At 49.4% G+C, this 57,268-nt stretch carries 54 protein-coding genes (2 of these 54 running past the window's edge); 30 read left to right on the top strand and 24 right to left on the bottom strand.

Annotated features, from left to right (window positions below):
* On the top strand, positions 1-287 hold the end of the coding sequence (gene ctlX / locus BM318_RS13490) for a citrulline utilization hydrolase CtlX (protein WP_092983159.1). The gene continues 655 nt to the left of window position 1, outside the view; the window shows 287 of its 942 coding nt (coding positions 656-942); the start codon falls outside the window, past its left edge; its stop codon occupies positions 285-287.
* 2 nt (positions 288-289) lie between these two features.
* On the opposite strand, the gene BM318_RS13485 is transcribed toward ctlX, so the two are convergent.
* From BM318_RS13485 to BM318_RS13475, 3 genes are all read right to left on the bottom strand, one after another.
* A complete protein-coding gene (locus BM318_RS13485) occupies positions 290-955 on the bottom strand; it encodes a hypothetical protein (RefSeq protein ID WP_092983157.1) in 666 nt (221 codons plus the stop codon).
* Positions 956-1,029: 74 nt separating this feature from the next.
* Positions 1,030-2,475: an SDR family oxidoreductase gene (locus BM318_RS13480; protein ID WP_092983155.1), complete on the bottom strand. Its 1,446-nt coding sequence runs from the start codon at positions 2,473-2,475 to the stop codon at positions 1,030-1,032.
* The gene (locus BM318_RS13475) at positions 2,468-2,899 is read right to left on the bottom strand and encodes a hypothetical protein (protein ID WP_092983153.1); all 432 of its coding nucleotides are present in this window, start codon (positions 2,897-2,899) and stop codon (positions 2,468-2,470) included. Before BM318_RS13475 ends, BM318_RS13480 begins: the two co-directional genes overlap by 8 nt.
* 141 nt (positions 2,900-3,040) lie before the next feature.
* Between BM318_RS13475 and argS the strand changes: the two genes are divergently transcribed.
* Positions 3,041-4,825 (top strand): arginine--tRNA ligase, encoded by a 1,785-nt coding sequence (gene argS / locus BM318_RS13470; RefSeq protein ID WP_092983151.1) that lies wholly within the window; start codon positions 3,041-3,043, stop codon positions 4,823-4,825.
* A gap of 80 nt (positions 4,826-4,905) precedes the next feature.
* On the opposite strand, the gene BM318_RS13465 is transcribed toward argS, so the two are convergent.
* Positions 4,906-5,646 (bottom strand): bacteriorhodopsin-like, encoded by a 741-nt coding sequence (locus tag BM318_RS13465; protein WP_092983150.1) that lies wholly within the window; start codon positions 5,644-5,646, stop codon positions 4,906-4,908.
* A gap of 113 nt (positions 5,647-5,759) precedes the next feature.
* On the opposite strand from BM318_RS13465, the gene BM318_RS13460 reads away from it, so the two are divergent.
* The gene (locus tag BM318_RS13460) at positions 5,760-6,632 is read left to right on the top strand and encodes a Brp/Blh family beta-carotene 15,15'-dioxygenase (protein ID WP_177218318.1); all 873 of its coding nucleotides are present in this window, start codon (positions 5,760-5,762) and stop codon (positions 6,630-6,632) included.
* On the opposite strand, the gene BM318_RS13455 is transcribed toward BM318_RS13460, so the two are convergent.
* The 6 genes from BM318_RS13455 to BM318_RS13430 form a co-directional block, all read right to left on the bottom strand.
* A complete protein-coding gene (locus BM318_RS13455) occupies positions 6,629-9,196 on the bottom strand; it encodes a TonB-dependent receptor (RefSeq protein ID WP_092983147.1) in 2,568 nt (855 codons plus the stop codon). The genes BM318_RS13460 and BM318_RS13455 overlap by 4 nt on opposite strands.
* Positions 9,177-10,088, bottom strand: a complete 912-nt coding sequence (locus tag BM318_RS13450) for a FecR family protein (protein WP_092983545.1) — start codon at positions 10,086-10,088, stop codon at positions 9,177-9,179. The genes BM318_RS13455 and BM318_RS13450 overlap by 20 nt, the downstream gene beginning before the upstream one ends.
* A gap of 93 nt (positions 10,089-10,181) precedes the next feature.
* Entirely contained in the window at positions 10,182-10,655 is a 474-nt protein-coding gene (locus BM318_RS13445) for a hypothetical protein (RefSeq protein ID WP_092983145.1), read from the bottom strand.
* A 273-nt stretch (positions 10,656-10,928) separates the two neighbouring features.
* A complete protein-coding gene (locus tag BM318_RS13440; RefSeq protein ID WP_092983144.1) occupies positions 10,929-12,599 on the bottom strand; it encodes a formate--tetrahydrofolate ligase in 1,671 nt (556 codons plus the stop codon).
* Between the two features lie 5 nt (positions 12,600-12,604).
* Complete coding sequence (locus tag BM318_RS13435) at positions 12,605-13,354, bottom strand: hypothetical protein (RefSeq protein WP_092983142.1); 750 nt, start codon at positions 13,352-13,354, stop codon at positions 12,605-12,607.
* A gap of 9 nt (positions 13,355-13,363) precedes the next feature.
* Positions 13,364-13,861 carry an RNA polymerase sigma factor gene (locus tag BM318_RS13430; RefSeq protein WP_092983140.1) on the bottom strand — a complete coding sequence of 166 codons (498 nt, stop codon included), beginning with the start codon at positions 13,859-13,861 and terminating at the stop codon, positions 13,364-13,366.
* Positions 13,862-13,983: 122 nt separating this feature from the next.
* On the opposite strand from BM318_RS13430, the gene BM318_RS13425 reads away from it, so the two are divergent.
* The 4 genes from BM318_RS13425 (at position 13,984) to folD (ending at position 18,607) form a co-directional block, all read left to right on the top strand.
* On the top strand, positions 13,984-15,750 hold the full coding sequence (locus BM318_RS13425; RefSeq protein ID WP_092983138.1) for a hypothetical protein: 1,767 nt from the start codon (positions 13,984-13,986) through the stop codon (positions 15,748-15,750).
* Positions 15,751-15,971: 221 nt separating this feature from the next.
* A complete protein-coding gene (locus BM318_RS13420) occupies positions 15,972-16,289 on the top strand; it encodes a heavy metal-binding domain-containing protein (RefSeq protein WP_092983136.1) in 318 nt (105 codons plus the stop codon).
* Between the two features lie 88 nt (positions 16,290-16,377).
* Positions 16,378-17,709, top strand: a complete 1,332-nt coding sequence (gene ffh / locus BM318_RS13415; RefSeq protein WP_092983134.1) for a signal recognition particle protein — start codon at positions 16,378-16,380, stop codon at positions 17,707-17,709.
* A gap of 22 nt (positions 17,710-17,731) precedes the next feature.
* Complete coding sequence (gene folD / locus BM318_RS13410) at positions 17,732-18,607, top strand: bifunctional methylenetetrahydrofolate dehydrogenase/methenyltetrahydrofolate cyclohydrolase FolD (RefSeq protein WP_092983132.1); 876 nt, start codon at positions 17,732-17,734, stop codon at positions 18,605-18,607.
* 21 nt (positions 18,608-18,628) lie between these two features.
* On the opposite strand, the gene BM318_RS14455 is transcribed toward folD, so the two are convergent.
* On the bottom strand, positions 18,629-18,799 hold the full coding sequence (locus tag BM318_RS14455; RefSeq protein ID WP_177218317.1) for a hypothetical protein: 171 nt from the start codon (positions 18,797-18,799) through the stop codon (positions 18,629-18,631).
* A gap of 117 nt (positions 18,800-18,916) precedes the next feature.
* Between BM318_RS14455 and BM318_RS13405 the strand changes: the two genes are divergently transcribed.
* The 3 genes from BM318_RS13405 to BM318_RS13395 are packed head-to-tail and all read left to right on the top strand — an operon-like array spanning position 18,917 to position 21,780.
* Positions 18,917-20,695, top strand: a complete 1,779-nt coding sequence (locus tag BM318_RS13405; protein ID WP_245759838.1) for an alpha/beta hydrolase-fold protein — start codon at positions 18,917-18,919, stop codon at positions 20,693-20,695.
* Positions 20,695-21,321 (top strand): DUF2306 domain-containing protein, encoded by a 627-nt coding sequence (locus BM318_RS13400; protein ID WP_092983131.1) that lies wholly within the window; start codon positions 20,695-20,697, stop codon positions 21,319-21,321. Before BM318_RS13405 ends, BM318_RS13400 begins: the two co-directional genes overlap by 1 nt.
* A 12-nt stretch (positions 21,322-21,333) precedes the next feature.
* Positions 21,334-21,780, top strand: a complete 447-nt coding sequence (locus tag BM318_RS13395) for a GNAT family N-acetyltransferase (protein WP_092983130.1) — start codon at positions 21,334-21,336, stop codon at positions 21,778-21,780.
* 35 nt (positions 21,781-21,815) lie between these two features.
* Here the strand turns inward: BM318_RS13395 and BM318_RS13390 are convergent, their stop codons facing one another.
* Together BM318_RS13390 and BM318_RS13385 are read right to left on the bottom strand one after the other, a co-directional pair.
* On the bottom strand, positions 21,816-22,241 hold the full coding sequence (locus tag BM318_RS13390) for a VOC family protein (protein WP_092983128.1): 426 nt from the start codon (positions 22,239-22,241) through the stop codon (positions 21,816-21,818).
* A 63-nt stretch (positions 22,242-22,304) separates the two neighbouring features.
* Complete coding sequence (locus tag BM318_RS13385) at positions 22,305-23,147, bottom strand: alpha/beta fold hydrolase (protein WP_092983126.1); 843 nt, start codon at positions 23,145-23,147, stop codon at positions 22,305-22,307.
* Positions 23,148-23,245: 98 nt separating this feature from the next.
* Here BM318_RS13385 and BM318_RS13380 point away from each other — a divergent pair, with 98 nt between their 5' ends.
* Positions 23,246-23,677 (top strand): winged helix-turn-helix transcriptional regulator, encoded by a 432-nt coding sequence (locus BM318_RS13380; RefSeq protein WP_092983124.1) that lies wholly within the window; start codon positions 23,246-23,248, stop codon positions 23,675-23,677.
* On the opposite strand, the gene BM318_RS13375 is transcribed toward BM318_RS13380, so the two are convergent.
* Both BM318_RS13375 and BM318_RS13370 read right to left on the bottom strand, forming a co-directional pair.
* Entirely contained in the window at positions 23,674-24,228 is a 555-nt protein-coding gene (locus BM318_RS13375; protein ID WP_245759837.1) for a hypothetical protein, read from the bottom strand. The two genes, BM318_RS13380 and BM318_RS13375, sit on opposite strands and share 4 nt — an antisense overlap.
* Before the next feature lie 2 nt (positions 24,229-24,230).
* Positions 24,231-25,745, bottom strand: coding sequence for a helicase HerA-like domain-containing protein (locus BM318_RS13370; protein WP_092983122.1), 1,515 nt, complete (start codon positions 25,743-25,745; stop codon positions 24,231-24,233).
* 92 nt (positions 25,746-25,837) lie between these two features.
* On the opposite strand from BM318_RS13370, the gene BM318_RS13365 reads away from it, so the two are divergent.
* Positions 25,838-26,452, top strand: coding sequence for a 7-carboxy-7-deazaguanine synthase QueE (locus BM318_RS13365; protein ID WP_092983542.1), 615 nt, complete (start codon positions 25,838-25,840; stop codon positions 26,450-26,452).
* On the opposite strand, the gene BM318_RS13360 is transcribed toward BM318_RS13365, so the two are convergent.
* Positions 26,449-27,252, bottom strand: coding sequence for a hypothetical protein (locus BM318_RS13360; RefSeq protein WP_092983121.1), 804 nt, complete (start codon positions 27,250-27,252; stop codon positions 26,449-26,451). The two genes, BM318_RS13365 and BM318_RS13360, sit on opposite strands and share 4 nt — an antisense overlap.
* Before the next feature lie 46 nt (positions 27,253-27,298).
* Entirely contained in the window at positions 27,299-28,006 is a 708-nt protein-coding gene (locus BM318_RS13355) for a class I SAM-dependent methyltransferase (RefSeq protein WP_092983119.1), read from the bottom strand.
* Between the two features lie 72 nt (positions 28,007-28,078).
* On the opposite strand from BM318_RS13355, the gene BM318_RS13350 reads away from it, so the two are divergent.
* Entirely contained in the window at positions 28,079-28,579 is a 501-nt protein-coding gene (locus BM318_RS13350) for a YkgJ family cysteine cluster protein (protein ID WP_092983118.1), read from the top strand.
* Positions 28,580-28,589: 10 nt separating this feature from the next.
* Positions 28,590-29,429 carry a sterol desaturase family protein gene (locus BM318_RS13345; protein ID WP_092983541.1) on the top strand — a complete coding sequence of 280 codons (840 nt, stop codon included), beginning with the start codon at positions 28,590-28,592 and terminating at the stop codon, positions 29,427-29,429.
* Here the strand turns inward: BM318_RS13345 and BM318_RS13340 are convergent.
* Complete coding sequence (locus tag BM318_RS13340; protein WP_092983117.1) at positions 29,413-30,624, bottom strand: exo-beta-N-acetylmuramidase NamZ family protein; 1,212 nt, start codon at positions 30,622-30,624, stop codon at positions 29,413-29,415. The genes BM318_RS13345 and BM318_RS13340 overlap by 17 nt on opposite strands.
* A 3-nt stretch (positions 30,625-30,627) precedes the next feature.
* Here BM318_RS13340 and BM318_RS13335 point away from each other — a divergent pair, with 3 nt between their 5' ends.
* The 5 genes from BM318_RS13335 to BM318_RS13315 all read left to right on the top strand — a co-directional run bounded on the left by BM318_RS13335 (position 30,628) and on the right by BM318_RS13315 (position 35,421).
* Positions 30,628-31,869 carry an ABC transporter permease gene (locus BM318_RS13335; protein WP_092983115.1) on the top strand — a complete coding sequence of 414 codons (1,242 nt, stop codon included), beginning with the start codon at positions 30,628-30,630 and terminating at the stop codon, positions 31,867-31,869.
* 31 nt (positions 31,870-31,900) lie between these two features.
* Positions 31,901-32,881, top strand: a complete 981-nt coding sequence (locus BM318_RS13330) for a PLP-dependent cysteine synthase family protein (protein ID WP_092983114.1) — start codon at positions 31,901-31,903, stop codon at positions 32,879-32,881.
* A gap of 36 nt (positions 32,882-32,917) precedes the next feature.
* Complete coding sequence (locus BM318_RS13325; protein ID WP_092983112.1) at positions 32,918-33,697, top strand: aldose epimerase family protein; 780 nt, start codon at positions 32,918-32,920, stop codon at positions 33,695-33,697.
* Positions 33,698-33,751: 54 nt separating this feature from the next.
* A complete protein-coding gene (locus tag BM318_RS13320; RefSeq protein WP_092983110.1) occupies positions 33,752-35,164 on the top strand; it encodes an MBL fold metallo-hydrolase in 1,413 nt (470 codons plus the stop codon).
* A gap of 74 nt (positions 35,165-35,238) precedes the next feature.
* Positions 35,239-35,421 (top strand): hypothetical protein, encoded by a 183-nt coding sequence (locus BM318_RS13315; protein ID WP_092983109.1) that lies wholly within the window; start codon positions 35,239-35,241, stop codon positions 35,419-35,421.
* Positions 35,422-35,508: 87 nt separating this feature from the next.
* On the opposite strand, the gene BM318_RS13310 is transcribed toward BM318_RS13315, so the two are convergent.
* On the bottom strand, positions 35,509-36,927 hold the full coding sequence (locus BM318_RS13310) for an exonuclease domain-containing protein (protein ID WP_092983108.1): 1,419 nt from the start codon (positions 36,925-36,927) through the stop codon (positions 35,509-35,511).
* 84 nt (positions 36,928-37,011) lie between these two features.
* On the opposite strand from BM318_RS13310, the gene BM318_RS13305 reads away from it, so the two are divergent.
* The 5 genes from BM318_RS13305 (at position 37,012) to BM318_RS13285 (ending at position 42,414) form a co-directional block, all read left to right on the top strand.
* The gene (locus BM318_RS13305; RefSeq protein ID WP_092983106.1) at positions 37,012-38,175 is read left to right on the top strand and encodes an alpha-hydroxy acid oxidase; all 1,164 of its coding nucleotides are present in this window, start codon (positions 37,012-37,014) and stop codon (positions 38,173-38,175) included.
* Positions 38,176-38,312: 137 nt separating this feature from the next.
* Positions 38,313-38,531 carry a hypothetical protein gene (locus tag BM318_RS13300; RefSeq protein ID WP_092983105.1) on the top strand — a complete coding sequence of 73 codons (219 nt, stop codon included), beginning with the start codon at positions 38,313-38,315 and terminating at the stop codon, positions 38,529-38,531.
* A 22-nt stretch (positions 38,532-38,553) separates the two neighbouring features.
* On the top strand, positions 38,554-38,967 hold the full coding sequence (locus BM318_RS13295; protein ID WP_092983103.1) for a hypothetical protein: 414 nt from the start codon (positions 38,554-38,556) through the stop codon (positions 38,965-38,967).
* Entirely contained in the window at positions 38,964-39,749 is a 786-nt protein-coding gene (locus BM318_RS13290; protein WP_245759836.1) for a GLPGLI family protein, read from the top strand. The genes BM318_RS13295 and BM318_RS13290 overlap by 4 nt, the downstream gene beginning before the upstream one ends.
* Positions 39,750-39,891: 142 nt before the next feature.
* The gene (locus BM318_RS13285) at positions 39,892-42,414 is read left to right on the top strand and encodes a hypothetical protein (RefSeq protein WP_092983101.1); all 2,523 of its coding nucleotides are present in this window, start codon (positions 39,892-39,894) and stop codon (positions 42,412-42,414) included.
* 2 nt (positions 42,415-42,416) lie between these two features.
* On the opposite strand, the gene BM318_RS13280 is transcribed toward BM318_RS13285, so the two are convergent.
* Together BM318_RS13280 and BM318_RS13275 are read right to left on the bottom strand one after the other, a co-directional pair.
* The gene (locus tag BM318_RS13280; RefSeq protein WP_092983100.1) at positions 42,417-43,910 is read right to left on the bottom strand and encodes a HAMP domain-containing sensor histidine kinase; all 1,494 of its coding nucleotides are present in this window, start codon (positions 43,908-43,910) and stop codon (positions 42,417-42,419) included.
* Positions 43,907-44,605 carry a response regulator transcription factor gene (locus BM318_RS13275; RefSeq protein WP_092983099.1) on the bottom strand — a complete coding sequence of 233 codons (699 nt, stop codon included), beginning with the start codon at positions 44,603-44,605 and terminating at the stop codon, positions 43,907-43,909. Before BM318_RS13275 ends, BM318_RS13280 begins: the two co-directional genes overlap by 4 nt.
* 205 nt (positions 44,606-44,810) lie before the next feature.
* Between BM318_RS13275 and BM318_RS13270 the strand changes: the two genes are divergently transcribed.
* On the top strand, positions 44,811-45,896 hold the full coding sequence (locus tag BM318_RS13270; protein ID WP_092983098.1) for a hypothetical protein: 1,086 nt from the start codon (positions 44,811-44,813) through the stop codon (positions 45,894-45,896).
* Between the two features lie 33 nt (positions 45,897-45,929).
* Here BM318_RS13270 and BM318_RS13265 read toward each other — a convergent pair whose 3' ends face one another.
* Both BM318_RS13265 and BM318_RS13260 read right to left on the bottom strand, forming a co-directional pair.
* Positions 45,930-47,090, bottom strand: a complete 1,161-nt coding sequence (locus BM318_RS13265) for a hypothetical protein (RefSeq protein ID WP_092983096.1) — start codon at positions 47,088-47,090, stop codon at positions 45,930-45,932.
* A gap of 61 nt (positions 47,091-47,151) precedes the next feature.
* Positions 47,152-50,229, bottom strand: a complete 3,078-nt coding sequence (locus BM318_RS13260) for a hypothetical protein (protein WP_092983094.1) — start codon at positions 50,227-50,229, stop codon at positions 47,152-47,154.
* A gap of 65 nt (positions 50,230-50,294) precedes the next feature.
* Between BM318_RS13260 and BM318_RS13255 the strand changes: the two genes are divergently transcribed.
* Entirely contained in the window at positions 50,295-52,007 is a 1,713-nt protein-coding gene (locus tag BM318_RS13255; RefSeq protein ID WP_092983093.1) for a membrane dipeptidase, read from the top strand.
* Positions 52,008-52,016: 9 nt separating this feature from the next.
* On the opposite strand, the gene BM318_RS13250 is transcribed toward BM318_RS13255, so the two are convergent.
* Positions 52,017-53,399 (bottom strand): glycoside hydrolase family 140 protein, encoded by a 1,383-nt coding sequence (locus BM318_RS13250; protein ID WP_092983091.1) that lies wholly within the window; start codon positions 53,397-53,399, stop codon positions 52,017-52,019.
* Between the two features lie 67 nt (positions 53,400-53,466).
* On the opposite strand from BM318_RS13250, the gene BM318_RS13245 reads away from it, so the two are divergent.
* The 4 genes from BM318_RS13245 to BM318_RS13230 form a co-directional block, all read left to right on the top strand.
* Complete coding sequence (locus BM318_RS13245; RefSeq protein WP_092983090.1) at positions 53,467-54,153, top strand: uracil-DNA glycosylase family protein; 687 nt, start codon at positions 53,467-53,469, stop codon at positions 54,151-54,153.
* 362 nt (positions 54,154-54,515) lie between these two features.
* Positions 54,516-55,190: a C40 family peptidase gene (locus BM318_RS14545; protein WP_092983088.1), complete on the top strand. Its 675-nt coding sequence runs from the start codon at positions 54,516-54,518 to the stop codon at positions 55,188-55,190.
* Positions 55,191-55,219: 29 nt separating this feature from the next.
* The gene (locus BM318_RS13235) at positions 55,220-56,773 is read left to right on the top strand and encodes a hypothetical protein (protein ID WP_092983086.1); all 1,554 of its coding nucleotides are present in this window, start codon (positions 55,220-55,222) and stop codon (positions 56,771-56,773) included.
* Between the two features lie 86 nt (positions 56,774-56,859).
* Positions 56,860-57,268, top strand: partial view of a hypothetical protein gene (locus BM318_RS13230; RefSeq protein WP_092983085.1) — the 5' portion only. Its footprint extends 908 nt past the window's final position; only the first 409 of its 1,317 coding nucleotides appear in the window; its start codon is at positions 56,860-56,862; its stop codon lies off the right edge, out of view.

Raw genomic sequence — 57,268 nt, 5'->3', positions numbered from 1 at the left:
AACGGAAACAGGTACGGGATCATTTGCGATCCGATGGTCGTGAAATCATTACAATCAGCGAAGCGCAGATGCATGCCTTTGCCGGGAATATGCTTCAGGTACTGGGAAGGGACAATGAACGATTGCTGGTCATGAGCCGCGCCGCTCACGATTCCCTGGACCCCGAGCAGATCGCGGCTATCGAAAAGACTTCGCGAATTGTTTCAAGCCCCCTGGATACGATTGAGACCTGTGGCGGCGGCAGTGCCCGCTGCATGATGGCCGAGGTATTCCTACCGCAGGCCTAAGGCTAAACGCAGGCGTTTTCCAATCGGGAATATTCCCGCCTTTCCAATTCCCGGATGCTTCCATCGGGTGAAACCTCCAGCAGGACTTGTTCAGTAATGATCGGCGCACAGAAAGCTACCGTCTGTAGCGCGATGATGCGATAAGAGCCATCGGGCATATCCCGTATTCCAGCGGCATCTACATCATCATATGGGAAGTAATATTGATCGGATTGAACCCAAAGTAATGCATCGCTTCTGGAATCAATGCGACCCAGGAATGTCAGGAGTTCTTCACGACTGTCGTAACTGGCAAATTCCCCCTGGTTTTCTGTAATAATATAGGTGGTACAGCAGCCCGGTAAACAGCCCAGGTTATACCCAAATCCATCGGGGCCTTGCCCTTCGAGGTTTGCTTCGCAGGTTTCCGGATCACTGACCTCTTCACAAGCGGTTCCCTGGGAATGCAAGATGGAATATTCTTCGTCCCCAGGGCAAAATCCCAGGCGGATTTCAAAGTAATTTGCTGCGGCTTCCGGGCTAATACTCCCGTAGAGCAGACTTTCTGTGATGGGGTCAAATCCATCGGAACTGATATCGTCCGAATTGCAGGATTTTAGGCCTGCTGTAATGCAAAATACAAGCAGCAGTGGGCTTAGGCTACGCCAGGTGGAGGTGTGAAGTTTCATGAGAATCAGATTTTGGGGCGTTTATAATTGATTAAGGTCTTACTGCTTAGAGTCCCAGGCAACAGGTTCGTTGCTTAGTTTACCCGGGAAATGTTCCGGATCATCCCCCCGAATATAAAATAATGGAAGGGCAGGATGCTGTACCAGTACAAACGGCCACGGAGTCCGCGGGGCCTAAAGGTTGCCCGCTGATGTAAGATATTATCCTCCCCGATGCGAAATTCCAGCCAGGCTTCCCCGGGTAGTTTCATTTCTGCGAACAAAAGCAGTCTGCCGCGTTTGCGATCGGCCAGCAGTACCCGCCAAAAGTCCAGGGAATCCCCGGCAAAGATTTTGTCGGGATGCGTTCGTCCGCGGCGTAATCCAACACCGCCACCCAATTTGTCCAGGAATCCGCGGATCTTCCACAGCCAGTTCATGTAGTACCAGCCATTTTTGCCGCCAATTTTCCAGATGTTGTCCAGCACGGCTTCCCGGTCGGAGACCGGTTGCTGTTTAAAATCGGTCAGGACTCCGAATTTGGGAACCTGGATATATTCCTCGAGGTTGTCGTCAAAACGACCGCTGACCATACTGTCCTTCCAACTACTGACCACCAGGTTCTGTTCTATTTTTTTAAAGGCCATCCCAATAGCTTCTTCGTACGTGTGGGTGTGGATACCGAGGAGCTGCTGCAGTTTATTGTCCCGGGCCACTACTTCCATTTTCATACTATCCACCAGATTAACCGCCAGCTTATACGAGGTAGACGTTACAAAATAGAGCCAGTAGGAGGAAAGCTTCGGGGTCATTACCGGTACGGTAAATATCCAGTTGCGAAAACCGCGTACCCGTGCATAGCCCTGTAGCATTTCTTTATAAGTGAGCACATCAGGACCAGCGATATCAAAGCTTTGATTAAAAGTGTCTTCCCGACCCAGAACGCCAGTGAGGAATTGGATAACATCCCGAATCGCGATAGGTTGTGTCCGGGTGAGCACCCATTTTGGGGTAATCATGACCGGGAGCTTTTCGCACAGGTCTCGGATGATCTCGAAGGAGGAACTCCCGGATCCCACAATAATCCCGGCGCGCAGCACCGTGAGTGAAAAAGGTCCGGTATAGAGGATCTCTTCGACATTCTTGCGCGAGCTGAGGTGTTTTGAAAGCTCATCGTCGTTGACTATTCCACTTAGATAGATAACCTGGTTTACCCCGGCCTCCTTCATGTATTCATTAAAATTCCGGGCAGCTATGGCTTCCCGTTCGTCAAAGTCACGGGTAGAGGAACTCATGGAATGAATCAGGTAGTACGCCGTGTCGAGCCCTTCCGGGAGCAACCCCTGGACAGGATCCTCAAGGAAATCCATTTCCACCACTTCAATGCGCTTGCGGGTCGCGGAATCTACCGAAAGCCTTTTTTCGTCCCGGACTGCACAGACCACTTCGTGCCCTTGCTTGAGCAATTGGGGCAATAGTCGCATGCCGATGTAGCCATTGGCGCCCGTCAGTAAAATTTTATGTTTTGGCTTCTCAGACATACCCGCTGTTGGGTCCATCAGGACTGGCTTCTGCTTTTAGCGTCTGTAACTTGGTAAAAAAACGCTGGACCGCCTTGGTGTCTGCTTCTACGCGCACAAAATGATGCTCGCTATGAACCGTATAGACCCCTAAATCTCCCTTGAAGATGGTAAGGCGGTAGTAGGGAATAATCAGGCCGTAGGATTCCAGCAGCGAGCGGAACCCCAGGATTATCCCGCCCGGGCGCAATTCAATATTGCAAGTATCCCGGTTGTTGTCCAGCAGCAGCAGGTTGCGAATCTCGAGGCTGGCCTCCCGGATAATTAATTTGGGCGAACCGATACCCCCCATGGCAATGCGCTTTTTCAGGGTAAAGGGTTTACCCAGCAGGTCGTCTACCTTGCGGGTAATTTCAGGGTTGTTGTAGCTTAAGTTTACGAGCATAGCAATTTTTAGGCAATAGCTTTAAAATTACGAAAATCGTTACGGCTTTGGAAGCCTTAATCCGTCTTTCGGAATCGCAACGCATACCCGATGCAGGAGTCCTGAGGATTCCTTAATTTTGCCCCTTCAATTGGCAGTTTAATGACTTTAGAGGAAATCCTGGTTAAGGCAGTTAAGGAAGTAATCCATTCCGAGTATGGGGTAGATCTTGAATCTGTGGAATTGCAGGCCACCCGTAAGGACTTCGAAGGCGACATTACCGTGGTGATTTTCCCGATGTTGCGCCAGGTCAAGGGGAATCCGGTAGCCATTGGCGCTATGCTTGGTGCAGCTCTGGAGGAAAAATTGCCACAAATCAGCGGGCATAATGTGATCAAGGGTTTTTTAAACCTGAGCTTGTCCGACACTTATTACCTGGAAGCATTCCACAATATCCGCCAGGCCGCTGCCTACGGTTTTCAACCTGAGGGATCGAAAGGGGCGATGATGGTGGAATTTTCCTCTCCCAATACCAACAAACCCCTCCACCTTGGGCATATCCGAAATATCCTGCTCGGCGACTCGGTTTCAAATATTCTGGAAGCAGCTGGGCATACCATCTATAGAACCCAGATCGTCAATGACCGGGGGATTCATATTTGCAAGAGCATGCTCGCCTGGCAGCGCTTTGGAGCCGGTGAAACTCCGGAATCGTCCGGGCTCAAGGGGGACCAACTCGTGGGCAAATACTACGTGGCTTTTGATAAGGCCTACAAGCAGGAGATAGAAGAGCGCCTGGCGGCAGGTATCGAGGCGGAAGAAGCAAAGAACGAAGCCCCGATTCTCAAAGAAGCCCAGGCCATGTTACGCCAGTGGGAAGCCGGGGATCCGGAAGTAGTTGCCTTGTGGAAGAAGATGAATGGCTGGGTGTATCAGGGATTTGATGAAACCTATCAAAAGCTTGGAGTGAGTTTCAACAAGCTCTATTATGAGAGCGACACCTATCTCCTGGGTAAGGACGTAGTAGCGGATGGCTTGTCCAAAGGCGTCTTTTATCGCAAGGACGACGGAAGCGTTTGGATTGATCTGACCGATGAAGGTCTGGATGAGAAAATTGTACTCCGCTCCGATGGTACTGCCGTTTATATGACCCAGGATATCGGTACCGCCATTCAACGGGTACAGGACTACCCGGATGTGAATGGAATGGTGTATACCGTGGGGAACGAACAGGATTATCATTTCAAGGTCCTTTTCCTCATCCTTAAAAAGCTTGGATTTCACTGGGCCGAAAATCTTTTCCACCTGAGTTATGGAATGGTAGACCTGCCCAGCGGCAAAATGAAAAGCCGGGAGGGAACGGTGGTAGATGCAGACGACCTGATCCAGGAGATGACCAATACAGCCCGGACTATTGCCAGCGAATTGGGTAAACTGGAAGAGTATTCACCCGAGCAACGCGAATCTTTATACGCGGATATTGGCCTGGGCGCTTTGAAGTATTATATCCTCAAGGTCGATCCCAAGAAACGGATTCTGTTCAATCCTGAGGAATCTGTGGATTTCCAGGGAAACACCGGACCTTTTATCCAATACACTCACGCTCGTATTCAGTCGATATTGCGCAGTGCAGCTAGTGATTATGGCAAGGAAATTAATGCAGGCGAAATGCCTCCCTTACATCCCAAGGAGCGACAGTTACTGCGGGATCTGCTCCAATTCCCTGGAATTGTGACCCAGGCTGCAGCGCAATACAGCCCTGCGCTTGTTGCCAATTACCTGTATGAGCTCGTTAAGGACTACAATTCGCTGTATCAGCAAGTATCAATCCTGGGCGAAGCCCACCAGGAACACCGTAACTTCCGCATACAACTCTGCGAAGAAGTGGGCAAAGTGATTGCCCGCGCCAATGGACTTCTGGGGATGGCCGCGCCTGAACGGATGTAAAAGTTCAAATAAGAAAAGCCTCCCAATTCGGGAGGCTTTTCCTTTTTCATAGCAATTTCTGTGTTTAAGCGTGGGCTGGTTTAGGCAGCGCTTGTCTGGGAAGAAGCTTGAGTAGCCAGATTGTAGACTACCAATCCAAATCCAATTTTGTTGATGGCGTCACCGATGTTGTAGATTACATCCATGTTGAGGCCTAAGTCAGCTACCCCGCTATACCATCCTGGAGTTCCAGCCATGTAACCGAGGGGGTAAATGGCCCATCCAACCAGTACAAACCAGCAGAGGGTTTTGTGTGCTTTGAGTACATTGCCTCCGGCGTTTTCGGCCAACTGCTTCGCTTTGCCAAACCAGATGATGTAGACGATCGCGAAGTATGCAATACCAGAAATAAGACCCCATAACCAGGCAGCGTCGCGCTGTACTGCTTCTCCGAAGTATCCAGTTACCAGCATCACTACTGAGAGGAAGATCAATTGCCACATCAGGGATCTTTTAGCCCCGGCGACTTTGAGGATCAGGAAGAATTCCACACACATCAGGGGAACGGTTAGAACCCAGTCTACATAACGAAAGAAGGTAGGGGATTCCATGTTGGTTGCCCAGTAATCGCGCATGTACCAGTAGTGTACGGCAGCAATAAAAGTAATCAATCCTGATACCAGGATAGAAGTTCTCCATTTTTTATCGAAATTATTCATCGATAAGAAGAAGAAAGCAGACGCGGCCATCATAGCCATACAGCCAACGAAGAATGTGAAACCGACATAGTCGTCAGTAGCCATCCTCGCAACTAATTGAAATTGTGTAAATAAGGATTCCATAAGAATTTAGTTAATTTTGTTTAATCAAAAATAACAAACATTAAACAATAATGTTTAAAGAAAATCATAAATAATTGAACAAAACGAAAAAACATAGGGGTCAAATTGACAAATTGACCAGTATTTGCGTGGTGCTGACCTTTTTTAGCTTGTGGACTTCGGGTTTTGCATCGGTTTGGGCCGAACAACTGATTGCCTTCGTTTTGATTTTTACATTCGGAATCCTTCATGGGGCCAACGACCTATTCATTCTCTCCCGTCTGCAACCGGGGGTTTTAAAAACAAAATCTTCCTTTCAGGTGCTTTTGATATATGTTGCGGTGGTTTTGATTGCTGCGCTCATTTTTTATTTCATACCGGCGTTCGCGCTCGCCTTTTTTATCCTCTTCAGCGCTTATCATTTTGGCGAACAGCACTGGCACCGAAAGTTTACAGCGGCTGGCATGATACGGGGATTGTTTTTCTTCCTCTATGGTGCCGCTGTACTGTTCCTTATATTTTGGGCACATTTTGAGGAGGTGAATACGGTAATCGGTGGCTTGGGCGTGCGTTCCTTCCCCGAGGAATTCTACAGTGTCGGGTTTTGGATAGCCCTGGCGGGCCACTTCCTTATCCTGATATCAAAGTTACATTGGAAACGAATCAAGGCTGTCCTCCCCCTGGAATTGCTACTGTGGGCTGTTTTTTGGATCGTTTTTCACAATGCTTCCCTGATCCTGAGTTTTGCCATCTATTTTATATTATGGCATGCGCTCCCGTCATTATTAGACCAAATCCACGCGCTCTACGGAGCATTCAATCGGAAGAGTGCCTTGCAATATTTGCGAAGCTCAGCTTTGTATTGGGTCCTGGCCCTAACCGGTCTGGCGGTAGCCTTTTTAACCATTGAGGATACGGATGGAAATTTTCTCTCGCTCTTCTTTAGCTTTTTGGCCGCTATAACCTTCCCACATGTGGTGGTCATGGTGCTGATGAACCGGTCCTAGAAACGAACCCGAAAACTCAGGTTTGGGGTGAGCCCTAGCGAGATGCTTTCTATCATTTCCACCTCATTCTGGTCGGTAAGCCGATAATAACGATTCAGCAAATTTTTGCGACTGGTCAGGTTGAGGATTGAAGCGCCAGCCGTGGCTCTGACGGTTTCGGAAAAGCGGAAATCATAGGTAACTGAAGCATCCGCGCGGATATACTCTGGCAGCCTGCTGCTGTTGGGCGGCTGGAAGTTTATACGATTGGGGAAAACAGTGGTATTTATGGCATTCGGTTCTGGCTGGGGTTGGGTATATGGCCGGCCGGTTCGGTAGTGCAGGCCTACGCCGACTTTTAAATCCCCATAAGCATATACGCTGCCGGCACTCAGGCTATGGCGCACATCCAAATTATTGGGAAAAACCTGTGGGTCCAGGTCTTCAAAGAAGTATTCGTTTTGGTTCCACGCATAGCTGATCCAGGTACTCCAAGCCTCATTTTTGTAGTTCAGCAGGGCTTCAACCCCGTGAACGGAATAGTTTCCGATTTCTCCCCCAAACTGACCTTCATTCTGAAATCCCTGGGTATCTGTGGTTATCCCTTCCACCTCCTTGTAGAAACCGTCTATACTGGCTAACCAGAAGCCTCGGTCGTAATGCAGGCCCAGCGATCCTTGCCGGCTGGTAACCAGCGGGAGATCTTCTTCATCGGCCAGGATCCAGCGTCTTTTTTCTATCCCCAGGAAATTCTGTTCCAGATCTACGCGCTGCAAGCTCGTCTGATTCTTGAATTCTCCAAGGGCCTCCAGATAGATATCGTCGCTTAAGCGGTATTGCAGACTTAGGCGAGGTTCTAATAGAAGCCGGTCAAAGTCTTCCGGGTTTCGGAAGTAATTTAGTCGCAACCCTGCTGTGGTGTTCAGTCTGCTTCCGGGCCCGCGATAATTCCACTCGCTAAACAGAGCATTGGCATAAAGCACATCTTTTACCCGGCTATCCAATGGGGGTTGGTTTACGACGGAAGTGTTGGAAATACCCGTCCCGATAAACTGATAGCCAAAACTCCATTGTAGCTCGGGATTGAACCGGTAAGCAAAACGAGATTTGAAGGCGGTTTCGGCTACCTGGTTTTCCTGGAATAGCGTTTGTCCGCTTCCTTCGGTCAGGTATTGAGAATCCAGGTCGTACTGGGTAAAATAACCCAGGATTTCGCTGCTTAGGGAAGCGTTCCACTGACTCCTCAATACAGCGCTGACACCAGCATTGAGTTGATTCAGGTCAGAGCGATTTTCTGAATTGTCTGCGGTCAGTGTTTCCGAATAGAAAAGGTTATTTCTGATGAATATACCGCTTACCCGAAACTGATGGTTGTCCCTGAAATCATAGAGGAGTTTGGCACTGAAATCGTAGAAAAAAAAGTTTTCGCTACGGTCTTGAATCCGTCCCGATGAGGAACCGCTCGGGGTACTGATCTGGGTATCCTGAAAGGCCCTGTCTGAAAAATTGGCGTAGGTAGGGGTGTTAAATACATCGGTTACGGACCTGCGTGCCGATACCTGCACCGCCATGCGATCGGTAACCGGAAGATGCAGGTAGGCGTCTCCACTGATCAGGTTAAACCCGGCGCCACCATAGTAGGTTCGAGCAACGCGATCATGCGTCCTCATATTGAGAATACCACTGAGGCCATCACCGTAACGGGCACTAGCGCCGTTTTTGATGATTTCCACACTCTGGGTCAGATAGGGATTAAATGCAGATATCAGACCAAAGAAATGCCCGGATTGATACATTTTAATCCCATCCCAAAGAATGAGGTTCTGGTCGTTTGTACCTCCGCGGATATTTATGTCGGAGACCGTTTCAGAAATACTCTTGATTCCCGGGAGGGCCTGTATGGTTTGCAGGATATCCGGCTCACTAAGTCCGGGTAATAATCCAAATTCATCCGTTTTTAGCAGGACGCTACCATTGGATTCCTTACTCAATCCCGTAGTCAGGTATTTCATGACCACTACTTCGTCGAGTTGTTGATATCTGACAGCAAGGGTAATGCGCTTGCAGGGATTCAATTGCAGGAATTCATCGGCCCGGATGTAGAGGGGTTTGAAACCGATATGGCGAATCCCAAGGGTTGCCCCACGGGGAATGCCTTCAAATTCAAAACGCCCCGACGCATCGGTAACTGCAGCCAGACTGCTGCCAAGCACTTCTACTGACGCACCGCTCACCGGTTCCGCTCCAAAATTGTCGAAAACCGTAGCGCAAACCCGGACCAGGGGGCTTCTGCTCACGCTGTAGTAGCGATTATCGAGGGCCTTAATATCGAGCTGTGTTTGCTGACGCAGTGCAGTGAGTATTTCATCCAGACCCTTTCGGGTATCGACACGAACGCGCATTCCCTCGAGATCTTCGTCCAGATAAGAAAAGCGTACCTGATCCCGCTCCTGTAGCATGCCAAGGAGTTCGATCACTGAAACTTGCGAAGGGGAAATATTTTCCTGGGCCAGCAATGGGCCCGTACTGATTAGGACGCAGAAGAGGCAGCCGGCCAGTAGGACCTTAAGGGGCGTTCTCAGCATAAAAAAGTACTTTGTTCCCGTTTACTTCGTGTTTAATCTGCAGTGGGGTACTAATACTTTTTAACGCCAAATCCATATTTGTGTTGCTGAAAGAGCCCGAAAATTTCGCATCCATATCTATACCACGAGTAGTCACCCGGATATTGAACTGACGCTCAAATTCCTCCAGAACAAAGGATAGCGGCATGGAAGTAAAGGAACTCTCATCTTCCATCCATGAAGGAACGCTTCCAGCGGTTACCGTGCCTGTTTCCAGATCATTGCCAACAAGGCTAAAGCGGGTTCCTGCGGGCAGTTGAATTTGCTGTCCGCCGTGGTCTACCCGAACCAGTCCTTCGTAGCAGCTAACGATAAATACCCCATTTCGTTGCTGGACATTGAATTCGGTTCCGAGAACGGTAACCTGTCCAACTTCAGTTTCTACGGTGAACGTCTGACCCTTGGCTACCTTAAAAAAGGCTTCACCTTCGAGTCGGACCCGGCGATCTTCGCCCCAGTGGTCCTCGTCGTAATAGATTTCGGAGCCGGCATTTAATGTTACCTGAGACTGATCGGGGAGGGCAATTTCTGTTTGCTGGGCATATCCGGAAGCAGCGGTAGGCTGCTGGGAATTCCAAAAGAAGAAGCCAACGGAAAGAAAAACGAGTATAGCCGCTGCCGCAGCCATCCAGGGTCTGGACCTGCGCATGCGGATGACTTTAGGCTCGGTTATGGATTGAGCCGCGCGCACGCGGTTCAGGGCTGCTTCCACGTCGAATTCCGGGGCCCGGAGTTCCGAGGAGGCCTTAACTATACGCGCATAGGAAGGGTAGTCCGGATGGTTCCGGAACTCGGCCTCTTCCGCTGCCGATAGTTCATTATTGAGCCACTTGGCCAGGTAATTTTCTTCCATGGCATTCGATTTATCAACCCTATAACAATCCAACCGGAGAATACCCTACCCGGAAGTAACAGAAAATTACGGATTTAAGCTAAGATAGCAAGATTACCGGGAGCCCGACAAGCTGTCCTGTACCCTGCTGTGCAATTCACGAAGCATTTGTTTCTCCTCCCCCAGGAAGATAAGAATGTAAAGCGGCATCCCCATAAAGAAAATGCGCAGGGGATTACCACCGGTCTTACCCATTCCCAAAGCTCCGTAAAAGTCGGATTGCATAAGCGTTGCATAAACAAGGAGGGAAAGGAAGGTAAGGAACAAAACAATGACGCCGAAATTCGCCATTGCAGGGTTGCCGAAGCCAAAGCTGATCAGCAACAGGACTATGAAACCCAGGTAGGATCCGATTGCGGCCCTACCCAATCGGCGAAAACGCAGGAAGTGGGCAAAAGCCTCCAGCATAGATTCCTTGCTTCGGGAAAATTCAGACAGGTTTTTTCCTGCCGAAGCTTCCGAGCACTGAAGGTCTGAGAGCGATGCCCTCAGTCTTTCGATGGTAGATTTTCCTTTTCTCGCGTTCATTGGTGTGTTCTAAAGGCCTGTGGCCCGAAACTCCCCAAAGGGGACCCGAAGTTAAGAAATAATTGCTCCAAAAGCCTGGCGAAAAGTACTCATGCCTATGGAATTTCGGTGATTGGTACGATTTTACCGAGGAATGGACAGGATAAAAAGGTATTTTATCGAATTCGACCGATCGGTCTGTAAGTTATTGACTATATGATACTTATGAAAAATTCATAGGACCTATGAAAAATTCACAGGTAGGAAAGCGAGGGTTGTTGTGCCTCAAAAGCCTCAAAAGAGGCCCTTGATGTTCCCCTGGCTATCCACATCGATTTGTTCCGAGGCAGGACGCAAGGGAAGACCAGGCATACGGAGTATATTTCCCGCAATGGGAATGATAAAACCAGCCCCGGCTGCAATCTCAAATTCCCGTATGTTGATGTCAAAATTTTCAGGCCGCCCCAGCTTTTTCTCATCGTCGCTCAGGCTTTTTTGGGTCTTGGCCATACAAACAGGCAATTGGCCGTAACCGAGCGTTTCAAAGCGCCGCAACTGGCTATTCGCCTTATTGGAGAGAATAACGTGTTTGGCCCCATAAATGGTCCTGCAGACTTTTTCCATTTTTTCGCGAATGGAGTCTTCCAGGTTATAGGTTGGAGTAAAAGGCTTTGCGTCCTTATCGGCAGCAGCGACCACGGCTTCGGCCAGGGCAGTGCATCCTTCGCCCCCCTTGGCCCAGCCTTCACTCAGGGCCACCGGTACATCCAGTGCTTTGCAGTGTGCTTGTAACAGCTCCAGTTCCTCCGGGGCGTCCGAGCTAAACCGGTTAAGGGAAACAACTACGGGGAGTCCGAAACTCTTGAGACTGGCCAAATGGCGTTCCAAATTGGGAAAACCGGCTTGCAGGGCCTCAGTATCGGGCTCGGTCAGCGCATCCAGGGCTTTCCCACCGTGATATTTTAAGGCTCTGATAGTGGCAACCAGGACTACTGCTTTAGGGGAAAGACCTGCGCTTCTGCATTTGATATTAAGGAATTTTTCGGCACCGAGGTCGGCTCCAAAACCTGCCTCAGTTACGACATAATTGGCCAGGCTCATCCCCATTTTTGTTGCCAGGACGGAGTTGGTGCCCTGGGCAATGTTGGCAAAAGGCCCCCCATGGATCAGGGCAGGATTGCCTTCCAGGGTTTGGACCAGGTTTGGTTTGATCGCGTCCTTCAGCAGAACTGCCATAGCTCCTTCTGCATTGAGTTCTCTGGCGTGAACAGGTTTCCCTTCCCAGGTATCCCCGATATAAATATTGCCAATCCGGGTTTTCAAGTCTTCAAAATTCTCGCTCAGACACAAGATGGCCATGATTTCCGAAGCGGCAGTAATATTGAATCCCGTTTCCCGGGGTAACCCGCCAGCTTTCCCCCCAAGACCGGAAATAATCTCCCGGAGGCTGCGGTCGTTCATGTCCATGCAGCGTTTCCAGAGCACGGTTCTGGGATCGATCCCCAGGTTATCTTTCTGGGCCCGTATATTATTGTCAATAAGTGCAGCCAACAAGTTGTTTGCCTTTTCAATAGCGCTGAAGTCCCCAGTGAAATGCAGGTTGATATCTACCATAGGGATAACCTGGCTCCAACCGCCTCCGGCAGCACCTCCTTTAATCCCGAATACCGGCCCAAGGCTGGGTTCACGAATAACCGTCAGCGCCTTTTTTCCAATTCTATTGAGCCCGTCGCCCAACCCAATAGAGGTTGTGGTTTTTCCTTCTCCGGCCGGGGTAGGGGTAATAGCCGTCACCAGGATCAGGTTAGCATCCTTTATTTTTTCCTTTTTAATGAGGGATAAAGGCAGTTTGGCCTTGTTCGTACCGTAATATTCCAGCTGATTTTCAGGGATATCCAGTTTTTCGGCGATGTCCCGAATATGTTTGGCAACTACACTTTGCGATATTTCCAGGTCGGTTTTCATTGGTTTCAGGATTGATTTCTGAGGTCGGCGAGCGCTTCTTCCACTAAGGTTTTCAGGCTTTTGGTATTCTCGAGGATTCTGCCGTTAAAGGCGCGCCTGTTATTCCAGGCCAGTGCGATCCTGGAGAGGTGATTGCTAAATTCATCATTGGAAGCCATGGCTGCAAAATCAAAGTTTCCTATGGCGGTGGCAGTAGGATCCAGGCTTGTTCTGAAGTATTTATCCATGGTTGGCCCCATCTGAACGATGGATTCTCCAAAAATCCGATACACTTCGGCTACACCCTCAAGGAAAGAGGTATAATACGAGAGTTGCTTCCGAACTTTTTCATTGCGTATCAGATTAAGTCCTCCCGTGCTTTTGAGTTCGTCGTAGGCGTGCAAACGAATGGTGAGTTGGTTGTACTTATAATAGGAACTCAGTGCGTACTTCAGGGCGGCATTTTTCTCAGGAGTTAATTCCCTGGAATCAAGGGCTTCGATGGTGAGCACTAGGGATTTATATACGCTATCCGAAAGGATTTGATTGTCTTCCAGGACAATAATGACTAAATCCAGATCTTCAATCAAACGTTCGTGATACCGAATCGCGGATTGCAGCTCCTTCTTCCGGTCGTTCCAGTCGTAAATCTGCAGGGCGATGAGGATTCCGGCAATAACCAGGATTAGTTCTCCGAGGGCATAACCGAAGTATTTACGAGCTGAATTCACTGAATTTCCATCTTTATTGAGCAATCGAAATAGGGTAGTTCTCATCGATACTCATTATATCCCGTCGATCTGCTCCCGAAGCGCCTTTAAGGCCAGGTGCATTCGCTTTTCGATGGCTTTTACTGAAACCCCTTCCATTTCTGCAATTTCCTTGTACTTCTTCCCATCGATGCGGTTGAGCAGAAAAGTGGTTCGTTGATTTTCCGGCAAATCGGCCAGGGCTTTTTCCAGTTTGTGTTTAAACTGTTGTTCCTCCAACAGGAATTCGGGGTTTTCCCGCTCAATACTCGCGGTAGGGTCTTTGTACTTCAACCGAACCTTTTCGGCCTTAATAACATTAAGGTACAGGTTGTTAGCTACCGTATAAACAAAGGACTTGGCTTTTTCCGGGGCTACTTTGGCACAATTCTCCCAAAGTTTAACAAAAGCCTCCTGCACAGCGTCGTTTGCCTTTTCCTCATTACCGAATTTATAATAGATGAAGTTGAAAACCGTTTTAGAATGGGTGCGGAACACCTCGCTGTAGATTTTATCGTCACAGACATTGTCCATGCAGGCAGAAGTTTTGACGTGCTAATCTCAAAGATATTTGAAAAATTTTAAGAAAGTGGTAGGGTAAATGCAATGTTGATTGTTCTTAAGGCGTAGTTCAACAAAAAAAATTCCAAATCGTTATGAAAAAGTTTCTGAACCTTACAGCTTCCCTCTGGCTCCTGATCGGGGCCCTGGCGTTTACGTCTTGCCAGGAAGAATTTGAAGAAATCAATACTTCCAGTACGCAGGGAGAATCTTTTAAGGCTAATTCCAGTACTGCCCGATTGCTCGAAGATACTTCCTCCCGTGATGGCTCCTTCGACAATATTGTAGATGGCAGCAGTTGTTTTGCCCTTAATTTTCCATATACCGTTAATGTAAACGGACTGGATATTACCATTGATTCTAAAGAAGACCTCCACCTGATCGAGGAGATCTTTGATGAGTTCGAAGACGATATCGACGAAATTGATATTTTCTTTCCTATTACCGTTACCCTTCCGGATTACAGCGTAATTGAAATTGAAAGTGCAGAGGCCCTGGCCGAACTGGCACGCGAATGTATCGAAGGAGGAGACGACCGCGATATCGAGTGTATCGATTTTGCTTACCCTATTACCTTATTCACCTTTGATCTGGACAATACCCAGACAGGACAGGTTACCATCGAGAGCGATGAGCAACTGCGTCGCTTCTTCCATGAACTGGAAGACGAGGCTATCGTGAGCATTGAATACCCGATTACGCTGATCAAGTACGATGGTACCGAGATTCAGGTAAATAACAATACCGAACTCGCCGCTGCCCTGGAAATGGCCAAGGATATTTGCGATGAGGATGACGACAATGATTACAACGACGACGATTTTGATGAAGAGCGTCTGGAGGCTTACCTGACTGAATGTCCATGGAACGTACTCAGCGTAGTTCGCGATGAAGTAGATCAGAGTCCGCAGTACGAAGCTTACAAAATGTTCTTCGGAGTAGATGGAGCGGTTGAAGTAGTAGATCGCAATGGAAACACCCTTGTTGGAGAGTGGGATATCGATGCTACAGCCAGTGGATATGTGGTGCTAAATCTTGAATTTGATACCCTGGTAGACTTTAGCCTTAGCTGGTTTGTCTATGAGATCGAAGAAGGTAAGATCAAATTATTTGCCGAAGGTGGAAACCGGATTATCATGAAGATGGATTGTGAGAATGGTGGTGGAGGCATCCTGCCAGGAACCCTTACCGAAATCCTTCGCGAGTGTAGCTGGATCATCAAGAAAGTTAAGAATCAAGGTGAGGAAATCGATCGCCTGCTAGGATACGAATTTGAATTCCAGGGCGAAGGTGTTGTTACCCTGAGTAATGGAATCACTGTAAGCCAGGGTACCTGGGAAGTTGGTACTGGTGTAGAAGGAGGTCTTGTATTGGCCATGTCCTTTGGAGATGAGCCCGGAGTATCCTTCGAATGGCCTTTACGACAACTCCTGGATGACCGACTGAAATTCGAAGTAGAGGAGATCGATTACGAACTGATCCTCGAACGCGTGTGCCCGGGAACCGTAGATGGAGATGTTTCCGAGATCAGAAATGTCCTGATGGGCGGAGACTGGACGGTTGCTTCTTATGTAGAGGCCGATATGGATATGACCGCGGAATTTGCCGGGTTCGACTTTAGCTTCGATGCTGAGCATATCCTGAATGTTTCTACCAATATGGATCCCCTTAAAACAGGTCTGTGGCGCGTAATCCGGGACGAAGATGGTAAACTCAAGGTGTACCTGAATCTCGGAGACGACAATGACGAATTATCTGAATTGACTGAGGATTGGGATTTTGTCTCGATGACCGAAAACCGGATCGAGTTGAAAGATTACGAAGATGACGGCAGTGTAACTGTACTAGTCTTTGAAAAATAAGCAGCAAAAGGCCAGGAATGATTCCTGTTCCCTTTCACTGGAATAATTGAAAATGTAAATACCCAAGCTTAACCTTTAGCTATACAAAGGTCCTTTTTTGCCCCTAATGCGAGAAGAGCGGTTTCCTAAGTGGAACCGCTCTTTTTCTTTGTAACATTTCGTGCCAAAACCCAACCAATAAATTGAGTAAAATTATTTCTTCACTTTATAAACACGAGATCATGATAGTTTCCACTACTACAGCATTAGATGGCCAACCCGTTCGCGAATACCTGGGTATTGTTACCGGGGAAACCATTATCGGGGCAAACATTGTCAAGGATTTTTTCGCCGGGATTCGCGACATCGTTGGGGGCCGTTCCGGTTCCTATGAGCGCGTCCTCAATGAGGCGCGTCAAAGTGCCCTTCGTGAAATGTCCGATCGGGCCAGGGAATTTGGGGCAGATGCTGTGATCGGCGTGGATTTGGATTACGAAACCCTGGGATCGGGGGGAGGCATGATCATGGTGACGGCTTCGGGTACAGCCGTACGGCTGTAGGGGATTCCTGAGGGCCACAACCGTTTTGCGGCTATGCTAATCCATTGCCATTGCTTACCTTTGCCTATCGCAAAATTGCCGTAGGAAAATGTTCAATAATTTAAGCGAAAAGCTGGATAAGGCGCTGCACACCCTTAGGGGGCGCGGGCAGATCACGGAAATAAATGTCGCAGAGACAACCAAGGAGATCCGCCGGGCCTTACTCGATGCCGATGTAAACTTCAAGATTGCCAAGGAATTCACCAACCGGGTGAAGGAGAAGGCTATCGGGCAGGATGTATTGACCTCCCTGCAACCCGGCCAGTTAATGGTCAAAATCGTCAAGGATGAGCTTACCGAGCTCATGGGGGGCGATGCCGAAGGCATTGATCTGAGTGGAAACCCTTCGGTAATCCTGATGTCCGGACTTCAGGGATCTGGTAAAACGACCTTCTCGGGAAAGCTGGCGAATTTCCTCAAGCGGAAAAAATCTAAAAACCCCTTATTGGTTGCCTGTGACGTTTACCGTCCTGCAGCTATTGATCAGCTTCATGTGGTCGGGGACCAGATCGGGGTTTCGGTCTATTCCGATAAAGAGAATAAAAACCCGGTTTCACTGGCGCAGGCAGGAATCGCGCATGCGAAAGCCAATGGCCACAATGTGGTGATTATCGATACCGCCGGACGTTTGGCCGTGGACCAGGAGATGATGGATGAAATATCCAACATCCGCGACGCTGTAAAGCCTCAGGAAATCCTCTTCGTTGTGGATTCCATGACCGGGCAGGACGCGGTGAATACCGCCAAATCTTTTAATGATGTCCTCGATTTTGATGGGGTTGTCCTGACCAAATTAGACGGGGATACCCGTGGGGGAGCCGCTATTTCCATCAAATCCGTGGTAGACAAACCGATCAAATTTATCGGTACGGGCGAAAAGATGGATGCGGTGGATATCTTTCACCCAGCCCGTATGGCCGATCGAATCCTGGGGATGGGGGATGTTGTTTCCCTGGTGGAACGCGCCCAGGAGCAATTCGATGAGGAGCAGGCCCGTCGTATCCAGAAGAAGATCGCCAAGAACCGCTTTGGTTTTGACGATTTCCTGAGTCAGATCCAGCAGATCAAAAAAATGGGGAGCATGAAGGACCTCATCGGGATGATTCCCGGGGCTGGAAAGGCTATGAAAGGCCTCGACATCGATGATGATGCCTTCAAGCATATCGAGGCTATTATCCATTCGATGACACCGGCAGAACGCTCCAATCCCGCATTACTCGATGCCAAACGCAAAAAACGGATAGCCAAAGGAAGCGGAACCAGCATCCAGGAAGTGAATCAACTCCTGAAGCAATTCACCCAAATGAGTAAAATGATGAAGATGATGCAGGGTGGCGGCGGCAAGAAGATGATGCAAATGATGCAAAACATGAAGCCGTAAAAGGTTTCAAAAACTAAATTCCATGACCATACTCGACGGCAAGAAAGTATCCAACGACATTAAAGACGAAATAGCCGCTGAGGTAGCAGCCATGCGGGAACGCGGTGAGAAAGTACCTCACCTGGCCGCTGTAATTGTCGGGGAAGACGGGGCCAGCCTTACCTATGTTGGGAGCAAGGTTCGCGCCTGCAAGCGTATTGGTTTTGAATCTACCCTGAAACAACTCCCGGAATCGACCACAGAGGAAGAATTACTGGAATTGGTGGGACAACTGAATGCCGACCCCGAAATCGACGGCTACATCGTACAACTTCCTCTTCCCAGGCATATCGACGAACAGAAAATCCTGATGGCCGTTGATCCGGACAAGGATGTCGATGGTTTCCACCCGACCAATTTTGGTAAGATGGCGCTGGAACTGGAAACTTTTATCTCAGCGACGCCTTTCGGGATCATTGAATTATTGAAACGCTACGAGGTAGAGACTTCAGGGAAACATACCGTGGTAATTGGCAGGAGCCATATTGTGGGACGTCCGATCAGTATCCTGATGAGTCAAAAAGGTGCTGCAGGTAATTCCACGGTTACCCTTGCCCATAGTCGCACTCAAAATCTGGAGGAATTGTGCCGGCAGGCCGACATCATTGTTTCTGCCCTGGGTGTTCCCAACTTTGTAAAGGCGGATATGGTAAAAGACGGAGCGGTAATTATCGATGTAGGGATCACGCGCGTTCCGGATGCATCCAGGGAGCGCGGCTACTATATATGCGGCGATGTGGATTTTGAAGGAGTCAAGGACAAAGCATCCTTTATTACTCCCGTTCCCGGAGGCGTTGGGCCCATGACCATTGCCATGTTACTCAAAAACACGCTGCTCGCGCGGCAACGCAAGGCCTGACCCTAGGGCTAAAGCTACCGGTTAATCCTGCTTATCTGCTTCAACGGTTTCGGGCTTCTCTGCGATCCCCGTCTCCGTGTTCTCTTCTTCCGGGTTCAGGATCTCGAATTCCGGATCCCCTTCATCATTGGTACATGAGGTAGTGCCCATTAGGCTTATGCCAAGGACAAAAAGCATTGCAAATCGTTTCATAGCGCTAAGATTTGGTAGTATCAGAACGCCGGATCGCAGGCCTTAAGTATAATTTGTCGATGAACGACCGGGCTCATTTTCTGATAAATAGCCTATCTTTTTGAAAAATTCATCGACATGTTACAAGCACTACCTGGTTTTTCAAGCCGATTGCGGTCTCTGAACCTGCTGAGCTGCGCAGTAATGATACTGATCCTCCTCTCCTGGGGTTGCAGCCCGGAATCATCGTCTACCGACGATTTTCAGGTAAACATCCGCTTATCGGATTCCCTCAGCAGTTCCGACTTTGATGGGCGATTGCTACTGATGCTATCCGACGACCCCGGCAATGAGCCGCGTTTCCAGATCAATGCAGGCCTGAATACCCAAATGATCTTCGGGATGAATGTAGCAGATATGGCTGGGAGTACCCCCATGACCTTTAGCGCGGAGCAGCCCGGCTTCCCCTACAATGACTTAAGTGAGGTCCCGCCGGGTAAATATCAGGCGCAGGCTTTGCTCCATGTTTACGAAACTTTTGAACTGAGTACAGGGCACACGGTAAAGCTACCTATGGACAATGGGGAAGGACAGCAATGGAACCGATCGCCCGGGAATTTGTATAGCACCCCAATGGAAATTGAAGTAACGGAATCGGGTATTAAAGCTCCTGAATTGATCCTGGACCAGGTAATTCCCCCCATTCCCGAACCCGAAGATACCCCCTGGATCAAACACATTAAGATACGCTCTGAGCGCCTTTCGGAATTCTGGGGCCGCGATATGTATCTGGGTGCACACGTGTTGTTGCCCAAGGGTTTTGAGGAACATCCCGAGGCGCGCTATCCCTTAATGATATTCCATGGGCACTTCCCCTCGGATTTTGGGGGTTTCCGGACTACGCCACCCGATGAGGATATGGAACCCGTGTATTCCGAGCGATTTGGGGTAGAAGGCTATAATATAATTCAGCAGCAGGAGGCCTATGATTTTTACCAGCGTTGGAACGAACCGGACTTTCCGCGATTCCTCATAGTAGAAATTCAGCATCCCACCCCGTATTACGACGATTCCTATGCGGTAAACTCGGCTAGCCAGGGCCCCTACGGCGATGCGATTACCTATGAACTCATCCCATACATTGAAGAGCAGTTCCGAGGTCAGGGTGAAGGTTGGTCGCGCTTCCTTTACGGTGGGTCTACAGGAGGCTGGGAAGCCCTTGCCGTGCAGGTCAAATACCCAGAGGAATACAATGGCTGTTTCGCTGCTTGCCCGGATCCCATTGACTTCCGGGCCTATTGCCTGACGAATATCTACGAAGATGAAAACGCTTACTACTATGCGAGTAAGCACAAGCCCCTGGAGGTGCCTGCACATCGGGATTACCTGGGGCAGGTCCATACCACAGTAAAAGAATACAATCAGCTCGAATGGGTCCTCGGCGACAAGAGTCGTTCCGGACAGCAATGGGATATTTGGGAGGCGACCTATTCACCACAGGGAGCCGACGGCTACCCGCAGCGTATCTGGGACAAGCAGACCGGGGTTATCGATAAACAGGTGGCCGAATACTGGAAAGAGAATTACGACCTGCGCCATATCCTGGAGCGGGATTGGGATAAACTAGGTCCCAAATTACGCGGCAAGATCCATATTTATTGCGGGGATATGGACAACTATTACCTCAATAACGCCGTGTACTTAATGGAGGATTTCCTGGAGCAAACCACGGATCCCTACTACGATGGGGAAGTGCTTTACGGCGACCGGGCGGAACACTGTTGGAATGGCGATCCCGAGCTGCCCAATCATTTGAGTCGCTTGCGGTACAACAGTATGTACGTGCCTAAAATCATGCAGCGCATAGCAGCATCCGCCCCAGCAGGGGCCGACCTAACCAGCTGGCGCTATAAGTGATGGCAAACAAAACTGTAAATAAAGTTGCCTGGCTGGCATTTGGATTCCTGGCGGTGGGTGTTGGATTGTACCCGCTGATGTACCTGCTGGTCGATGGTAAAATGGGCTTGCTTAACTCTAAGACCGACCAGCTCCTGGCCGATACACTTTGGAATATTGCATTCTATGGCCATATAAGCTTCGGGGGACTTGCCTTGCTTTCCGGATGGACGCAGTTTAGCAAAAGACTGCGGAGAAACTACCTCAAACTGCACCGCAGGCTCGGGATATTTTACCTGGTGACCGTATTGATTAGCGGAAGCTGTGGCGTGTACCTCGCATTCCACGCTACCGGGGGATGGATTAGCGCCACGGGGTTCTTCTTTTTGGGGGTTCTGTGGATTTTCTTCACCCTTATGGCTTATCGGGCTATTCTCCAGGGGAATGTTGTGTTGCACGGCCAGTGGATGATATACAGTTATGCGGCTTGTTTCGCGGCGGTTACCCTTAGGATTTGGCTGCCCCTCCTAACGGCAACCATTGGGGACTTCATTCCTGCCTATCGGATAGTTGCCTGGCTTTGCTGGGTGCCGAATCTGATTTTTGCCCGGTATTGGATCCGGAGGAAGGGATTGTCATTGGGTTAAAGAATCAGCATTTTGAAGCTACTTAGGACAAATTCAACCAACCCCGAATTCCGCGAACTGGTAGGTCGCCTGGATGCAGACCTCGCTGAACGCGATGGGGAGGAACATGCCTTTTATCATCAGTACAATGGTTTGGAGGGTCTGGACCGCGCGGTGGTTTATTATCTGGAAGGGCAGGCCGTAGGCTGCGGTGCCCTCAAGGTATTTGACCCAAATGCCGTTGAAATCAAACGGATGTTTACCGATCCGGAATATCGCGGCAAAGGAATCGCTGCAGGGGTATTGAAGGAATTGGAGCTGTGGGCTGCGGCAGACGGGTTTACCCGAATGGTATTGGAAACCGGATTGCGTAATCCCGAGGCCATTGGGCTGTATGAAAAATATGGGTATCGGCGGATTCCGAATTTCGAGCCTTATGTAGGGGTTGCCAATAGCGTTTGCTTCGAGAAAAGGCTCTGAGAATGCCCTTGGCCAACAGCCTGGTCCCAATAAACTTATTTCGCAAATAACTGCCCCATATCCCGAAACGACTTGAATTCCAAGGCGTTCCCTGCCGGGTCCAAAAAGAACATAGTAGCTTGCTCCCCAACTTGCCCTTCGAAGCGGATATAGGGTTCAATCACAAACTCCACGCCCTTGCTTTTGAGACGCTCCGCAAAGGTGTGGAAGGAATCCCAGGGGAGTACGACCCCGTAGTGAGGAACCGGAACGTGTTTTCCATCTACAGGATTGGTATGGAGGTCTTCCTCGCTTTTAGGCTTGTAGTGAATCACCACCTGATGCCCGAAAAGATCGAAATCTACCCACTGGTCACTGCTGCGACCTTCAGAACAACCCAGGACTTCCCGGTAAAATGTGCGGCATTCAGCCAGATTGTGGACAGGGATGGCCACGTGAAAGGGTGTAATACTTGCTGACATGGAAAATTATTTGATCGCTCAAAGATATGGATTGTGCCGCAAGACACAGCGTGTTGTACCTACCTATCCGGTTTTGAGGAACTCCACGATTTGTTGGTTCACCTCTGCCTGATGCATGGAGTGTCCAAGGCCCTCTGTGGAAATCAGCTCGCTTCCTTTCCAGTTCTGATTGACACGAACCGAAGCGTGGTAGGGAGCAATGGCATCTTTTCTGTCGTGGAGCAGCAGGCCGCGCTTGTCGATTTCAAGGGCAAAACGGGAGGTGGAAAAGTCCCGGATACCAAACCCGAACCGATTTTGTATGTAGCCATCCAGTGCATTCAGGACACGGTCGTTAAAACCGAGGAGATTCTGGTAATTCTCCATGATTTCGTGGAATTCGGAGGGTGCTCCTATGGTTACAATTTTTTCGATTTCCGGGTTGGGGTGCCGGTAGGTGTGATATAGCGTAGTCATCCCGCCGACAGAATGGCCAATGAGGTAATCGGGTTTAAAGGTTTGTACCAGGTGCTCCACGCATTGCGTATAGAGCGGGACATGCAAATATTTCCCGCTGGAGGCCCCGTGGGCCGGTGCATCAAAGGCATAGATGTCAAAATCGGCCTGACGCAAGGGTTCAATGAGGTTCCGCCATCTGAACGTGTTGCTCTCCCACCCGTGGATGAGTAAAACCTTGGGTCCCTTGCCTTTCCAGTGATAGGTTTGGAGCTGATGCCCGGCGACATCTTCCCTACTCAGACGGGCCTCCTTCAAATAGGATTCCTGCTGTGGCAGGATACGCCCTTTGCGTACTTTACAGAAAATCAGGAAAGCCCGGTGCGCTGCGCTGGAGGGCGAGACATAAACAAGGCTGTTCAGGTAGCCCGCCAGCAAGTTCTTTTGGATCAGGAAGAGGTATTTGCGCATTGCAGTAACTTTAAGTAACTTGGTTCCTTTGGAATACCAAAAATATCGAATTTTTACCGGTTATAAAATAGGTATCCGGTAAGTAATCAGGTGGCAATATGGAAACAATTACTGAAAATCAGCGGCTTAAGACGGCAAAAAAAATTAAGGAGCTTTTTAGCCCGTTCCTTCCCCGGGAAGAGGCCGAATATTGTCCGATACGCGATGTGATGGCCCTGGCCTCAGATAAGTGGAGTATCCTGATTGTGCTTTTTCTGGGCTATTACCCGAAACTCCGCTTCAATGCACTGAAGAAAAAGGTGGGGGGGATTTCGGCCAAAGTGCTCAGTGAGCGCCTGAAGGTCCTGGAACAGGACGGCTATTTGATACGGCATGCCTATGCCGAAGTTCCGGTTCGGGTGGAATACGAATTGTCTCCCTTTGGCTTTGAGTACTTACAACGCCTGGTCGAACTAACCGAATGGATAACGGGTCACAGCGCGGCGATTATGGCACGGAGGAAAGATGCCCTAATAGAAAGCCGGGATTAATCCCAGCTTACCATCATATATTTTATGGGAGCGTTATCCGGTATTTGAACGGCTTCTACCGGGGCATTGTTATACCGCAGTGCGCCCGGCAGGGATTCCCTGGAAATGGTAAAGTATGCTTCGCTGCCTTTTACCAGGACCACGACATTATTCAGGGAAGAAAGGATTTTTCGGATCTCATAGGCCTTTTTAATGTCTCCGTACGTACTTTTTATGCCGATCCCTTCCGGAGTGAGATAGCGGGCATCCCGGATGCGGACGTTACCAATGCGCTTCAGGCTGTCTCCACCCGGACTAAGGGTGAGCAGGTGGCTTCCCCCTTTTTCGTAAACCTCAATTTTATCATTGGCGCCAAGCTCGAGCTTGGTGGTATCCCGAACCAGGGAATCCTGGGCAAAGATGCTGTCTAATTGTGCAATACGCGCAGTACGCTCCAAATGACCAATCTTGCCTGCTGCTATGGCAAAGGGGTTCTCTTTTTCGTTTTCACATCCCGTGATCGCGGCTACCAGCAAAAGGGAAAGGAGCAGGCGGTAAGGAGGTTTTGGCATAGTTATCGGATTACTTTTTTTAATACGCCCAATACCCCGCGAATAAAGGTGGCGCTGGTGAGTACTTTTACAACCGGATTCTGGCGCTTATATCCGCCGCGGCTTCTACTTTGAGTTGTCCGTGCAGGGGCTTTTGCCTCTTCCTTGGCCGCCTCCTGTTCCGCTTTTTCTATTTTTTCATTCAGGAGTTCATAGGCACTCTCCCGATCGATGGTTTCATTGTATTTACTTACGAGTCCTGAAGCTTTGATCAGCGCTTTGAGCTCGGAATCCGTAAGGACGTCCATCCGACTCATAGGGGCTCGCATCAGCGTCGCGGCCAGGGGAGTAGGACGGCCTTTTTCATCGAGGGCGGTCACCAGTGCCTCTCCAATTCCCAGGGAAGTGAGTACTTCTTTGGTGTCGTAATAATCGGATACCGGATAATTCTCGGCAGTAAGCTTGATGGCTTTGCGATCCCGGGCCGTAAAGGCACGTAGCGCGTGCTGGATTTTCAACCCCAACTGTGCCAGGACTTCATTGGGTACATCCGTAGGATTCTGAGTCACGAAGTACAATCCGATCCCCTTGGATCGGATCAATTTCACAATGCTTTCGATCTGGTCGAGCAAGGCCTTGGAAGCCTCCTTAAAGATCAGGTGCGCCTCATCGATAAAGAGCACGAGTTCCGGACGGTCGCTATCGCCTTGTTCCGGGAAGGTGCTGTAGATTTCCGCCAATAAACTCAACATGAAAGTGGAAAACAACTTGGGCCGGTCCTGGATATCGGTAAGGCGGATAATGTTGACATACCCCCTCCCGTTTTCGTCTATACGTGTTAAATCATTGACATCAAAGGACTTTTCCCCAAAGAATAATTCCGCACCCTGTTGTTCGAGTTCAATAACCTTTCGCAGGATGGTTCCTGTAGAACTGGTGCTGATCCTGCCATAAGCCTCCTGAAATTCTTTCTTGCCTTCACCTGTGGCATACTGCAATACTTTTTTGAAGTCCTTGAGATCGAGCAGCGGTAATTTCTGATCGTCGCAATACTTGAAGATTACGGCAACAATACCCTGCTGTGTCTCGGAGAGATCCAGGATCCGCGAAAGAAGTACAGGTCCGAATTCCGAAACCGTTGCACGCAGTTTTACACCGCCCTGTTCCGAGAGGGTCAGGATTTCCACCGGAAAGGAATCCGGGTTAAAGTCCAAACCGATTTGCCCCATACGCTCATCGATCTTGGGGTGTCCCGGGCTGGGTTGGGCAAGACCACTCAAGTCGCCCTTGAGGTCCATAAGCAAAACCGGGATCCCGTTGAGACTCAGGTTCTCGGCCAGTACTTGCAGGGATTTGGTTTTTCCCGTACCTGTTGCACCGGCAATCAGGCCATGGCGGTTCAGGGTTTTCAATGGAACCTTTACATGGGCTCCTGTTAAGGCCTGGCCTTCGTACATCGCGGCGCCAACAACTATGGAATCCCCTTTAAATTGGTACCCTTGCTCTATTTGCTCCCGAAAAGCTTCGCTCTTGGACATGATAGTAAAATTTGCCACTAAAATAGGGAATTCGCATTTCCTATCTTTGCTGCGTGAAAAACAAAATAGATCCAGTAGCGGACCGTGAGATTATGGACCAGGTGGAGGCCGGTACCATGCTGCCTTTAATGGAAGCTTTCTATACCATACAGGGGGAAGGATTCCACAAAGGGACGGCTGCCTATTTTATTCGTGTTGGAGGATGTGATGTGGGCTGTCATTGGTGTGATGTTAAGGAAAGTTGGAATGCAACCCTGCATCCACCCACCGGGATCGATGAAATCGTAACGGAGGCCAGACGCTATTCCAATACCATCGTCATTACCGGGGGCGAACCCCTGACCTGGGATATGGGGCCACTCACGAGCAGCCTCAAACAAGCCGGGATAGCTATCCATATTGAGACTTCCGGGGCGTATCCGCTTACCGGGCAATGGGATTGGATTTGTTTGTCCCCCAAGAAGAATATGCTTCCGGTGGGCGATATCCACAAGAATGCACACGAGCTCAAGGTAATTGTCTACAACAAACACGATCTGAAATTTGCGGAAGAACAGGCTGCACAAGTGAGCCCCGAGTGCATGCTATACCTGCAACCCGAATGGAGTGTGCGCGAAAAAGTGACTCCGATGATTGTGGATTATGTAATGGAAAACCCGCGCTGGCGGGTATCCCTACAGACGCATAAATACCTGAATATACCTTAGCGGCCTCCCATAGAGGCGAGCACGCGCAGGCATTCCGGACCTAAGTCGGGAATGGGCTGTTGCCCTTTTGCCATCCGGCCTTCCATGACTTTCTTGGCCGATGAGGAAAACTCCAGACTGGCTTGCATCAGACACCCTTCCTCATCGCAGTGATTATTGGCGGCGGGATCTTCCAGGTTGTGGGGGAAGGTTTCAGCCAAAGCAGCGTCGAGATTTACCAGGCCAAAAAGGTGACCCATTTCATGCATCAGGGTAGCTGCCTCTAACTCCTCGCGAGACACCAGAGTTGTCCTGCTTGCCAGGGCACGGATAGCGCGTTGGTAGATTACCATGGATGTATTGCGGTAAACCGCTCCCAGGGTTATCGATTCTGTATTTTCCGAATCCCCTTCGGCCAGGGCATCCGTAAAGTAAATATATAGCGTTAGGGTTGAACCGTTGTTATAAGCGGTTCGGTTATCGTTCTCCTTTTGTGCTATTTCCTGTAAGGTCTCTTCCAGTTCCCCGGAGGATTCCACGGGCAGGAATTCAAAAGAGATGTCGGTCTTCTGGGTTCGCTCCAGGAGGAAGTCCCTGAGGTCGTCAATGGCGGCATCAGTAGGTCGCACGCTGGGCACAAATGCCAATTCTACAACCAGGCGATCAAAGGTTGAATTAGTCAGGAAATCCAAGGCACTTTCCCCGGTAGACCTCAAATTGGCAGTACGATCGATCGTGGTTCCCCCGCCATCGTCGTCACGGGAACATTGTGGAGCCAGCAGTACCAGTAGCCCCAGTAGTAAGAATAATTTCTTTTTCATAGCATAGCAATAACGCAGTTTGGTTCGCAAAACGTGCCGGGCCCTTTCATTTTTTTGGCATTAGTCGTGCCAGATAGTCGTAATGCGGACCTTCTGCAATCATTTCACAGCTTAGGCCTACTGCGGAAGCCGCGCTGTGCAATTGACCAAAATCCACAAAGAGCCAGGGAAAGAATTCCCCCTGTTTCCCCTTGTACAACCAACGGTACTCCATATCCCCGTAATAGGCCATAAACCCGGGGACCCAAAGCCCCCCATCTTCATCGCGCTCATACAGGTATTGCAGATCGCTGGAATCCATCAGGATTTGCCCGCCTGGTTGCAACATATCCCGGAGTAACGCCAGGAATTCAGGAAGGTCTGCCAAACTGCCGGCCAGTCCTATCCCGTTCATTAATAACAACAGGGTATCGAATTTCCCTACCCCCGAGGTGCGGATATCGCCTTCCAGAACAACTTTTGCTCCGCGCTCCCGAGCCACCTGAACGGCCCCGGGAGAAATATCAATTCCCGTGCAACTAAGGCCGTTTTCCTGTAATAAAAGTAAATGCGACCCGGCGCCACAGCCGATATCCAAAACGGTTCCCATGCACTGCGCAATAGCCTGGGTCTCCAAAGCGGGCATCTCTTTCCGGGAGCGAAAGAAATGGGCTAGTGGGACTTCTTCCACATCGCCCAGCACAGATTCTGAATGGAGCTGGCCCGGATGTTTTTGGAAATAATAGTCGGCAAGGGCGCTGCCTAACAAATCCATGCGTTGTATTTTTGATGTTCTCGTGGACCCGTACTGGATGGTCCACAAAAATAAGGAATAGCCACTGACCTTATGAACGAAGATCTCGAGAATATCAAAGCCCGGGCTGCAGAGAAGAAGAAGGAAAACCAACGGTTTTTTCGGAAACTGAAATCCCGGCCGCCCAAGAACCTGGATGGGCTTATGCAGGAATTGCATACCGATGAATTCGAGCGTACGGATTGTTTGGAATGTGCGAATTGTTGTAAAACTACCGGCCCCTTGTTTACACCTGCCGATGTAGACCGTATCTCCGGGAAACTGCGCATGAAGCCAGGTGATTTTGTAGACGAGTACCTGCGCACCGATGAGGAGGGAGATCTCGTACTCCAGGAGGTTCCTTGTCGCTTTCTGGCAGCAGACAATGCCTGCCTCATCTATGATTTCAGGCCCAAGGCCTGCCGGGAATACCCCCATACCGACCGTCGTAAATTCCACCAAATCGGTTCGCTTACGATAAAGAATACGGCAATTTGCCCAGCGGCTTTCCGGATCGTGGAGTCTTTAAAACAGCGGCTCCCTGAATTTTTGTAATTTGGTTTTTATGGAGCAAATAATCAGCTATTTCGAAAATATCCCCTCCACCCACCGAAGTCTTTTACTGGTTGGGGGGATCACTTTTTTCTGGCTTATGGAAGGAGCCGTACCCCTGTTTCGATTCTCGTATCGAAAATGGCGGCACGCCCTGCCTAACTTCTTTTTTACCCTCACCACCATAATCATAAATTTTGCCCTGGCTTTTCTCTTGCTACAGACCAGCGACTGGGTAAAAGCCAATGATTTCGGAATTATAAACTGGCTCCCTGCAATGCCTTTGTGGGCCTACGTATTTCTAGGGGTCTTACTCCTGGATTTTTTCGGAGCCTATCTCGCGCATCTCGTGGAGCATAAGGTAAAGCCGCTTTGGATGATCCATCTGGTGCACCATACGGATCATGAAGTAGACACGACTACCGCCAACCGGCACCATCCACTGGAAAGCCTTATTCGGTTTTCCTTTACGCTTTTAGGGGTTTTCCTCTCGGGGGCTTCGATTGGAATAGTGATGCTTTATCAGAGCCTGTCTCTTGTCGCTACACAGTTTGGCCATGCCAATATTAAACTGCCCCGTCGCGTAGACAAGGCCATAAGCTGGATATTTGTCTCCCCCGATATGCACAAGGTTCACCACCATTATGTGTTGCCCTATACCGATTCCAACTACGGGAATATTTTTTCTATCTGGGATCGCCTCTTGGGCACTTATATGGAGCTCGACCGGGATTCCCTGGTTTACGGTGTGGATACCTTTCCAGACCGCAAGGAGAATGGCAGTATCTGGGGGTTATTGAAGCAACCCTTTCACAAGTACCGGCGTCCGACGACAATCAATCGGGATACCTGAGGTACTTTGCCCGGATCGTCCTGAATTCCTCGAGGCCTGGCTGCCAGCTCTGTCGGATAGCTTCCCAGGGCATGCCGCTTTCAATTTGCTCTTGCAGTACAGTAGTTCCGGCATGGCGGGTAAAACCGCTGGTAATGAAGAATTCCGATCCTTCCTCCCGGTTTTGGTAAGCCTCGATGATCCACTGCAGGTCCACGGCCTTTGGAGGAACTTCCGAAGACAGGTCCTTTCCAATACATTCTTCGCCGTTGTGCTTTGGGTTTTTTGCTCCCGCATTGGGCGCTGGTGTGTAGTGGAAATCAAAATGATCACCATTTAAAAAGGGCGCCCCAAAACGCTGGAATTGCGCTGAGGTTCCCCGACCGGCATTCACACGGGTACCTTCGAATAATCCCAGGCTGGGATAGAGTAATACGGCCTGTTGATTGGGCAGGTTCGGGGACGGCGGAACCGGCAGGGTGTATTCCATCGACCGCCGATAACCGGCAACCGGAATAACGGTTAGCGAAGCTTTTTTCTCCCCGGCCAGCCAACCTTCTCCATTGATCATTTCGGCATATTCACCAATGCTCATTCCATATACCAGCGGGATAGGAGTCATCCCCAGAAACCCCTGATGTTCTTCCTCCATAACCGGGCCATCCACAAAGCTAATATTCGGGTTTGGACGGTCAAGCACTACTACCGGGATTCCAGCTTCAGCACAGGCTTCCATAACCAATTGCAGGGTGGCGATATAGGTGTAAAAGCGAACGCCTACATCTTGAATATCAAAGAGCACCAGGTCGAGGCCTGCCAGCTGTTCTGGCTTCGGTTTGCGATTGCTGCCATACAGCGATATGATTTGCAATCCAGTTTTGGTATCGACCCCGTCGGCTACGTGCTCCCCGGCATCGGCCTGTCCGCGAAACCCATGTTCCGGGGCAAATACCAATTGCGGACGCAGCCCGGAGTTGGTAAGGCTATCTACCAGGTGCACCGGGGTATTGTTTTCCCGCATAAGCACCGAGGTTTGATTCGCCACGACCGCGAAGTTTCTGTCCTTTAGCATCGGGAAATATGCTGCGGTCCGGTTAGCTGCTGGAAGCAGGACCGGGGATTCCGGGGCGTTTTGACCCTTGCATCCCAGGAAGGAGAGGAAAAGGATTATTACTAGGCTAAAACCTGTATTTTTGGGGTGTTGTAAACTGGGCATTCCTTGAATTTAGAACTGTACATCGCCAGGCGGCTGATCGGCGGCAGGCAAGATAAAAGTAGTATTTCCGCCCCAATCATTAAAATAGCCATTGCCGCTATTGCGCTGGGTATTTTGATGATGCTTACGGCCCTGGCTACCGGGGTAGGCCTGAAATACAAAATCAGGGAGAAAGTCGCCGCCTTTAACGGGCATATCCAAATATTCAATTACGACAACAATGTTTCCCGGGTTTCGGTACTCCCGGTATCCCTGGATCAGGAGTTCTATCCCGATTTTCAACTCACCGACGGCGTGGCGCATATCCAGGCAGTAGCCACGAAAGCCGGGATTATTCGAACCGAGGATACTTTCGAAGGCATTATAGCCAAAGGAGTCGGTCCTGATTATAACTGGTCCGCTTTTGAGGAATTTCTGGTAAGTGGAAGCCTTCCTGATTATTCTGGCGATCTGGGGATACAAGTGTTGGTTTCCCGCCTCATGGCCAACCGGCTTGGCTTGGAAGTGGGCGGCCGGTTCAACAGTTTTTTTCTGAAGGAGGAAGATCCGTCCAAGGTTCCCAATCGCCGGGTTTTTGAAGTCAGTGGGATTTATGACAGCGGCTTCGAGGAATTCGACGGCACCTATATTTTTACTGATATCCGGCATATTCAGCGCATGAATGGATGGGAGGCCGACCAAATCGGAAATTTTGAAATCTTCCTGGACGATTTCGATGCGATTCAGGAGAAAACCGGAGAGATCTACGACCAGACCCTCTCCGAACTCGATACCCAGAATATCGAAAACCGTTACTATCAGATTTTTGAATGGATTGGGCTGTTTGATTTTAATATTGCGCTGATTATCGGAATTATGATCCTGGTTGGGGGAATCAATATGATCACTGCCCTGCTCGTACTTATTTTGGAACGCACTCCAATGATCGGGATCCTCAAGGCACTGGGTTCGCCCAATTGGAGCATACGAAAGATCTTTCTCTACAATGCCGCCTATCTGATCGGTATCGGGCTTTTATGGGGAAATGCGCTGGCCTTGCTCCTGATTTTCCTCCAGGACAAATACAAGCTGTTCAAGTTTCCGAATCCTGAGGAGTACTATATCGAGTACATTCCAGTCTATATGGATGTTCCCACACTTTTGTCACTCAATATCGGCGTATTGTTACTCTGCTTATTGATGCTGCTTTTACCTTCCTACATCATTACACGGATTTCTCCGGTTCGGGCGATGCAATTTGAGTAGGTAGCGCTCAGAACTTGCTATCTTTGCAGCCATGGAATACGCAGAGAATATTCTGGGAACCATTGGGAACACTCCCTTGGTTCGCATTAACCGCATCACGGCCGAATTGCCCTGTATGGTGCTGGCGAAATATGAAACATTTAACCCTGGAAATTCCGTCAAGGACCGGATGGCCCTGAAGATGATTGAGGAAGCGGAAGCCCAGGGCTTATTAAAGCCGGGAGGAACCATTGTAGAGGGTACCTCCGGCAACACCGGAATGGGCTTGGCCCTTGCGGCTATTATCAAGGGTTATCGCATGATTTGTGTGATCAGCGACAAGCAGTCCCAGGAGAAGATAGACATCCTCAAAGCCGTGGGCTGTGAAGTTCATGTATGCCCAACAGACGTTGCCCCTGAAGACCCACAATCCTATTATTCCACAGCGAGACGACTTGGGAGTGAAATTCCTGGCGCCTGGTACGTGAATCAATACGATAATCCGGCCAATGCACAGGCGCATTACGAAAGTACGGGCCCGGAGATTTGGCGGCAAACCGAAGGGAAGGTCACTCACTTTGTGGTTGGGGTGGGCACCGGGGGAACTATTTCCGGCGTCGCCCGCTACTTAAAAGAGCAAAATCCCGAAGTCAAAATTTGGGGGGTGGATACCTATGGATCCGTCTTCAAGAAGTACCACGAAACGGGGATCTTCGATGAGAATGAGATCTACCCTTATGTTACCGAAGGAATAGGTGAGGACATCCTCCCGGAAAACGTAAATTTTGGCCTGATTGATGGCTTTACCAAGGTCACCGATGCGGACGCAGCCGTATATACCCGAAGGCTGGCCAGGGAAGAAGGCATGTTCCTCGGTAATTCTGCAGGTGCTGCCATCAAAGGCGTATTGCAACTGGCGGAGCACTTTACCCCTGAAGACGTTGTTGTGGTTTTGTTTCACGACCACGGTAGCCGGTACGTCAACAAAATCTATAACGATACCTGGATGAAGGAGCAGGGTTTTTTGGAATAACCCGAATTTGCGAATTGCGACATAAATAAGCAGGCGATGGAACACGAACTCCACAATGAGCAGATCAAAATTACTATCCGCGACGGGCAATTGAGTGGGTTGCTTTATGGCGGCCGTCAGTGGATGCACAACCCGGCAGACCCGGGATGGGGACACTCAGATGCCGAAATGTTTCCGATTATCGGACCTACTGCTGAAGTAGCCTACCGGGTGCAGGTACCCCGGGGTAATGCCCTAATGGATCAGCACGGTTTTCTTCGCGACATGCCCTATGAGCTGCTCGAATCGGGCAAGAAGCTTAAATTGGGTAAAGAATATCCTGCGGGAACGCCGGTTGCAAACCCCAAGTTTCCGGACCGTTCTACCCTTCGGATGCATCTCTGGCCGTATTCCTGTTCCATCTCTAAAACCTTCAAAATACAAGGAGATACGGTTCGTGTGGATTTTGAGATCAGCGGGGAACGGGACATGCCTTATATGTTGGGATACCATCCGGCTTTTGCCCTGAAGACTCCGGATGCCCGGATCATTGCCAGGGATCAAACTTATTCCATTACAGAAATCATGGCCGCTGGAAACCGCGCATTACAGGTAGCGGACTGTAGCGAGGTTACCCTGGAAGATCAGGGGAAACTACATTTACGCGCTACGGGTTTTCGCCACTTTATGCTGTGGAGTCCCGATCCCGGGATGGTTTGTATTGAACCAGTAACTTTTTATCCCTACGATGCCGGACAATCCAAGTTGCATGAAGGGTTTGATTTCCTCACTGACGGACCCGTAAACTTTTCCTTAGAATTACGCCCGGAAGCCTAAATTTACTCCTGAGGTAAAAGTTGTATTTTTGGTTCAGTACCTTTTCTGAAATCAATGAAAATAGAACAAATATATACAGGTTGCCTGGCACAGGGAGCCTACTATATCGAGAGTGACGGACAGGCAGCAATCATTGATCCACTCCGGGAAACCGACCCCTACCTAAGGCGTGCCCGAATGGATGGTGCCGAGATCCGCTACATCTTTGAAACCCACTTTCACGCCGATTTTGTGAGCGGTCACCTGACCCTAAGCCGGGAGACCGGTGCCCCCATAGTTTATGGCCCGCTGGCCAATCCTTCTTTCGATGCTATTATCGCGGAAGACGGGCAGGTATTCCCCCTGGGCAAAATAACTATTGAGGCATTGCACACTCCTGGACACACCATGGAAAGCACCACCTATTTGCTACGCGATGAATCTGGTAATCCCCATGCGATCTTTTCGGGGGATACCCTCTTTTTGGGAGATGTCGGCAGGCCGGATCTCGCCCAGAAGGCGGCCGATATGACACAGGAAGAATTGGCTGGCACCCTCTTTGACAGCCTGCGCAGCAAGATCATGCCCCTGCCCGATGAGGTAATCGTTTACCCGGCGCATGGTGCAGGATCGGCATGTGGAAAGAATATGATGAAGGAGACGGTCGATACCCTCGGGAATCAGAAGAAAATGAATTACGCCCTCAGGGCATACATGACCCGGGAGGAATTTATTGCAGAAGTTACCGAAGGATTGCTTCCACCGCCGGCGTATTTCCCCCTGAATGTCAAAATGAATAAGGAGGGGTATGAGGATCTGGATGAAGTCCTGGAACGAGGTACACAGGCCTTGAGCCCGGAAGCTTTCGAGGCCGCCGCCAATGAAACCGGGGCTGTGGTCCTGGATGTCCGCCATCAGGACGATTTTGTTGCCGGGCACGTCCCGAGATCAATTTTTATCGGATTACACGGGGATTTTGCGCCCTGGGTTGGTGCCCTGATCGGGGATACCCAGCAACCTATCTTGCTCATTACCCCTGAGGGGAAAGAGGAGGAAACCGTAATGCGATTATCCCGGGTAGGATTCGATAATACCCTGGGCTACCTCAGTGGTGGTTTTGAGAATTGGAAGGCTAGCGGAAAAGAGACCGACTCCATGCGATCCGAATCCGCCCAGGCCCTTGAGTCCGAACTGGCTGACGCCCCTGAGCGTGTGTTTGATGTGCGCAAACCCGGGGAATATGAGGCCGAACACCTGGATGGTGCGGTCCACACACCCTTGAGTGAACTCAATGCGCATTTGGCAGCCTATCCTCAGGACAAGGAGTTTTACGTCCATTGTGCAGGAGGATATCGCTCGGTAATTGCGGCATCCATTTTGAAAAGTCGGGGTTACCATAACCTGACCAATATCGAAGGGGGATACGCTGCTTTAAAGGAAACGGGCTTGTCGCGAACGGACTTCAGTTGCCCCTCTAAAGCGAAATAGTTAAAAAAATCTTAAAAAAAGCGCATTTACCCGCACTTTATTTTCTAACTTTAATAAGAATTTGAGGACAAATTATGTTCAGAAATTTTTTGAAGCACCTCGGGTGGCCCAACATTATGTTGCTCCTGGTTGTTTTATCGATCATTATCGTAGCAGAGTATAAATTCCTGCAAGGCGAGAAACTCGAAGCTATTTTCCTCGGCCTGTGGGCTCCGACTATACTTGGCTTCATGAATTACCTTAAGTACAGAGAGTGACCGACGAACTCGTATTTTACTATTCTCTAATTGTAGGGGCTATATTTTTGGTCTGGCTCTACTTTGTGATTCGCATGTATTACCGAATCAGAAAAAAGTAAGCGTTTGCCCGGAGGTAGGGCGCAACGCTTCTAACTGCACTGAATTTTCCAATACGATCACTGAATCCGGATGGCGCATGCAATGGGCTTCCAGCAGGCGTTCTGTCTCCGGATAGTTCGGTTTTGGCTCGAGGGTATTGCCTTGAAGTTTATCGGCCGACCAGGGGGAAGGAGCAAACCCCAGACCTCTTAACTTACCATTCCGTACCCATATCAGGCCTTGTTCCGTATTAGTGCGCCCCTTAGTTATAATAACCGAGTCTTTTCGGGCTTCCAATAGGGAAGTAATGGCTTCATTGACCAGTTCATTATATGCTTTAACGCTTTGTTTCCCCTTGCAAATACCCTGACACCTGGGGACCCGGAAGTGATTGCAGTGGTTGGTGCCTTCCTGCAAATGGCAGTATTTGGCGCAAAGTCCAAAGTCTGTACACAAATTCTCCAGAAAGAGCCGTGCTTCTGCGACCCCATAAAACACCTTCAGGGCTTGCTGGCCTTTGCCGACACGATTCAGGGCCAGGTGCCGGATTCCGTCCTGATCCCTATAACTAAACAGGCCAATTGCCGGCCTGATTTTCTTTTGGGCCCGGTTGTATTTGGGAAAATGCCGCTTTATGGCTACCGCTTCCATAATCAGGGCCATGATCTCGGACCCGGAGGTCTCGTAGTCGATATGCCGGGTCTCCTGGCAGAGCGACCGTTCACGGCTGGAGGAATCGTAAAAGTGCCCGAGCACACGTTTGTGCAGGTCTATGGCCTTTCCTACATAGATAATTTTGCCCTTGTCGTCCTTGAAGTAGTAGACTCCGGGGACATGTGGGATGTCCAGAAAGGTTTGCCGCGGTAAATGTGGGGGAAGGGTAGCCTCCTGGGAACGAGCGTTCAACGATTTTCGGATGTGCTCCGGACCTGCCTTACTGCTGAGGATCCGGCCCAGGAGTAAGGCTGTCGCGTGTGCATCTCCGGCAGCCCGGTGCCGGTCTCTAAGGGGGATATCCAAACTCCTGCAGAGCTTACCCAGGCTGTAGGATTTAAAACCGGGAAAGACTTTTCGGGAGAGTCTTACCGTGCATAATTTCTTTCGGGAATAGTCCATACCACAGGCGGCAAATTCCCGCTTGACAATAGGGTAATCAAAATTGACCGAATGGGCAACGAATACCCTGCCCGCCGAAAAAGCTTCGATTTGTTCCGCGATTTCCCCAAAAGCCGGAGCGTTCCGAACCATTGCCGTGGTAATTCCCGTTAACCCGGTAATAAAAGGCGGGATCTCACAGCCCGGATTCACCAAACTGCTAAAGCTGTCGGTAATCCCGGTATCATCTACGTTAAACAGCGCTATCTCGGTAATGCGATTTCCGGTAGCACCCGTGCCTGTGGTTTCTATGTCTACGACCGTATACAAGGTTAGCGGGCTAATATTAAATTGAGCGGGGCGGAATTTTCCTTTGGAATATTAAATATACGGGAATTAGCTACCTTACCAAGCATGAGACACGCCGGGTCTATCAATTTTAATCCTCGCTATCCTACGGTTGGGGATTTACGGGAAAAAGCGGCCAGAAGAATTCCGGGATTTGCTTTTGACTACCTGGATCGCGGCTGCAATCAGCAGGTCAATCTCAGAAGGAATCGTTCAGATCTTGAGGAGGTAATCCTCAAACCCCAGTATATCGGAGACTTCCCTGGTTGTAATCTGGAAACATCGGTTTTCGGTACAACATTCGCAGCGCCCATGGGGATGGCTCCAATAGGGTTGCAAGGGATGATCTGGCCCGGGGCCCCTGAAATATTGGCGCGTGCCATGTTCACCCACAACCTTCCCTTTATTTTAAGTACTGTGAGTACGGCCTCCCTGGAGGAAATAGCCAGGATCACCGAGGGGAAATTCTGGTTCCAATTTTATCATCCTGCTGCCGATGCGGTGCGGGACGATCTGTTGGACAGGGCCTGGGCAAGTGGCTGCCGCACCCTGGTATTGCTTTGTGATACCCCTACTTTCGGGTTTCGACCCGGGGAGATCCGCAATGGGCTTTCCATGCCTCCACGGCTGGTCCCTTCCAACCTTTGGCAAATGGCCAGGTGTCCCGCCTGGACCTGGGCTACCCTAAAAAAGGGAATGCCCGGGTTTGCTAATCTGCACGCGTACATGCCCAAGCGCATGAATCTAAGGGAACTGGGAAATTTTATGGATGGCTTTTTTGACAAGCGTATGACCGAAGCCAAATTGAGCTACATCCGCGATCGCTGGAAAGGAAAATTAGTAGTTAAAGGGGTCAGTACCCCGGAAGATGCTGAAGCAGCCGTACGCTTGGGAATGGATGGAATAATAGTCTCCAATCACGGCGGACGGCAGTTAGATGCCGGCCCTTCTTCCATAGCTTCCCTTCAGGAAATTGCCCCTGCCTATGGGGATCGAATTACTGTTATGATGGACAGTGGGCTTCGCAACGGGCCCGACATTGCCCGGGCCGTGGCCAGCGGGGCAAAAATGACGTTCCTCGGACGGGCATTCATGTATGCGGTAGCGGCACTTGGGAATGCAGGAGGGGAACACGGAATTCACCTATTGAAAACCCAGTTGCAACAAATAATGGAACAACTGGGCTGCCGCACTACTGCCGACCTGCCCACGCATCGCGAACCTTTTTAAAATCCCTGGACAATTACCGCATAAGAATCTGCTGGCGCCTTGCAGCCGGTGGGATTATCCTTGTCCTGTTCTAACGCGAAAAGAGCAGGAGTCATCCGAAAATCCTTTAAAGAGTAGGAGTCCTAAAACCAGTACCTATGAAACTTATGCTTGCCGGCATCCTCATGCTGGCCCTGAACACTGGGGGCGATATTCCCCTGCAACCTGAAGAATGTTCCGTTACTGCCACAGGTTGGGTAGAATCTGCCGAATACGGTTCATTCCAAACAACCCTCACCGTTACCGGCCCTTGCGATTCCAGTTTAGCAGATATTCTGCGTCAGGCTATTGCCGACCTCAGGGGGTTATTTAAATAAAAATCATCAAATCTTCCTTACCATGAAAAACTACGTATTGTTATTACTCCTATCCCTGTCTTCCTTCTTCGCTTTTCCCGCGTTAACTCCTTCGGCCAGGGCAGTCCTCAATGTCGAAGGCCTTTATTCGGAAATCGAGAACACCCAGTATATTTTTTACGCTGAGGCATTTAACGAAAATGTCCATTTGAAACACCGGTATCAAACGGAGAATGCGCGGGACTTTGAAAATGTTTCCATGAATTTCTGGTCGGAGCAGTTAGTCGAAATGGAGGCTGCGGACGCCGATTGTACGGTGACCATTCAACTCAAAGTACGCATCGGATTTGGGTCCAATTTTGTCGAGGCTTCTGCTAGCGTAGATGGTGTTCCCTGTGATGAAGTCGTCGAGGCATTGGTGCGTCTTAAGGAGCAACTCAACGCCGCTTTGAAGTGATCTTTCGAAAACAAACGGCGGCCAATGGCCGCCGTATTCTCAAGGGGTGGGCATGTTTCCTGGTCCCAATGCTAACAGGTCTCTTTTCTTGGCAGCTCATTGCCCAGGAGGGGGCAGGTTGGGAGGCGCATTACGATTTCCACCTGAACCTGGGCCTTAGCCGAAAGTTTAAGGCCCGATTGCTGATTTCAGGTAATCGCAGTCTTTTCTTTTGGGGAAATCAGGTAGCTATAGCCGAAGAACCTGCAGCCACTGATTTTCATTTGACTATAAACGGGAAGGATTCCATTGGGAGTAGTACCTATACGAACCGCCAAACGGGTCAAATGATTTCACAATTACCGCCTATTTCCGGAAGGGACATCAAGGTCTGTGAAGCACTCCCTGAAATACCCTGGAAGCTAACCGGCAATAAAAAGACAATTGGAGGCTACCTATGCCAGGAAGCCAGGGGAAGCTTCAGGGGTAGGACATACACTGCCTGGTTTACTCCCGATTTACCGGTACCATTCGGACCCTGGAAGCTTCAGGGACTACCCGGGCTCATCATGTACGCCCGGGACGATAGCCGGGAAGTGGAGTTTAGTTTGGAATACCTGCGATCGAATGCCGCAGCGATATCTCACCCCGATCCAAAGAATAACTGTATGGACATAACAACCTATGCAGACTTTCAGGAGGAATGGGCCCGGGATTTGATTCGCAGGATGAATGCCAAACTCCCCAGGGGATCGCGAATGGAGTTGGGCCGGCAGAATACCATGGAACGATTTGATCACTAAATGGTTAAGACCCGGACTTAAGCTTGCAGTTCTGGTAGGGTTACAACTCGGTCCCTGCCCCGCTGCGACACAGGAACCGCAACAAAATTTGTCGTCGATTCAGATAATTGATTCAGTCGGCACTCCCATACCTTCGGCCTATGTGATAATTTCGAATCCAGAAAACATCGGTGATATCACGTACTCCAGTACGAATAATGAAGGCTTCGCGGTGCTCGGGGAATTAACGTCGGATTCGATCCGCGTTCAAATCAGTGCCATGGGGTATCAACAGAAGGACTCCATCCTTGCGACCCACACAGCTGAGCGTGCGGTAATCTCCCTGAATCCGAAGGTTATTTCCCTGGACGAAGTCATTGTGCATGCGGAACAAGCCTTCCGCAGCGTAGGGGATACCCTGGAATTTAAAGCGGATGCCTACAGCAACGGAGCTGAGCAAAGTGTTGAGGATTTGCTGGCGAGAATCCCAGGCATACGAGTAGGGAGAGACGGGGAAATCCGCGTTCGTGGTAAAGGGGTACACCGGGTATTGATAGAGGGGGATGATCTCACGGGAGCGGGCTATAAACTATTGACCAGAAATTTGGAATCCGGGATAATAGCCTCCGTTCAGCTACTGGAGTCCTATCAGCAAAATCGCTTGCTCGATGGAATCAGGGACTCGGAAGACACTGCGATTAATCTCAAGCTAAAAAAGGAGGTAAAGGGTACCCTGGCCGGATCGGTTTCTACCGGGGCAGGACCTGCCGGCCGCCACGATCTAAGAAGCAACCTGATTTACATAAATAGTAGTGCCAAGTGGTTGGGGCTGGGCAATTACAATACCCGGGGTTATGACCCGACAGGTGAGTTGATTGAATTGCTTCATCCCAACACCCAACATGAAGAAATGGCCTTAGGCGAACATTTGAAAGCCCCGGGCATATTCCGTTTGGACTTTCCTCCCCTGGCTCCAGACCGCAAGGAATTTTCGCTTCATCGGGCTGGGATGGGGGCGGTACAGGGAATATTTCATCCGCTTTCTTCCCTGAAGGCGACGGTTCGGGCTTTAAATGTTGCGGATCAGGACCAAATTCAAGTCAGTAACAGGCAACGCTTTCAAACCCCCGATATAAGTTTTCTGAATATAGAAAACAGAAGGGTCCTGAGGCGGCAGGAATTAGGTGTGGCTACCCTTGATATGACCTATGATCCCGGAGGGGATTGGCTTTTGCAAAGCATTGTTGAATATCAGCGCTTGAAACAGGATTACGGGGAACAGCTCGAATTCAATGCCGAGCTTGCCGAACAACAGAAACTGCGAGCAACCCGGCGGATTCTGGCAGGTTTTGAGTTAACGAAAAAATACAGGCAGCGATCAGTACTCCGTCTGCAAACGCGGTATGTCCGCGAACATCTGCCGGAACAGTATAGGTTCAGCGGACCGGCGTTCTTTCAGGAGACGGCTTCCGATGCGTTGGACATCCTTCAGGACAATGTTGGGATTGTTGAATTTCTTGGCCTACGGGCCATTTGGGACCGAACCATGCAACACATGAAATTTTCTGTCGCTCTCGAAGCCTCGCAACAGCAATCGCAGATTACTGCCCGTTATACCCTTGCCGAAGGTTCCGAAATTAATGCTACTATGGTGCAGGCAGAGTCAAATCTAATGGCATTCGATTTACGCCGCCGATTGGGAGGTTCGTTTACAGGAAAGTATTCCCTTGGAAAATGGAGTCTACTGGGAGGATGGAAGGCGGTATTGCTAAACAATGAATTTAACCAGACAGATCAGCAATTCTTATCGGCATTGCTTATAGAACCTCGGGCAACTCTACGTTGGCGCCCCGGGCCTCGGGAACAATGGATGCTCAGCTATGCGCTGGACTACCAACTCACCGAATTAGACCGGCAATGGATCGGACCATATTTCACGGGGTATCAGGGCATGAAATCGGGGACGGGAGGGTTGGAAACCCTCAAATCCCACCTGTTTACCGGGATGCATATTCTTGGCGATTGGGGCGACAATACGCTGTTGCGGAGTACGTTTATGTTACGTCATCGACCAAGGTATTTGGGAACCTCCCTGGAACGGACCCAGGACTTTGCCCGAAGCCACCTGGTCCTGTTTAGCAACGGGATCAGTACCTCTTACACGCTTAACCTGGATCAGTATGTGCCCGCGTGGGGGTTGAATCTCAAGTTTGTGTTTCGGGCAGGTACCGAGCGGGTAGCGAATCAGGTAAATGCCGTAAATAGACTAATAAAGAACCGAAATCTGGGAGGCGAAATAAATCTTCGTCTTAGCCTGGGCAGGGCATTTGAAGTTCATGGGGGGATGGATTTCTCCAGACAGTGGACACGTGTTGATACCAGCAATTTCAGGGACGAATTAAGAGGCTTTCTGGATGTTAGTTTCAGGCCCCAAACCTCCTGGTCATTCCTCTGGAAATCCAGTCTTTTTCAGTACCCCCAAATACGGCATTCGGGCCTGTTGCTCTCTGAACTCAGGATAAATCATAATCCCCGGAAGGGTAGATTTCAATACAATTTGCTGCTGGAAAATGTGCTTAATGCACCTACCTATTCGATAAGATACCTGCAGGATACCGGGTGGCTGGAAACAGCATATTCACTGCAACCCCGACGTCTGCTCTTTCAACTGAAATACCGTCTTTGAAATCATGCCGGTTGGAAAACGGGCAGACTAAAACTAAAGCTTGCTCCCTGCTCTGGCGGACTCAGGACCTTGATCGTAGCATTGTGCAGTTCCATGATCTTCCGGACTATCGCCAGGCCTAATCCCGCACCCTCTTTTTCCTTTCCGGTTTTTGACTGCCGGTACCGTTCAAAAATCAAGGCCTCCTGTCCGGGTGCGATCCCGGGACCACTATCTGCGATACATACTTCCACGGCTTCTTTTCCGGATTTGAGGCGCATGCGTACAACCCCTCCATCGGGAGTAAACTTCATGGCGTTGTCCATAAGATTTTGAATCGCTCGTTCCACCAGGGAAATATCCGCAAATACCAGAGGATCTTGTTCCGGAATTTCAAGGGCTAATTGAACATCTTTTTTCTTCGCGAGCACCTGATAATCCCTATGGATATCATTGAGGAGTTCACTAAGAAGAAAAGGCTCCATAACCGGTTCTATTTGCTTTGCTTCCAGTCGGGAATACTCAAAGAGCTGGGCAACCAGTTTAGAAAGGCGAATGCCACTAGTATTGATCTTATTGAGGTACACCTCCCGTTCTGCCGCATCGAGTTCGGCATCTTTCATCTGCAGGGTTTCGATATATCCCTGGATAATGGAAAGGGGTGTCCGCAGGTCATGGCTGATATTGGCGATAAGCTCGCGACGGTGGTTTTCCAGGGACTTGATCTTGTCCATGTCTGCCACAATGGTATCCGCCATCCGATTAAAGGTGGTGGAAATCCCCGCCAAATCGGATTTTTCGGCTTCGGGAATACGATAGTCCAGGTCTCCCTGGGAGAACCGCTGTGTAGCTACTGCCAGTTTCCGGAGATTACGCGTCAGGTACCAAACGGATAAAAAGGCCAGTAAAAGGGTAAAGAGCAGGGTCAGTCCAAAAACGCCGAGGGCGAGTTTGGAAGCGTAACTACCGAAAATTCCGGCCCCTGCTGCTGCATAATCCTCGCCGGCCAAAATAATATAAATAAAGCCGCGCTGGCCTTCACTCTCAAAAGGTGCCGCGGAGAAGATCTTCTTGCGTCCCGGGTTTCTGGGGTCATCGCCAAGTATATATTCTTTTCCTCCTGCAGCCAGAAATTCATTTACCGGGTCCAGGTCTACCGTAGGAGCCACGTAGTCTCCGGCCTCATGGTCGAGCACCACGGAATATTGCACCTCGCCTTCGGCATTCAGCAGGTACACTTCAATGGCCCGGTTAACAGCCATCATATCGTGCATGATATCCCCGAAGACCTCTTTATTGACCGCCCCAGTGCTATCAATAGGACGCAGGTTGGTAAACTTTTCGCCGATCAGGTCGCTGGCCAGGTTGGCATGGAGTTTTTGCGTTACCTCATCGTGGTATTGTTGGGCAAAGTAATGGGTCGCTGCCATATAGCAGGTCCCGGCCAGCAGTAAAATGGCCAGGAAGGCGAGCAGCAGCTTGCGGACTAGTTTGTCCGAGATGGTTGCAGAACTCATAATTCTTCGTTGAATTTATATCCCACCCCCCAGGTGGTCAGGATAAAGGTTGGATTTCCCATATCCGGCTCGATTTTGGAACGCAGCCGGTTAATGTGGGAGTTTACAGTATGCTCGTATCCCTTAAAATCGTATCCCCATATCAGGTTAAGGAGTTGGGTGCGATCATAGCTCTTGCCGGGATTGGAAGCCAGCAAGGCCAGGAGTTCAAATTCCTTGGGCGAAAGTTCGATCCGCTGTCCGTCAAGGACCACTTTTCGCATATCCAGGTCCATGCTGAGTCTGCCAAAGTCCATTCGCTGTGCGGCGGCTCCATTGGCGGGAACCAACATGTCTTGTCGCCGGAATATCGCTTTGACCCGGGCCAGTAACTCCCGCACACTGAAAGGTTTGCTCAAATAGTCATCGGCCCCCATTTCCAATCCCAATACCTTATCTATTTCCTCGGATTTCGCTGTAAGCATCAATATGGGAAGGTTGAGGTTTTTCGCGCGGATATTCCGGCACACTTCTATCCCGTCCATACCCGGGAGCATAATATCGAGGATTACCAGATCAGGAGGACTATCGATGACGGATTGGAGTCCTTCGGCCCCATTGGATCGGAATGCTACTTCATAACCGGCATCCTTGAGATGCAGTTCGAGCAGTTGTACGATCTCCGGATCGTCTTCAATAAGTAAGATGTGCTTCATTTCAGGGCGAATTAACGGCAATAGTATCACGGAAAGTTCACATAGATAAGACGTGAAAAAGGGTCAAAGATTTCAGGAGCCTGCGGAATAATTTACAAAACTCTTATAATCAGTAAGTTATAAAATTTTATACTTCTGTGATCATTTGGGGATGCGCGATCGGGAAATTTGCTTCAGTCAAAAATCATAGCTAAAATTTAAACCGATGAAAACCTTAAAACTGTATTATTTATTTGCGCTATTAGGCCTGGTATTTGTGTCATGCGAAAGCGATGACGATGAAGAGCCGATGATGGAAACCATTGTGCCCGTTGCCGGGACCTTGAGTGGTGGTCCTTTTGAATTTACTGTAGACGGAACCCCGGATATGGTATCCGGAATTAATCTTGACGGATCACAGGCGGCAGGAACAAACAGAACTTTTGTAATTACCGATGACACTGGTGGCATCCTTGGACTTCCACCCGACATGGCTGCCCTGGAAGGAGTTGATTTTGATGGGGCTGGCGTTGGACTTTGTCTGATCTGGTACCTGAGATACGAAGATGGACTTACCGGATTGGAAATGGGAGGAAATGCCAATACACTCCAGGGTTCTTTTGATCTTTCCAACAGTATAGAAGTTCTCCGGCTCCCCAGCGGAGGTGAAATCTCCGGCGGGCCATTCGAGTTTTCTGTCGACGGGATGGACGATTTTGTAAGTGGTATTATGCTGGATGCAACTACCCTGAGCGGAAGCGAGCAGTCCTTTGTGGTCACCGACGATGAGCGCAATATTCTCGGTCTTCCTCCTACCATCGAAGCGCTGGAGGGGGTAAACTTTGATGGTGCCGGAACCGGAGTCTGCTTTATCTATCATATTTCCTATGAGAGCGACCTGATGGGTCTGGAAGGTGGAAATAACCTGGACGATTTGCAGGGCTTCTTCGGACTCTCTAATCGCATCGAAGTTACCCGCCTGCCCAATGCCGGGACCATTTCCGGGGGACCCTTTACGTTCATGGTCGACGGGACACCGGACATGGTAAGCGGTATAAGCCTGGATGCAACCACCCTTAGTGGTAGCCAACAGACTTACGTGATTACCGATGAAAATCGCAATATCCTCGGATTACCCCCAACGATTGAAGCGCTGGAAGGAGTAGACTTTGATGGTGCCGGAACAGGGGTCTGCTTTATCTACCACATGTCCTATGAGATGGGTGTAACCGGTTTGGAAGCTGGCACGAACCTGGACGATTTGGAAGGTTTGTTCGGACTTTCCAACCGAATTACAGTAACCCGTAATTAGGATTTAACAAAGCGAAGGATTTACCTGAGTTAGTTAGTTGCCTCCCCGTCGCACGTTCCGGATCAGCAGTTGTTCCGGGACGAGGGGAGTGGGGATAATCTGTTTGAGGTTCCCCTGAAAATCGGCGATGACAACCCCTCCCTGGGGGCTGCCATCGCCTTTTACATATGCGATGGCTATAGTTTCGCTATCCGGATCAGCATCGAAGGCACCAAACAGGAAACGATCTCCGGTTTCCGCTTCGATCTCGTTTTGAAGCCTGGGTAAATAGGCGGTTCCTCCCAATTCAAAAAATCCACCTTGCAGGTCGTAAAGGGCGGGTTGCGCAAAAAACAGGCTGGGTTGTTGGTAGATATAGTTTATCAGGACGCGATCCCCGGAGAATTTTGTGCTGAACAGCCCGGGTTGAAGGACGGGAAAATCAGGAATCTCCCGGATAGGACTAAAGTTGCGGGTAGTGATATCAAAACTTCCAAACGTATTGTCTTTCCCAAAGAGTACAAGCCGATCGCCATTCAGGCTGGCAGCCTGAAAGTCCTCCGAAAGATTCAGGGAGGTAATTGGGCTGGCTGTGGGTAAATCTACCAGGCGCAGGACCGGCAAATCATTAAGGGCAGACCGGTAGAAGACCACCAATAAATCCTCTTGGAACAACAAATCAGACACCCCACCCTGACCGGCGTCTTCTATAAGCAGGTCCTGGCAACTCCCCGTACTTCGCGAGAAAATACGCAATCGGATTTCCGGGGGTTCCCCTGGAGGAAATTGCGCATAGGTCAACACAACATATTCCGTGCTACCTGAAACACTTCGGATGGTTTTGGGCACGTCGTTTTCGGTACTGAAATCACACAGGTCAATTTCTGTAAACAGGGTACCGGTTTGCAGGTTCTTCAAATAAACCCTGGAAAGTTGTTCTTCCCAGGTGTAGAAAGCAATGTGGTCCGGTGTAAATTCCCGGCTTCCATTAGCGAGGAAAGCAGGCATGAGGGTGGCACTCAGGTTACTGATTTGGGTGCCCTCCTGATCAGTTGTCAAATCCAATTGTAAAAAGTCAGAATCGGTGTCGGCGAGCGCCGTTAATTCAAAGACCACGGACGCCGGTGGGCGCTCCGTTTCGGGTTCATCTTTTGAACAGGAGAGAAGCAGGTAACATCCGACCAGCGGAAGTACCCGAAGCATTGTGGTTTTCATAGCAATAGCCTAAGCTCCTCCTAAGATACTAAAAAGGGAATAATACCTTGAGTTCGGGCTATCACTGCTTGCGCAGCGCTTCCAGAGCTTTCAGTACTTCAGGATGTCCTTCGGCCATGGCGCGTTCGTATGCGGCTGCAGGTCCGCTCAGAAGTCGGGCAAGCGGCGGCTCAACAACTCCCCAGCGCTCGTAATCATAATGGTGGGATGCCCGGAGTACCGAATCGATAAGTGCATTGTGCGTTTCGATATCTTCCATGAGTTTAAAGGGTTTTTCAGGAGGAAGGGGTAGCAGGGAAACCATGCGATCATAACTGAGTTTGTGCGGCATCATCAATCGAATAAGGGCCTCCGGATCGCAAACTTCAGCTCGGGCCAGGGCGTAATCCGGCAACTTATCCAGGGAAACAATAGTTTGTAAAATCGAAGCCAATTCCCCGGTTTCCAATCCCACGACATCGACGTTAGTGAACTCCTTTAATTTCCACTTTTCGTAATAGGATTGGGAGTTGATAATGCTTACGAATACCGGCTTGATTTGCCCGGACTTTGGACAGGCTTCGGCCCCGGGTCCGTACCAGGCTTGATTCAAAGCGCTATAAACTCCTAGTGCGGCAAGCATACCGGAATTGTCATAATATCCGCCGTCCAGAAAATTACCCACGTCCTCGATCTTCGCACTGGGACTAAAAAATGGGAAGCGGTTCGTGGTGGAAACGGCGCCGTAGTAAGTCAGGGCACTATCCATGAGGGTAGGATCATCAGATTCCAAAGCCTCGCTTATCCCCACGGCTCCGGAATAAGCTGTTTCTGGAAAGGGCACTGAACTCACCAGACCCTGGCGACCCCCAACGGCTGTGGTATTAAAAATTAAGGCGGGAAAGGCGTCTTCCCGAATGGTATTGACCGAATCCCAAACCTTATGCAGGGAGTTTTGGTTGTATTCCAGACCCGTGTGTTTGGCGTGCTCCTGCATACTGTAGAAAGCCCGGTCCTTTCCAAAGGATGCGGTATTGGGCCAGTATTCCTGAATCCAATCTCTTCCCAGGAGGAAGGCGATCTCATGGGATAGTACGTTGGAGCGTCCGATAGAATCAATTATAAGTTCAAAGGACTCCTGCTGTGGCCGGCTATATAACAGGGCCGTAAAATTACCGATCCCCACAGCACCTCCGGAGACTCCCGAAAGTACTGCGGTTCTTTTGAGTACCTGCCCCTGGGTGCTGCTATCCAGTTGTCTGAGGAGCAACAAGTTCCAAAGATTTGCTTTTAATCCACCACCATAGGAAGCCATAAAATAAACCGGTTCGGCCCGTTTCGGAACAGGACTTAATAAGCTGTCTATTTCACCGGTTTCAACAGAACGCGTCTCATCCTCCACAAACGTCGTTGCAAAGCGAGAGGCGTACTCTTCAAAGGAAACCGTAGCTCCCCGCGGGACCTCCCTGAGTTTATGTAAGTCATTGTTCAGCGTACTGGAAAAAAACATCCACCCTACAATAAGGACCAAAGCAGATGGAATCCCAATACGGTGTAGTTTTTTCCATCGGGAGTTCATCGGCGCCTGCAAGTCCTGGAATTTATAGTAGTAAACGAGGTCTTTAAAAAACAGCACCAGCAGCGAATAAAACAGGATAATATACAGCAGCACCAGAATAATGGGATTAAATAGCTGAGCCCCGGATACACCCCAGTTTGCAATCATTAGGCAAATCAGTGAAAAGATGCCGCTAAAGCGCATCAGGTTTAAATAGCGTATGTTATCACTGAGGCGTCCGAAAAAGAATCCGATTCGCGTGTTCCCGCGTAAACTTCCACCCGGGTCATAGGCTTTGAAAGCATCCAGTGTGCGCTGGCTGTACATTTCTTTATTGGCCTTGTAAAGTGCTTCTGAGTAGAAAACGTATTTAAGGAAACCCCGGCTGATCTTAAAATGAATAAACAGGAAAAGATGCAGGATTAGGCAAACAAAAGCTGCTCCCAGGCTCAGCAAGTCCCATCCCCGCAGCCAGGCTATTGCGGAAATAACCAGGGCGGCGAGGAGGCAACAACCGAAATAGAAGGGGAACCACCGCACGTATGCAACGATTTCCCGTATTGTCGATTCCACGGCAATTCCCCGGAAGAGGTTCCGTTTCCAGCGGGCATATTTATTTCCTTCACGGATATAAATGAGCAGGCTAACCAGGAAGATCAGAAAGGTCCAGGAGGTAGGATTCAGCGGAAGTTCATAATAGCGCGCTCCAAGCTCCAGGAAAATATTAATCATGGCAATGTAGAGAAGGATTCCAAGGCTCCTGCGGAGTAGTTTGAGCTCCTGGTTGTCAAAATTTTCCCGAGCCACGCGGGGAATTCCGTAATAGATCGTACCAAATCCAAGAAATCTTCCGGCCTTGTCCATCTTCATAAATACCCTGCTGGGATCATTGATCATCCAGATGCGGGCATAAACCGGAAAATGGGAGATAATCAAAGCGAGGAATGTCAGGAGGAAGAACAGGAGGAACAAATTCACAGGATCTTCAAAAAGTGCTACAATCAGCGTCCCACCCTGATCCATTTTACTGATCAGGAAATAGATCAGTGCTATAAACAGCAGACTGAGCCAGGAGCTTCTCAGGAATTCCAGAAACATGCGGAAGTAGCCTTGCAGAAAAATCTTCCAGGCCCGAAACAGGGGAAATAACAAACAAATCACATAGAGTCCTTCCTTAATGGGAACCAGCCATTTAAGAATATCGCCTTGTGGCGTGGCAGAAGCCGTATTTTCCGCTTCGCCCAGACTATCTAAATAAAGGACACCTTCTGTAAGGTCGGTAAGATAGGCCAAAGTAGCAATGAGGAAATAGGGGAGGAATTTCGTGGCCTTACTAAGCCACCCCAGGAGGATTAAGGTGGTCAGGGCCCAAAAGATATCGACAAAGAAGAACAAGTGGTAAGGAACCAGCTTGTGATTTTTGTCAATTTCACGGGCCACATCGGGTAAATGGTCAAAGAGTTTATGCTGGGGATGGGGTAGGAGTTCATTGATGAAAAACCATCCGGAACAAATGAGCATGGCTGCTGAAAGGAGAAACCAAACGGTCCAAAGATGCGTTCCGATTTTATGTGCGTGGGCGTTGGAAGGAAAACGGTTCATATCAGTTGGTGGTTGGTGGTATGTAATGTAATGAAAATGAAGGATATTTCGTACATTGAACAGTCATGGAGAAGCCCATTGCAGACCTGCACTGCCATCCCAGCCTCAAACCGCATCTCAATCCTGAGATCGGGAGCATTTGGGATTATGCAGAGAATCCCACGGTAGATTCCGTATTCCGATTGGTTAGTATCCGCAAATTGGTGTTGCGCTTTGCTACCACCAACCTCGCACTGAAAACCCAATCCAACCTCGATAGTTGTTATTTGGGTGGGAATCGCCTGTTGTTTTGCAGTATTTACCCATTTGAACGCGAGTTCCTCAGACCCGACCGCCCATTTAAACGAGCTTCAGCACTTTTACGCTGGACCTTACAGCTCCTTTTGAAAAGGCGTTATAAGAAGAAAATTGACATTAAGCTCCTCCGTCTGATTACCGGTATTTCAGCGGAGGAAGCCGGAGCTTTCCTGGATCAGATCCATACCGATGGGGGACATGTGAATTACATGGAGGATTACCTCCGGGAGTATAATTACCTGATCGCTGCCCAGGGACCCAGACCCAAGGGTGCCCTAGAAAGCAGTGGGGCAGCCATTCCGGAATTCAAACTCGTTCGCGAGTTTCCCCAGCTCCCCAACCCCTTGAATACCTCGCGCCTGACGGGTATCATTACCGTGGAAGGCGTTCATGGCTTTGGGAAATATAAGCTCGATGATCTGCGCAGAAAAAATTCGTTTGAGGAACTTTCAGACGCAGCGCAGTCCGATTTACGGGACTCTTTTCGGCAAAACTTACTTGTGGTTAAAGATCCGCGCCAAACCGAATTCCCACCGTTTTTTGCAACCTTCACCCACCATTTCCATAATTTTCTCGGAGGGCATGCCCAAAGTTTCGGAGGATTGTTTCAACGCGTTTTCAATCAGCAGCCGGGAAGAAAGGCAGGCTTTTCTGCCCTGGGTCGTGAAGTGCTGGAATTGCTGTTGGAAAGAGGACCCAATCGGGCGAGGATCCTAATCGACACCAAGCATATGGCTGCCGAATTGCGCAAGGAGTTTTATGCTTTTATAAGAAAACGCCGCCAGCAAGGCGATGCCATTCCTATCGTCTCCAGCCATAGTGCAGTAAATGCCTTGCCGAACCTCGATGCTGCAATTTCAAACAACAACAGCTCAAGTACCGACAAGAGATCCTATGTCAGCAAGTTTGCCATTAACCTCACCGATGAAGATATCCGGGAGACCTTTGATTCCGATGGGCTTATGGGTATTTGCATGCACGACGGACGCATGCCGGGTAAGAAATTCAAACGCAAACTTAGAGCAGTTCGTGCCTACCCCGAAAAAGCAAAAAGACTGTACAGCCAGATGTTCCTGACCAATGTTTTACAAGTTGTCCGGGTAATTGCCTCCAGAATCCGCGAGCAAAACCCTTCTGCCGCAGAAACCGAATTGCAGCGGGCTTGGGACCATGTGTGCCTGGGCTCCGATAACGACGGAATTGTGGATCCTTTCAACACTTATGAGACTGCTGCAGACCTCCAGGATTTCCGGGCTAAAATAGTCGAGGCTCTGCAAACCCAGGACCGGCCGTATATGAAGGATTTCAGAATACTGTCCTTACCCGAAGAGGAACCAATGCCCGCCCGGCTCCTCAGCGAGCTTATGGCAGGTTTGTCTGCAGAACAAGTTGCCGATCGCTTATTTTATGGGAATACCCGGGAGTTTTTGAGGAAGTATTTTACCCGGGAGTATTTATACAACCTCGGTCCGGTGGTTTGATGGTTTGCCCTATAACTTGCCTGGAGCCTTCCACTTGGCATCTTTTTTATCGAGTATAAGTACCCAATCCTGTCCGGTACCTGAGGAAGGAGGACTTAGTTCCCAATTCGAAGTATTACCCATTGATTCCCCCGGCATGGCTACTCCTGATCGGGGATCATACCACCATGTAGTGTAATCCGGGCTGTTGAGAAACTCCCTGTTCAGTACCACCGCTTCTCCTCTGGGTAAGTAAACCATATAGTAGCTACCCTCACGATCTCCCGTTGCGATGGGGGCATAGACCAAATCCGCAGGCGTTTTACCTAAGAGGCCCGGGGTTGGGATTCTCGAATAGAACGGGCGGGAGAGCATCAAATCTTTTAAATGTTTCACCTGGTTGGCTACCGGTAAGTCCAGGGATTCATACCAGGGGCCGAGCGGGCCATTAATCGGTTCTTTTTCCGGACTGTACATCTGCCAGACCGCATGACAACCATAGGTTTGCCCAAATCCACCTGCAAACACATTTTGATACATAATACGGCGGATCTCCTCGGGTGTGCTATAGCCTTTTTCCAGGGCGTTGAAGCACAAGGGGTGTCTTTCGTAAAGGGGCTCGCCATCGAGGACGGGTTTGATCGGAAGTAGCGCATAGTCGTGCGTTATCCGCTCATAGACCGGCTCCGTGTTGCAATGTCCGGTTTGGTGCATATTAAAATCCAGCCAGGATTCCTGGTGGAACCAGGTAGAGGAACCCCCATTGGCCTTGGGTTGCGGATGGAAGGTCATTAAGGCCTTATCTGTGCCCCCACAGGCCGTTACAATACCCTCCGCCATTGCATTCCAGACGCTTACATCGGTCTCATCTCGCGGATTCCGATCCCCGCCAATAACCCAGATAATATTCTGCCGGTCCTTGTAGCGGTTACCGATCCATTCCCCAAATACTCTTGCATTTTCCGGGGTAAAGACCTCCGGCCCCACGCCCCAGGAGTTTTTAAACACCTTATCGCCCCAGGTTGGCAGTAAGGCAATGTATATCCCACGCGATTCCGCTTCGCTGAGCAGAAAATCAATAATTTCGAAATAGGAGGAATTCGGTTTTGCGGGATCCAGATCGAGCAGGGGTTTGTCACCGACTTTATTCGGGGTATTGAGGCCATCCAATTCCGCCAGGGCTACGGTTTGGATCACGTTAAACCCCTGTTCCTTGCGCTTGTCTAGATACATGATAATTTCCTCCCGGTTGCATCGATGGGTAAGTTCCCAGGCGGTATCTGCCATCCAGAAAAAAGGACTGCCGTCGGCCTGGCTGAGAAATCTCCCGTTGTCGCTCACCTTTAGTTGTGCGAATGAAATCTGGTGGAAGATCAGCGCGACGACGAAATAAATCCAAGCCTGTTTTTTCATAATTTACGATGCTTTGGTTAGCGGTTGTTTAAAGTTAACCTTTTCACACAATACCTGCTCACTTGCTATGACTCTTGCCGATCGCATTATTGCATTTAACCAAAACCTCGCATTTACGGGAAAACTTCCCAGGGGAATCCGGATACTGAATCCCTTTCAGGAATCGACTTCGGTCAGGGAGATTTCGGAAGGCTTCTATCGCAAGTATTACAACGATACCCGGCCAAGAAAGCTCATTTTGGGGATAAACCCGGGTCGTCTGGGGGCCGGATCAACGGGAATACCCTTTACGGATACGAAAAGGTTGCAGGAGGTTTGTGGGTTGGCAGGCCCGGAATTCCATACGCATGAGCCTTCTTCGGTTTTTATTTATCGAATGATCGAAGCTTTTGGGGGCCCCGAAGCCTTTTATAGCGAGTACTACATTAATTCCGTTTGCCCCCTGGGCTTTATTATTCACAAGGAGAAAACCGATCGTTGGGTGAATTATAACTACTACGACAGTCCGGAGCTGTTTGCGGCCGTTCGGGATTTCGCCCTGGAAAAATTGAAGGAACAAATAGGATGGGGTATGCAGACCGCACAGGTCTATTCCCTGGGAAAGAAGAATGCGAAGTACCTGAGGGAACTCACTAAGGAGGCGAACCTTTTCGAAAAAGTGGTGCCCCTGGATCACCCGCGGTATATCGTGCAATACAAATCCCGGCAAATGGAGACGTATGTGGATAAGTACCTGCAGGTTTTAGGGAAATAAAATAGCGCCTGCCGTTTTCCAGTCCGCCCTATCAATTTGTAATCCATACAGCATAAGCTTCCAATCATACACTTCAGCAGGGTCGATCCGAATCATATCTCTATTTTAGATGTATAATCTTACTTCTCCAAAGTACGAGGACTACAAATCCAATAGTCCTTTGTCTTAGCACCCATTCAGATTCGTAAGGATCTGGAGCTAGAGTTTCCCAAACATAATCCCCTATTGCCTCAGGAATGAGGTCTGTTCCCCCGTACGCTTCAACGCAGCTATTGCGCTATACCATTAGTGCGCTTCGTTCAGGTGAGGATTCCCCTATGCAAAAATTAACCACCTGATAAACAGGTATTAAAGACTATTATATGGCAAATACAGTAGAGGTTGCATCGGCCGAAATCGGTGTGAGAGAAGTAAAAGGATCACAATCCAATCCACAGATTATTCGATACGCGGAGGAGACGGGATTTTCGAATTACAAGTCGGATGAAAGCGCCTGGTGTAGTCTTTTTGCGAACTGGGTAGCGCACAAGGCAGGCCTGGAACGTTCCAATTCGCTGGCAGCGAGATCCTGGCTAAATGTTGGGATTCCAATTGAAAATCCGGAGCCCGGCGATGTAGTGGTATTCTGGCGGGAGAGCCGGGATTCCTGGAAGGGACATGTCGGTTTCTTTCATGGCTTTTCGTCTGATAAATCCAGGGTTTATTGTTTGGGTGGAAACCAGGGGAATCAGGTGTCTGTAACAGCAAAACCCATAGGTCGTGTCCTGGGGTATCGCAGACTGCGGCCCGATGGTCCAACAACATTTTCAAGGAAAACTCTTAAACGCGGGAGCACCGGTAGAGATGTGGTAAAGCTTCAGGATGCCCTGAAGCAATTAGGGTACAATTGCGGGACTTCAGATGGAATCTTTGGCCGCAAGACAGAACAATGTCTTAAGGACTTTCAGGCGACCAATCCAGGCTTGAATATCAACGGAATTTTCGACAAAAAATCGCGGGACTTCATGGTAGAAATGCTCACCGCTCAAATGAATTAATCAAATAGTAAACAGAAAAAATCAGAATCATGGCAGATGTATTAAAAGTACTGGAAGATTTAAAGTACAAAGCAGTGGGAGTTGATCCCGAGAACAAAAAACTTCCCAAGGGATATTTTGTATCGTTTCGTCCTATTGGACTTCCCATACACAAAGACGATTTTGGAAATCCCTGGACTCCAACCGGGTCCAACCTAAAGGAAATAAATGCTTCTAAACCAAAAGACGAAGCTTCCAGAGCTCCGGCTGCAGGTCAGGATCCCGCCACTCTTCAGGCCCAGTCTGTGAGCAAACAGCTGGAGGATATGGAATTTAAGACTGCAGGTATCGCCCAAAGTATGCAGGCTTTCCTGCAAACCTTTATGCTGACCGATGACAAATTGGTTATGAATGAGGAATACCGGGTTGCACCGGGGAGTAGTAAACTCAATGATACCTGGTACGCCATTGTCAATGGCGCGAATGGGATTGCCCCGGACATGGAGTTGAACGATGACATGAAAAAGGCATTGGAAAAAGCCAAAGCCACTTTAATGACTCCGGAAGGTGATCCTACTCCGGAATATGAGAAGTACATGCAATATCGGGAGGAGTACAATGAAATGGTGCAGAACCGGAATCGCCAATTTGCCAATGCACTAACCGATCCTATGAAGTTACAGATGTGGCCTATACAGGGGAAGATGTACCAGGACGATGTAAATTTTGCCTGGGACAAATGGCAGTCTTTCGGACACAAGCAGAAAGTAGAACAAGCCGTGGCTGTAATGGCTAGTCAGGGAATAGATCCTGCGATCATTTTAATTTCCAGGGCTAAGCATAAATATGAAAACAGCCTGGTCAATATTCCGCAAATAGGTAATATCCCATATACGTTCATCACACCTTCCAAATGGTATTCACCAAACATGCCCGGATGGAATTCCTACTCCAAGACTGATTTCCATACCGAATCTCACTTTGAATCCAAAAGCAAGGAGACCAAAGCAGGAGGTGGGTTTAATATGGGCTTTTATAGTATAGGTGGACAAGGCGGTGTTTCGAAGAAGAAAACATCGCTGAACATCAAAACGGAAGGATTGAGTATCTCTTTTGATTACGCTATTGCTGACATTCGAAGGGGATGGTTAGATACTTCCCTGCTTAACCTGGACAATTGGTTCCTGGTTGGTGACTACCCGAAGAGCTGTATTTCCGATGGAACATTTGATCAGCAATTTAAAGTAAATGACCCTAACGAAATGCTGTTTATGCCCTCTGTGGTCACCAGTTTTATTTTGGCTAGAAATGTTAAGATTTCCTGGGCGAAAACAGAATCTGACCTAAATACCCTAGATAATGCTATATCTGGTAGTGCTTCGGTAGGAATTGGACCTTTCCGAATAGGAGGATCACATTCCGAAAAGCATTCCAAGAGGGACTTTAGTTATGATCGAAATACCGAAGGAATAACCATCGATGGGGTGCAGCTTATCGGTTATGTATCGCAAATCATGCCTGGTTCGCCGAAGAAGAACGGTGCTGATTTCATGCAGAAAACAAAAGACGAACAACCCACAGATAAATCCAGTCAGCCTGTATAATGCTGCATGTTGCTCCGGGCTTCGCTTAATGCGATCCCGGGGCAACTATTACCAATAAACCCAGTTGAATAAAAAACAACTCAAAAATGAATGTCGAGGATCTAATGGAAAATGTTCGGGACTTCTTTATTGAGAAATACCCCGGTGTGGAGAAATCAGATTATTTCCTGGCTTTCGAGCCTTTAGGGACCATTATTGATCCGGAGGATTTTGAAGATGAAAATGAAGATAATGCCGAACTGAAAGCGCGGGAACAGCTTTCTATTATGAGTGATCGCCTCCCCGAAATCGGTCCTACCTACCTAACGGGAACTTCTCAATTGAGTGAAGTTTACGAGGCTCTGGTGAAAGGTGCCGCTTTTACAGGAGCCAACATAGAAGCTGAGGATAAAACTGAGTATATCGCCAAACTTCACGATGTTCAAAGTGAAGCCGTACAAAAATTCGAAGACGGAGTAAAGCAGTCTTTGGAAACACCGGAAGGGCAATACCTGC

Source organism: Robiginitalea myxolifaciens, assembly GCF_900115205.1.
Lineage (GTDB): Bacteria > Bacteroidota > Bacteroidia > Flavobacteriales > Flavobacteriaceae > Robiginitalea > Robiginitalea myxolifaciens.
The sequence above is the reverse complement of the archived record's forward strand: the minus strand, read 5'-3'. Positions and strand labels throughout refer to the sequence as shown.

What these genes read in the sequence shown, in the direction of transcription:
- BM318_RS13345 (WP_092983541.1), top strand. Translation starts at nt 28,590, where the DNA reads ATGGAGCAAATAATCAGCTATTTCGAAAATATCCCCTCCACCCACCGA.
- BM318_RS13245 (WP_092983090.1), top strand. Translation starts at nt 53,467, where the DNA reads ATGACTCTTGCCGATCGCATTATTGCATTTAACCAAAACCTCGCATTT.
- argS (WP_092983151.1), top strand. Translation starts at nt 3,041, where the DNA reads ATGACTTTAGAGGAAATCCTGGTTAAGGCAGTTAAGGAAGTAATCCAT.
- BM318_RS13320 (WP_092983110.1), top strand. Translation starts at nt 33,752, where the DNA reads ATGAAAATAGAACAAATATATACAGGTTGCCTGGCACAGGGAGCCTAC.
- BM318_RS13355 (WP_092983119.1), bottom strand. Translation starts at nt 28,006, where the DNA reads ATGGATTTGTTAGGCAGCGCCCTTGCCGACTATTATTTCCAAAAACAT.
- BM318_RS13455 (WP_092983147.1), bottom strand. Translation starts at nt 9,196, where the DNA reads ATGCTGAGAACGCCCCTTAAGGTCCTACTGGCCGGCTGCCTCTTCTGC.
- BM318_RS13255 (WP_092983093.1), top strand. Translation starts at nt 50,295, where the DNA reads ATGGAGAAGCCCATTGCAGACCTGCACTGCCATCCCAGCCTCAAACCG.
- BM318_RS13375 (WP_245759837.1), bottom strand. Translation starts at nt 24,228, where the DNA reads ATGCCAAAACCTCCTTACCGCCTGCTCCTTTCCCTTTTGCTGGTAGCC.
- BM318_RS13295 (WP_092983103.1), top strand. Translation starts at nt 38,554, where the DNA reads ATGAAAAACTACGTATTGTTATTACTCCTATCCCTGTCTTCCTTCTTC.
- BM318_RS13400 (WP_092983131.1), top strand. Translation starts at nt 20,695, where the DNA reads ATGGCAAACAAAACTGTAAATAAAGTTGCCTGGCTGGCATTTGGATTC.
- BM318_RS13270 (WP_092983098.1), top strand. Translation starts at nt 44,811, where the DNA reads ATGAAAACCTTAAAACTGTATTATTTATTTGCGCTATTAGGCCTGGTA.
- BM318_RS13280 (WP_092983100.1), bottom strand. Translation starts at nt 43,910, where the DNA reads ATGAGTTCTGCAACCATCTCGGACAAACTAGTCCGCAAGCTGCTGCTC.
- BM318_RS14545 (WP_092983088.1), top strand. Translation starts at nt 54,516, where the DNA reads ATGGCAAATACAGTAGAGGTTGCATCGGCCGAAATCGGTGTGAGAGAA.
- BM318_RS13370 (WP_092983122.1), bottom strand. Translation starts at nt 25,745, where the DNA reads ATGTCCAAGAGCGAAGCTTTTCGGGAGCAAATAGAGCAAGGGTACCAA.
- BM318_RS13440 (WP_092983144.1), bottom strand. Translation starts at nt 12,599, where the DNA reads ATGAAAACCGACCTGGAAATATCGCAAAGTGTAGTTGCCAAACATATT.
- BM318_RS13430 (WP_092983140.1), bottom strand. Translation starts at nt 13,861, where the DNA reads ATGGACAATGTCTGTGACGATAAAATCTACAGCGAGGTGTTCCGCACC.
- BM318_RS13275 (WP_092983099.1), bottom strand. Translation starts at nt 44,605, where the DNA reads ATGAAGCACATCTTACTTATTGAAGACGATCCGGAGATCGTACAACTG.
- BM318_RS13305 (WP_092983106.1), top strand. Translation starts at nt 37,012, where the DNA reads ATGAGACACGCCGGGTCTATCAATTTTAATCCTCGCTATCCTACGGTT.
- BM318_RS13325 (WP_092983112.1), top strand. Translation starts at nt 32,918, where the DNA reads ATGGAACACGAACTCCACAATGAGCAGATCAAAATTACTATCCGCGAC.
- BM318_RS13390 (WP_092983128.1), bottom strand. Translation starts at nt 22,241, where the DNA reads ATGTCAGCAAGTATTACACCCTTTCACGTGGCCATCCCTGTCCACAAT.
- BM318_RS13235 (WP_092983086.1), top strand. Translation starts at nt 55,220, where the DNA reads ATGGCAGATGTATTAAAAGTACTGGAAGATTTAAAGTACAAAGCAGTG.
- BM318_RS13480 (WP_092983155.1), bottom strand. Translation starts at nt 2,475, where the DNA reads ATGTCTGAGAAGCCAAAACATAAAATTTTACTGACGGGCGCCAATGGC.
- BM318_RS13475 (WP_092983153.1), bottom strand. Translation starts at nt 2,899, where the DNA reads ATGCTCGTAAACTTAAGCTACAACAACCCTGAAATTACCCGCAAGGTA.
- BM318_RS13365 (WP_092983542.1), top strand. Translation starts at nt 25,838, where the DNA reads ATGGACCAGGTGGAGGCCGGTACCATGCTGCCTTTAATGGAAGCTTTC.
- BM318_RS13300 (WP_092983105.1), top strand. Translation starts at nt 38,313, where the DNA reads ATGAAACTTATGCTTGCCGGCATCCTCATGCTGGCCCTGAACACTGGG.
- BM318_RS13250 (WP_092983091.1), bottom strand. Translation starts at nt 53,399, where the DNA reads ATGAAAAAACAGGCTTGGATTTATTTCGTCGTCGCGCTGATCTTCCAC.
- BM318_RS13340 (WP_092983117.1), bottom strand. Translation starts at nt 30,624, where the DNA reads ATGCCCAGTTTACAACACCCCAAAAATACAGGTTTTAGCCTAGTAATA.
- BM318_RS13385 (WP_092983126.1), bottom strand. Translation starts at nt 23,147, where the DNA reads ATGCGCAAATACCTCTTCCTGATCCAAAAGAACTTGCTGGCGGGCTAC.
- BM318_RS13445 (WP_092983145.1), bottom strand. Translation starts at nt 10,655, where the DNA reads ATGAACGCGAGAAAAGGAAAATCTACCATCGAAAGACTGAGGGCATCG.
- BM318_RS14455 (WP_177218317.1), bottom strand. Translation starts at nt 18,799, where the DNA reads ATGAAACGATTTGCAATGCTTTTTGTCCTTGGCATAAGCCTAATGGGC.
- BM318_RS13405 (WP_245759838.1), top strand. Translation starts at nt 18,917, where the DNA reads ATGTTACAAGCACTACCTGGTTTTTCAAGCCGATTGCGGTCTCTGAAC.
- BM318_RS13330 (WP_092983114.1), top strand. Translation starts at nt 31,901, where the DNA reads ATGGAATACGCAGAGAATATTCTGGGAACCATTGGGAACACTCCCTTG.
- BM318_RS13315 (WP_092983109.1), top strand. Translation starts at nt 35,239, where the DNA reads ATGTTCAGAAATTTTTTGAAGCACCTCGGGTGGCCCAACATTATGTTG.
- BM318_RS13425 (WP_092983138.1), top strand. Translation starts at nt 13,984, where the DNA reads ATGAAAAAGTTTCTGAACCTTACAGCTTCCCTCTGGCTCCTGATCGGG.
- BM318_RS13435 (WP_092983142.1), bottom strand. Translation starts at nt 13,354, where the DNA reads ATGAGAACTACCCTATTTCGATTGCTCAATAAAGATGGAAATTCAGTG.
- BM318_RS13420 (WP_092983136.1), top strand. Translation starts at nt 15,972, where the DNA reads ATGATAGTTTCCACTACTACAGCATTAGATGGCCAACCCGTTCGCGAA.
- BM318_RS13485 (WP_092983157.1), bottom strand. Translation starts at nt 955, where the DNA reads ATGAAACTTCACACCTCCACCTGGCGTAGCCTAAGCCCACTGCTGCTT.
- BM318_RS13380 (WP_092983124.1), top strand. Translation starts at nt 23,246, where the DNA reads ATGGAAACAATTACTGAAAATCAGCGGCTTAAGACGGCAAAAAAAATT.
- BM318_RS13350 (WP_092983118.1), top strand. Translation starts at nt 28,079, where the DNA reads ATGAACGAAGATCTCGAGAATATCAAAGCCCGGGCTGCAGAGAAGAAG.
- BM318_RS13465 (WP_092983150.1), bottom strand. Translation starts at nt 5,646, where the DNA reads ATGGAATCCTTATTTACACAATTTCAATTAGTTGCGAGGATGGCTACT.
- BM318_RS13260 (WP_092983094.1), bottom strand. Translation starts at nt 50,229, where the DNA reads ATGAACCGTTTTCCTTCCAACGCCCACGCACATAAAATCGGAACGCAT.
- ffh (WP_092983134.1), top strand. Translation starts at nt 16,378, where the DNA reads ATGTTCAATAATTTAAGCGAAAAGCTGGATAAGGCGCTGCACACCCTT.
- BM318_RS13360 (WP_092983121.1), bottom strand. Translation starts at nt 27,252, where the DNA reads ATGAAAAAGAAATTATTCTTACTACTGGGGCTACTGGTACTGCTGGCT.
- BM318_RS13265 (WP_092983096.1), bottom strand. Translation starts at nt 47,090, where the DNA reads ATGAAAACCACAATGCTTCGGGTACTTCCGCTGGTCGGATGTTACCTG.
- BM318_RS13450 (WP_092983545.1), bottom strand. Translation starts at nt 10,088, where the DNA reads ATGGAAGAAAATTACCTGGCCAAGTGGCTCAATAATGAACTATCGGCA.
- folD (WP_092983132.1), top strand. Translation starts at nt 17,732, where the DNA reads ATGACCATACTCGACGGCAAGAAAGTATCCAACGACATTAAAGACGAA.